The following is a 47,174-nucleotide window of genomic DNA, read 5'->3' on the forward strand; positions in this document are numbered from 1 at the left end:
TGCTTCTTGCACTACAACAATGCTCGCTCGTTTCAAATCTACAGCCTGACTATTGTATCTTCGATCTTGAGATGAACCTTCTGCAAGATAAGTGGCATCATGAGGAACAATAAACACTGATACTTTGCCATTTTCGCCTTGCATCACCATGTGTAAGCTTCTGACGTTTTCGAAGTCACAAAAGTTGGCGTAGTACACTTGGCCTAATTCTTCTGTGAACTCACCACCAAACTGAGCCAGTTTTGCATTCACTTGCTGCAGTGACACATTGTCTTGGGCATCTAAAGCATAACTACCTTCTTGATACACATGAGCTATGGCTTGATCGGCTATATTCAACAAACTTTGTTGCTGCCACATGGTAAAGCTTACGCCCACCACAAATGCGACAGATGCAGCCATAGCAAGCTGTATACGATTACGTACTTTACTCGCCCTATGTGATTGCATCGTTTGACGTAGTAACAGCTTGTTCACGAGATCACCAGGTACTTCTACTTGACTGGCCTGTTGCATGCTTTTGTCTAGGTCTTTTAATTCTTGGCTGAATTCCTGCTTTTTAGGGTCGCTAGCGATAGCGGCTAATACCCGTTCATCTGTAGAATTGGGGTCAGCGTATAAGCTACGACGAAACTCTAATTCATCCATTTTTACGCCCCCTATTTTCATTGGATTTATCTAACGCTTCTTTGACTTGATTACGTGCTCTGAATAATCGTGTCATCACGGTGTTTTTGTTTAAATTTAGCTGCTGGGCGATTTCATCACCGCTGTAGCCAAAAACTATCTGTAACATTAGTGGTTCTCTGTATTCTTCACTCAACGACGCCATAATTGCGCGTAACTCTCTGTGCTCAATTTCGACTTCATTCGTTAGCTGATCATCAATCACCGAGACATCATCAATATCAACTAGGTCAAATCTGTTTTCGTTCAAAACGCCTGGCATTCTCGCGGCGCAATATGGTGATCAACCACGACTTCGCGGCTCTTTCATCTTTGAGTGAATCCAACGACTTCCATGCGCGAAGAAAGGTCTCCTGTACTATGTCCTCCGCTACCGCTTTGTCTTTCACAAGCCAGATAGGCGTAACGGAATATGTCACTATGAAGCGCCAGCACTAACACTTCATAACGCTTGCTGTTTATTTGCCATGTCACTAGAGACCGAGGCTTGTGCCTATTTTGCTTTCGCGAAAACATTTTATAATTCCACCATCAGCTTTGGCTTGTGTTTTGTTGCGTACCCTACAGAGTTACTTTCTGCAACTGCTAGGAATGTCCGCGTGTCAGCTATTCTAACGGGTACCTATCACACATAAAACTCGTTCTGGCCGATGCAATCGGCCTGCTTTGTATGAAGTTTCGGGATACAGCGGCGACAAGTCATGTTTTGTCTGTTTTTTGCATACATTGCCGCTCTTTACGCAGTTTTACGCAATATTTGCTGCTACGTTCTGTGCTTTGCCACTCGCTTTGCCGTTTGGCAGTAACGTGAGGCCAAAAGTGTGCATTAACTGCCGCATCCAGTGACTTGATTGTCGATACACTTTTAAGCTTTCTGCCAACGGTGCTTCTTTGTCTTGGATACGTAGTGCCGCTAGCCACAGAGCAGAGATAGTTTTGAAGGTGTCCACAGGATGTATGTTTGTATCTGATAGCTTTTTCTAAGGTTCGCCCATATGGCCTGTTCTCTTTGTGTGTATTCCTATCAGCTGAAGTGTTCTGACATGCCTAGTCGCCGCTTTTAAACTCGCATTAACGTGTCGGTCCACCACAAGATTACCAAGGTCAGCACCCACAACACCAACAAAGTCGACTGTGAGCCAAATCCAATATTGAGGCATCGTCCATAGCTTGGATTATTGAATTCAGCTGGGCGTTATTGGCTCTTGTGAGTCTCACTTTCCGAGCGCCGTCCTGAAGCCGTTGGGCTGGTACGGGAATAGCGACTGGTTGGTTGGGTTGCCGCAGGTAATATTTGCAGTGTCTTTTCTGCTAACACCGCATATTCTGTTTTTTGCGTCATCGTATTAAACCAAGGGATCCTCACTTCTGGGATCACCAGCTGGGCCAGCCTGACTGGGGATGATGGCAATGCTCTCTTTGCGCTGGGCGACCAACGTATCGTCTTTTTCGACGGTTGTTGTTTCGGCTTGGTCTGGGTAGGTTTTCACCGACTCAGGGTAAATACTGACTAATTTCAGGCAGTTGCTCCTCGACCACACCTATTGCGGTTAGCGTAATCGTGCGGGTGATGGGCTCTCCGGCAATAAACGCTCGTGGTATTGCCTTGCCATTCGTCGTCTAGCTTGCACAAAGTACACTGGGTAAGCCAATGTTGGTCGTAGTTACTTGGGATGGGTAGATACGCTGATACTCTGGCTTGGGCCAACTCTGTTCACTGCCTTGCTGCGGTTAAAAAAGCCAAAACTTTGCCGTGAGTTATCAATCACCTCGCCCTCAAACAGAGGGCCTTCGATGGTAAACGCTGCCACTTTGCTGAGGCGATGATGGCGAACGATCGCTCGATAATACGGTACCGGCGCCCCTCAACAACCTCGTCATATTCTTTGTCTTTACCTATTTGCCTGATGTCGGCATTTTCTAATGTTGGGCTGGTTAAGACTGCCTCTTTGCAAGTCTTTACCTAAATGCAGTTTGACCGTGTATAGCGAATTTGTTGCTGCAGATAGGCCTCTTCCACATCGACTTTGGTTGTAATAAATAGATCTCGCCCACTTGACGTCAGCAGCTGGCTGTCGCGGGTACCACTAACACCTCTAGTGGTTTTGTCATCGACGCCGTCTACGTTAAAGGCGGGGAATGGTGTAACGGCCTTTAGTTTGCTTGGGATCAGGATCGGTGGACCATGTGGTTGCTTCTGGTGGTGTCGAAAGTTGACCATTTTTGTTTGCGAGCTGACTGACGTGCGGCCTACTACAAAGTCTTTCATCAAGAATAGAGGCATCAAAGGCGTCTCTTTTTACCTCACCGTTCGCCACCACCGACAGAATAAATGATTCGCCCTCCATCACCGGATTTTTGTCGACGGACGCGCTCACTTCAATTGATTGAGCATGGGCCATACTTGTTAAGATTAAAAAACCTAAGCAGATTATTAATTTGGGCATTTTAGACATACTCACTACTACCAATTCCTCTGTATATTTGTTGGCAATCTTTCTGTTTTTCGCCGTTGAGACTCAATTTGCATTTTACGTTTTAATAAAAATGCAGGATCGTCTGGTACCCGATTGAGCAAATTTTGCATACGTTGCATTTGCTCGCGTTGTTCATCGGTTAGCTCTTCTTCACCTTGTTGCTGGGCGAGGGCTTGTTGTTCTTGCTCTGATTTCTGTTCCTCGGCCTCAGCCTGGTCAGCTTGCTTTTGTTCTGCCTCTTGCTGCTCTTGTTCTGCTTGGGTTTGTTGTTCAGCGTCTTGTGACTGTGACTCACTTTGTTCTGAATTTTCACCTTGCTGGGGATCTTGTGATTGTTCGCCCTCTTGATCCTGTTCGCTTTTTTGACCATCTTGTTGTTGTTCGTCTTGCTGCTCACCATCTTGTTCGCCATTTTCCTGATCTTCAGATTGTTCGCCAGACTGTTCTTGTTGCTCTTTGAGCCTTTCAAGCAAGGCTTTGTTGGCTAAGGCTTCTTGATGTTCCGGTAGACGCTCAAGTACTTTGTCATATGCGGCAATCGCTTGGTCTGTCTCACCCAGATGTGCCAAAGCATTACCCGCATTGTAAGTGGCGTTGGTATAGCTTTTATCGGTAGGTTCAATTTGAGCAAAAGACTCCAAGGCCGCTTGATAATCTTCATTTTTATAGTGAGCTGTACCTTGCCATAAATTATCATCAAAGGTGTTGGCTGCCTGCTCATACTCGTTTTTATCGTAAGCTTGCATCGCCTGCTGATCAGGCGTTTGCCACATGTCCTGCCACCAACCTGCACGTGCCTCTGGTGAATAAGCTGGCATTAACACACCAATAAACACTAAGGTCACAATACCGCGTCTAAAGCTATATGCTGCAAAGGGTAAAATAAGTAGCAATAAATAAGGTCCCATTTCATGCCACTTATCACCGAAGCTTTCCGGTTCCGACTCAAGATTTTCATTTGGTTCTTGTTCAATTAGTGTTTGTTCAATTAAATAATTAATATCGCTGTCGTCAGATTGCATTGATGCATATCGCCCGCCGCTATTGCGACTCAGAGACTTTAAGTTATTAACCGTGAGTTTTGGAACAACAATTGCTCCACGGCTATCCTTTAACAACTCTCCATTAATTAGCTGAATGGGAGCCCCTGCTTCGGTACCCACACCAAGCACAGATAAGCGGAATCTTGAATCATTGAATATTTCACTTATCTCCTTCATCTGTTGATTATTAATGCCGTCGGTGATCCAAAATATTTCACCTTGTTGATACCCAGCATTACTGAGTAACTCGATAGCGGCTTGCAGACCTAACGCAGGATCACTGCCGGCTATTGGCATTATTTCAGGGGTCAGGCTGGGGATCAGAGTGGTAAGGTTTTGTGCATCCGAACTCAATGGACTAATAGTGAACGCGTCTCCTGCATAAGCCACTAACCCAGTCTCTCCTTCGGTAATTGCATTAACTAAATCGATGGCTTTGTATTTGGCACGTGTCAGCCTGTCAGGTTTTACATCAGTAGATCGCATAGATAACGACATGTCAATTAGCACCACTTTACCAGTATTTAACTGATAAACCGGTTGCGGTAATCTTTCCCAGGTTGGTCCTGCCAGCGCAATAGTGGCCAATGTCCAGCAAAAACCTAGTAAAAATAAGGGGGGGCGGACTTTTTTGATGCCTGCTGTTGTGATCAAATGTTGATACAAGTGACTCGCAAGTACTGATTGCCATCCGGACTGTTGTTTGTGTACATAGCGGATCAGCGCAACCATTATCAACAGTGGAATAATCGCCCACAACCAATAGGGGCGAATAAAATGAAATTCATTTAAGGCAGAAAAAGACTCAATCATTTTGTTGCCTCCTTTAAAGCAAACTGTTTAATCAGAGGAAATAACCCCATCAAAATGGTAATGAACAAAGCGAAGCTCAAAGGGTAAAAATATAAAGCTTGCAAAGGCCGCATTTGTTTACTTTCTCGGGCAATGGGTTCAAGTTCGTCGAGTGTGGCATAAATTTGTTTGAGAGATTTCGCATCCCTAGCTCTAAAATATCGGCCTCCGGTTGACATCGCAATGTCAGTTAACATACCTTCGTCTAAGTCCTGTGAAGGATTTACTTGCCTATTGCCAAAGAAACTTTGAACCAACATTTTGTCAGCACCCACTCCTATAGTGTAAACAGTCACACCATTGTTGATGGCTAATTCATTCGCTTGTTCCGGGGTGATATTTCCTGCTGTATTTTGACCATCTGTCAGTAAAATTAATACTTTATTCGACTCTTTACGGGTTTCAAAGCGTTTGATAGCCAGTCCAATTGCATCACCAATGGCTGTTTGCTCACCGACTAAGCCTATTAACGATTCATTTAATAGCTGATCTACTGTTTCCCTATCGTAGGTTAGGGGGGCTTGCAAATACGCAGTATCAGCAAACAAAATCAAACCTAATCTGTCGCCCACACGCCGTTTGATAAAATCACTCAATACAAACTTAATCATTTTGAGTCGGTCTACCTGACGACCATTGACTTGCATGTCATCAATTTTCATACTGCCAGATAAATCGACCGCTATCATTAAGTCTCGTCCTTCGGCAGGAATACTAACAGGTTCACCTAACCACTGGGGCCTAGCTGTGGCTAAAACGAGGGCAATCCATGCCAATGTTGCCAATAATGCGCTCAGTTTTTTTGTACCTTTACGCTGATTTTTTGCTTCGATGCCAGTCGTTAGACTAGGCACACGTAATGCTGCTTCTTGGCCTAGTTTTTTACTAGGTAGCAATAACGCCAATAATGGTAAAGGTAATAAAAAGAATGCCCACATCCACACAAATTCAAGCATTGTTTTGCTCCAATTGGCTAACCATATGTTTGTTAGGGGGCAGGGCGTATTTAATCCATGTTTCTACCGATTTAGAATAACGAGGAAATTCAGCGTTTTCTGATGTGTTTGGTTGGTAAAGTATTTGTTGCATCGACTCAAAGGTTTCGGTTACTTGTTTCGCTTTCTTGCTAGGAAGTGTTTTAACTAAAAAATCGGTCCACTGTGCACCGTGCATTAGTTGCACGTTTTGGTTGGGAAAATAGTTTAATGCTACACGCTTTAATAATTGATTAAGTTGTGACACACAGTCAAGGTTTGAGGCATCTATTTGTTGCAGAGCTTTTAAAGCTTGGCGTTTAGCTAACCTGATTTTTTGTACCTTAAGCAGCCATATCGTTAACAGGTATATGCCTACTACCAATAAGAACACAAGTAACCACCATCCATAAGCAGGTGGCCAGCTTTCTATTGAAGCGGGTGTGCGAATGTCTTTTAAGTCTTGTAGTGGATTCATCTGTTTTTACTCCCAGAAAAACGGTCTAGCTGCAATTCTAGGGGGTGGCCAGCGTCAATTCTGATCACCTGTGCCTTACATTGTTTTAGGGTATTTTCAATTTTATCGAAATGAACCTGATGTTGATTGCTGTACTGCAATTCGGTATCTTTTTCGCCTAACACAATTTGTTGTCTATTGTCTCCATCACTCAAGGTCACCCTTTGACTCATTTTTACCTTTGGCAACTGATGTTCAAAAGGGTCGCTGATAGGGTAAGCAATCACCTCACAATGTTTACCTAGTTGAGCGATATGCTGTTGAGCGAGTTCATCTAACTGACTGAAGTCGCTTAATATAAAGATTAGACTGCCGGGATGAGCGAGCCTTCGTAACCTAGCGCATGCGTTTCCCAGAGTAATCTGATCTTGATTAGGTGTTTGCAGTCCCTGTTGCACTGTTTGTTGCGCGCCTTGCTGCACTTTGATCATACTATTTAAAAGTGACAATACCGCTTTTTGCCGGGTAAAAGGTTTACATTCGAGATGTTGATGCTGATTAAATACCAAACCACCAATGCGATCACCGCGTTTTCTGGCCGACCATGCAATGAGGGCACTTAAGTGAGCCGCTTGCACTGACTTAAATAAAAATTGGGTACCAAACTGCATACTTGAAGATAAGTCGGTGAGCACAAATACAGGGCGTTCTTTTTCTTCACGATATAGCTTAGTGTGAGTTTTACCGGTACGAGCTGTGACGCGCCAATCAATGGCTCGAATATCGTCACCTGCTTGATAATGGCGGGCTTCGTCAAACTCCATGCCACGGCCTTTGGTTTTAGCCAAATACGCCCCTGCAAGTTTGGCTTGCACCGTTTTGCGTGGTGACAAGTTTAACAATGCTGTTTTACCTTGGTAGTGAATAAGCTCTTTGATTCCAAGATCTACACCGTTGCTTTGGTATTTAGATAACCATTTTTCAATGTCTTGCATACTGTTTCCTTTAACCTACCTAGTCTAAGGAACAGGTACTAGCTGCATAATTTTGTCCAACACTTTATTACTGTTGACCCCTTCCGCTTCTGCTTCGTAACTGAGTAACAACCTATGGCGTAATACGTTATGAAATACAGCTTGAATATTGTCAGGCCCAACAAAATCCCTACCCATTAGCCATGCATGTGCCCGAGCACATTTGTCTAAAGCAATAGTGGCACGCGGACTGGCTCCAAACTCTATCCAGTTAGCTAATTCAGCGTCGTAACTCTGTGGTTGGCGCGTGGCAATAATTAACTGAACTATATATTGTTCTAATGCTTCATCTAAGTGGATTTTTAATACCTCTTGACGAGCATTTAGAATATCTGCTTGGCTTAGGTTAGGTGGTGTAACCACTTCTACGTGCATTGCTTCATTGCGAGTTAGGCGCAAAATCTCTAGTTCAGTTTCAGCACCTGGATAATCAATTTCTAAATGCATTAAGAAACGGTCAAGCTGGGCTTCTGGCAGCGGATAGGTGCCTTCTTGTTCAATTGGGTTTTGGGTGGCCATAACCAAAAATAACTCTGGCAGAGCATAAGTAGTATTACCTACGGTAATTTGTCTTTCTCCCATAGCTTCAAGTAATGCAGACTGAACCTTAGCAGGGGCTCGATTAATCTCATCTGCCAAGACTAGATTGTGGAAAAGTGGCCCTTTTTGAAATTCGAAGCTACCGTTTTCTGGGCGATAAATATCTGTTCCGGTCAAATCTGCTGGAAGTAAATCAGGTGTAAACTGCACCCGATGAAAATCACCTTCTAAACCATTCGCTAGTGCATTTACCGCTCGGGTTTTTGCTAAACCTGGAGGGCCTTCCACCAACAGGTGTCCATCCGCTAATAGCGCAACTAAAATATTTTTTGTTAGTGTTTGTTGACCCACCACTTGGCTGTCTAGGTATGTTTGTAACTGTTTAAATTGTGCGGCTGCCATAGTGTTAACTACTTCCTTCTAATTTGCGAATGTTCAGAACTGGTTTAAATTAAGTCTTATTGATAATGGTCGGACTAACTAAGGTATATATGATCACAACCCAGATTACTCACTATGCTAACCGATATAAGGTTCCCCTTTAGAAAAACAATGTTACAAAGTTTAAAAAAATGTTTACTTGGGATAAATTAATATTTTTACAAAGAGTTGGCGACCCACCCAATAAAAAAGTTGTGTAAACTTAGGAAGTCTATATGTGCCATCTACATCAAGTGATTCGGTGATGTTGACATAAAAATGAGTTCTTTGATTGCGTAATAATTAAGAATTTAGGGTTACCTTGAACTCATTATCGTAACTAGGTACAATCTATTACACTTTACAGGTCAGACCACTAGGTTTGAATATTTATAAGGGCATGATATGACAGCTAAGCAGATAGTCAAAACAAGAGAAGGCGACAGGATCGCTATTGTTGCCGGCCTAAGAACGCCATTTGCCAAAATGGCTACTTACTTTCATGGCGTGCCAGCTGTTGACTTAGGTAAAATGGTGGTCAACGAAATGTTAGTGCGTAATAACGTTGACCCGATGATTATCGAGCAGTTGGTCTACGGTCAAGTCGTACAAATGCCAGAAGCACCGAACATTGCCCGTGAAATAGTATTAGGTACTGGCATGAACGTGCACACCGATGCCTATAGTGTCTCTAGAGCCTGTGCCACCAGTTTTCAATCAACCGTGAATATTGCTGAGTCGATGATGGCCGGAAATATTAGTGTGGGTGTGGCAGGGGGCGCTGATTCTACTTCTGTCTCGCCCATAGGTGTTTCCAAAAAGTTGGCCAGAGCATTAACTGATCTACAAAAAACTAAAACGGTTGGGCAAAAATGGCAAGTGCTTAAACAATTAGGTCTGAAAGATTTAATACCAGTGCCGCCGGCAGTAGCCGAATACTCCACCGGATTATCTATGGGGCAAACTGCCGAGCAAATGGCCAAATCTCATAATATCAGTCGTCAAGATCAAGATGCATTAGCGCATCGTTCACATACCTTAGCCGCACAAAGTTGGAACGAGGGTAAGTTAGCCAATGAAGTGATGACGGCTTATGCTGAACCTTTTAAAGGTGCATTAGAAAAAGACAATAATGTACGTTTTGATTCTAAAATTGAAAGTTATGCCAAGCTCCGTCCCGTGTTTGATAAAAAGCATGGCACGGTTACCGCGGCTAATGCGACACCACTTACAGATGGTGGCTCGGCTGTATTAATGATGACAGAAAGTCGCGCCAAAGCATTAGGTTATACCCCGCTTGGATATATAAAAAGTTATGCTTGGGCAGCGATAGACGTGCATAAAGACATGTTAATGGGGCCTTCTTATGCCACACCTATGGCGCTTGATAGAGCCGGTATGACATTAAACGACCTCACCTTGATTGAAATGCATGAGGCATTTGCTGCGCAAACCTTAGCTAACATGAAAATGTTCGCCAGTGATAAATTTGCTCAAGAAAAATTAGGCCGAATTAAAGCGACGGGCGAGATTGATATGGATAAATTTAATGTCATGGGCAGCTCTTTAGCCTATGGGCATCCATTTGCCGCAACGGGCACGCGCATGATTACGCAGATGTTAAATGAATTAAATCGCCGAGGCGGGGGGGCTGGTTTACTAACGGCCTGTGCCGCAGGTGGCTTAGCTGCAGCTATGATAGTTGAAACGGATTAAGGAGAAGAATGTGGAAAGTGTGAAGAGTGTGAAGAATGTGAAGAATATGACAACAAATAATCAATCAACAGATTTAAAAAGTGAAATACAAAGCGCCTTTACACTGGATGTGCGTGATGACGGTATCGCCATATTAACCATGGACGTACCCGGCGAAAGCATGAATACGCTTAAAGTGGAATTTGCCGAACAAATTAATACTGTACTCGAACAAATAAACGCAGATAGCAGCATAAAGGGCGTAGTGGTTATAAGTGGTAAAGACAATTCTTTTGTAGCTGGCGCCGATATTAGTATGTTGGCAGCTTGTGAAAGTGCACAAGACGCAACGACCATTGCCAAAGGCGGTCAGGATATGTTTCAAAGAATTGAAGATATGCCTGTAACTTTTGTAGCGGCTATTCATGGTCCTGCATTAGGTGGCGGTTTAGAGCTAGCGTTAGCATGCCATTATCGTGTTTGTAGTGACGATGCAAAAACCCAATTAGGATTACCAGAAGTGCAGCTTGGTTTATTACCTGGAAGCGGCGGGACCCAGCGTTTGCCAAAACTGATCAGTGTGCAGCAAGCCATGAAAATGATGCTGACGGGTGCCTCAGTTCGTGCCAAACAAGCCAAAAAATACGGCATTGTTGATGACATGGTGCCCCAATCTATTCTGCTTGATGTGGCCATTGAAATGGCGAAAAAAACTAAGCCAAAACGTATAGGCCCTAAGTTAGATCTAATGGGCAAATTCTTAGAGAATACATCGGTGGGTCGAAATTTGATGTTTAGCCAAGCCCGCAAACAAACTGCAAGTAAGACCCAAGGAAACTATCCATCACCAGCGCTTATCATTGATTGTATTGAGACGGGATTATCCAAAGGTTTTAAGAAGGGCTTAGATGTCGAAGCCCAACATTTTGGTAATTTGGTCATGAGCTCTGAGTCTGCGGCCCTTAGAAGTTTATTTTTTGCTACCACTGATATGAAAAAAGAAACAGGTATAGAAGGTGTACAACCTGCTTCTTTAAAGAAAGTGGGGGTGTTGGGTGGTGGTTTGATGGGCGGGGGGATTGCCTTTGTGACGGCCACTAAAGCTGGTTTGCCAGCTCGTATTAAAGATATCCGCAGTGAAGGTATTGCCAATGCCATTAAGTACAGTTTTGATATTCTGAATAAAAAAGTCAAACGTCGTTTTATGCAAAAATCAGAGATGCAAAAACAAATGGCATTACTAACAGGCTCAGTCGATTATTCTGGTTTTCGAGATGTAGATGTAGTGATTGAAGCCGTATTTGAAGATTTAAACTTAAAACAAAATATGGTGGCCGAAGTAGAAGAAAACTGTGTTGAGCATACTATTTTTGCCTCCAATACGTCCTCTATCCCAATCACACAAATTGCCGAAAAAGCAAAAAGGCCAGAACAAGTGATAGGCCTGCACTACTTCTCTCCCGTGGACAAAATGCCTCTGGCTGAGGTCATTGCCCATGCCAAAACGTCTGACAAAACTATTTCAACTACTGTTGAGCTAGCGAAAAAACAAGGTAAAACCCCCATAGTCGTTAAAGACGGTGCAGGTTTTTATGTGAATCGTATTTTGGCGCCTTACATGAACGAGGCTGCAGAAGTGTTACTCAGCGGAGAGCCCATTGAGCATATTGATCAATCCTTAGTGAAATTTGGTTTTCCAGTGGGACCCGTTAAATTGTTAGACGAAGTAGGCATTGATGTGGGGACTAAAATTGGTCCTATTTTACAGGCTCAGTTTGGTGATCGTTTTGCGTCTAATCCAGGATTCAACAAAATTTTGGCGGATGATCGCAAAGGTAAGAAAAATAAACGGGGATTTTATGATTACTCCGCTAAGAAACCTGGCAAAGAAGTAGACTCGTCGATTTACACATTATTAGGTATTACGCCAGCAAGCAAAATGCGTCATGAGCAAATATCTGAGCGATGTGTGTTATTGATGTTGAATGAAGCCGCCATGTGTTTAGACGAGGGAGTGGTGCGAAATGCACGTGATGGCGATATTGGTGCCATATTTGGTATCGGTTTCCCCCCCTTTTTGGGAGGACCTTTCCGATATATGCATACGTTAGGCATTGCTCATGTGGTTGCTAGGTTAGAGCATTATCAAGGGTTACTTGGCGATAAGTTTACCCCAGCACATAGCTTGAAAAAGATGCTTGAGGAAGGGCGTTCTTATTACTAAGTAAGTTGATATAGCAGCCTTTTTTTATATCCAACCTAACTTTCTTATTGCAAAGTTGGGTTGGATATATTTTATTTAATAAAATTAAAACTCAACATTAGCAGGCATTGCCAAGGTGCCAGCCTATTTCTTGGTTATGACTTAAGTGAATATTATTGGATGTAATGAATTTTGGTTTTAACCAGCGGAGCACAATCCTTGCGGCCTCACCCCTTTGCTGAACAGTGTAAAGTGGGTCTTTTCCAGTTTATGCTTTCCACCATATGTAACTTCAGAGAAATACACATCACGTATATCGATTAATGTATCACTTTGTTTGGATACTGAAGTATCCTCACAAAGTATTTTTTGAGCATTATCGTGAAGTGATGAAAGCTATTATTCACAAGATAGCATATGAATACAATTTTGATATTCAGGAGTTAGCAATCCCAGAAGATCACATTCACATAGTTTTCAAAGGCGAACCAAAAATAGCTCCTATTCATGTAATGCAAGTTATAAAAAGCATCCCAGCGAGAGAGTTTTTTAAGTTATATCGAGAGCTCAAGAAATGATACTTTTGGGTGGTAAGCTTTGGACACATAGCTATTTTTTTAAAACCATTGACAATGCGAATGAAGAGACCACCAGAAAATATGTTCAAAACCAACTAATCGGGCTGGATAAAAAAGAAATGGACGCCAAACCGTTGGGGCTGTTTTAAACTCGGACGCTTGCGGCCGATTTTTTATATCACTATTATCTTTATTATAATTGGTAAAATTATCTTTTAAGGGATTGTAATTTGCTAGTCCGTTTTGGGTGGTTACCCAAAGGTTACCTTGTGAGTCTAAAAGTAATTTTTTAGTGAAATCATTCTGTAAGAAATGGGGCTTTTTATGAGAATGCCGATAGTTTTTGAACTCATAGCCACCAAAACAGCTTAGGCCTTCAAAAGTCCTAAACCACATAAACCCACTAGTGTCTTCTAAACTGTTAGTGACTGTATTTGTATTAAGCCCTCAGGCTTAGTGTATTTAACAAAGACATTGTTTACCCCATGAACGCAGGTAACTAAAAAAGTCAAAATAACTTGGTCAAAAAAAATCTGCGGAATGTTAATAATTGCGAATATACACTTCTCACCCAAAGGTAGTAACTAACTTTTCATACTTATACTTATACTTATACTTATACTTATACTTATACTTATACTTATACTTATACTTAAACTTAAACTTAAACTTAAACTTAAATGGCTTTATATCCGTATCTATGCACTATAAATTATAGAGCGGCTACAAGTATTAATCTTGTAAAACGGGCGTCTTATTGAGAAAAGTGGTTATTTGCTGTTTTTTCAGCTGATTTTCACCAATATCAAATATATTGGCTGCTGGATTTAAAACGTTGAATGTTGGTTATGACTTCGGTTTTGAGTGAAATAGGGGCATGTTGTCCTGAGCTGAACAATATGGCTTCTCCAAAATCTTGACGGGATACGAGTGAAATTAGGTAGGACTTGAGCTCATAAAAATCAATATCTAAGATAGTTTGGATCATTTGAGAGTTGTATGTGAATGTTCTATCTAGATTGCCTATGGCCATCCACAACCTCTGACTTTTCATACTTAGATTGGTATCTTTCTCCAATAATTGTTGCATCACGCCTTTTTTGAGCGCATCCCATACATGACTATATTGGTTAATATTTTTAACGATTTTATGAAGAAATACATGAATTTCATCAATAAGGTACTCAACAGGATGATGGGATGACTGAATGTAAAAGCCTATGCCAGGATACTGATTGTAGGCTATGTAGCCACTACCGACTAAGTAACCGAGTTGTTGCTCGGTGCGCAGTTGATTAAAAAATGGGGGTGGCAATTAATTGTTCTGCAAGCATGGTCAGGGCCACATTTTTGAGACTCATGTCAGGGGCCTGAAAGTAGATGACAACAGCGGGATCTTTATGTTGGCATTCTACTTGGTAGGAAATGACTCCACCGTGTCTAATATCTGCTACACCCCTGTGAATCTTGTCATATGTTGCATGCTGTATTCTGAATTTTTTGATGTCAGCACTGAAACTGTATGCTTCATCCTTACTCCAATCACCAAATATCAGTCCTTCTAAATGAAATTGATTAAGTAACTTTTCTTTAGTGACCCATACATCATCAGGTGTTAAATGTTGCATAACGTGAGCCATTTCTGATGGGTCGTGGTTTTGTTGTTGCATAAGAACAGAAAGTTTTGAAAAAAGACGGTTGATGGGTTTGTTTAATAGTGCATTAGATAAGCCCTGATATTGTTTGGCTTTCACCTGAGAAAAACGACTAGAAAAATCTTTATTGGCAACTATTTCGTTCAAAAGATTGCTACAGAACCCTAACTGGTTTGCACTAAACCCATTAGTTTGCAGAGAAAACCCACCTTGATGAGAATATAAATGAAAATGTAAGCCTGCGAGGTTCGCTTGATAATATTTCTGGTTAAGCTTTTCGTTTAACAACGCTACCCATAATCTTTTAGTCGTTGTGACATCAATGCCTTCATTTACAGCTTGGCAATCAAAGGTTAAGAAACAATCTCCCTTGGGCTGATGAAATTTATCGTCTTGTCCATACCAAATGTCTAATCCATTTTTGCTGATAATTTTTTGGGGAACAATAAATTCAGGGGCAATGGGTTTTAATGGTTTGCAAGGGGGTATAAATTGATTGGCCTTTGGTAGCACAAAGCTTGATTGCCAATTACCGCTTAGAAAAGACGTTAGGCGTTTTGCTTCAATGGGAACAACACTATAAGGCGTATTATACCATTTGGCTTTATGTGTGGTTTTGACAAGGGGATGAATTATTTTTACACGCATATTTTTGGGGTAGAAAAACCCTAACATGTGTAAGACGATATCCACTGCTGGTTTATCCAGAATATAATCGCCTGCGATTAAGTGTTGTGGTGGGTATTCGAACATGGAATGACTGTAGTGTGATGCTTCGTCAATCGCTTTTGCTTGATTGGGGAAGTCCCACATGAGTTGATTGAGGTTGGCAGTTTCTTTTATTCTCCAGCTTGCAATACCGTTTTCTTTGATTAATTGTATATATGAGAAAATCGCTGTTATCACTTCGTCGGCATATTTAATACCTTCGTCTGTAAGCTGAAGGTTTATATTGAAGTCTTTGAAAGTACTACCTTCAATGCCACCACCGGCACTTAAGCTAGTGGCCCAATTTTTTGTTTTATAAAAATGTAATAAACCCCCTTCACCTTCATCACCTAAAATATGGCTTAGGACATTTAAAGGCTTACTTCTGTAGTGAGAATGTTGCTGGGGAAGTGCAAAGGTTAAAATCATTCTTCGCACTTTTTGTAAAGGCAAAATATTGATCTGCACACCTAGGTTTTGCTCAAGGTAAAGTGCTGGAAGCGGTTCGCTAGGTAATTTATTATTTGAAGGCCACTTAGTAAACTGTTGACGAACAGATTCTTCACTGATTGACAGCTGTTGCTGACTAACTAAGCACAAACAAGCGTTTTGAGGTTGGTAGAAACGCTCAAACATCCACTGTAATTTTTGTTTGAGTTGGGATGGACTAAATGGCTCGAATGTTTGGTGATTACCCACAGAAAATTGACTAAAAGGGTGAGCAGGGTTGCATGTTTCTTTATGCACTTGATAAAGACGTTTTAAATCGTCTTTTTGTTTTAATAAAAATTCGGCGTCTATCGCATTGATTTCTTTTTCGATAAGAGACTCGCAAAAAGAAGGTTTACTGAGCATTGCGTATAAATGCGTTAATGCTTGTTGTTCATATTCAGCTACAATTTCATAAAAATAGCTGCTGTATTCTGTACCTGTTAACGCATTAATACTGCCCCCGTGGGTGGCAATGAAATCATTAAACGCGTTGGCTTGCGTGAACTCATCGTTACCCAAAAATAGCATGTGCTCCAATAAGTGACTGATGCCATGACAATCTTTGTCATCATTGAAGTGCCCCACGTTGAAGGTAACAGAGCAGGCACTTTTCACACAATTTGGGTCTTGCACTAACAAAATTCGCAAGCCGTTATCCAATTCAATATGGTTAAATTGCCGATTATCGTAGGCACTTTTAAGCAAAATTCTCTTTCCCTGTGTTGAAAGACTTTGCAAGCATAAACTAATTTTTTAAAGGTGCAGATTTTTAATTATATTTTTTGTTATATTAGAAACAAGAGAGTCAAATGTTAAAATATATTCCGCGAGAATTATGAAGTTAATTATCATGCGTCATGGCGAAGCTGAAAGATTTCGAGTGCAGGACAATACCCGAAATTTAACCCGCTTAGGTGAAAAACAAGCTATTACAGCAGGTAAATGGTTGAACGATTACCTAGGGGCGAGTGTGGCAGTCGATATTGCCATATTAAGCAGTTATGTTCGTGCCCAGCAAACATATGAGCAACTCAGTAAACAAATTAAAGTGATAGAAAAGCAAATCTGTGAGGATGTGATACCTGAGGGCGATCCTAAAGTCGCTCATGATTTCATTAATGCATTGTTTGAAACACCATCAAAACCAAATGTTATTTTGGTTGTCAGTCATATGCCGTTTGTGAGTTACTTTTTGGAAGAAGTACACGTTGATAAAAAATCTATGTTATTTGATACCTCTAGTATAGTCATCATTGATTATGATCTCGCTGCCGGGGCTGGCAATATAGAACGTATTTATCACCCGGTTTAAATACTGAGAAATTGAGTCAATTAACCTTAAAAAAAACTGATTGAGGTACCGGTATATAGCGTATGCTCAGAAAAAGTTTACCAGCTGTTTGCAACAAACCTTGGGTTCCGATGTAAATAAATCGCAACTGACTCACGATGATGAGCTTCAGAGGATGTATGATCGCCTGTTAAACTTGGACGTAAAAGTAGAGTACCTAAAAAATAAAATTACAAAAACCGAGCGAAAACAAGCTGTAATTTATTCAGAATATTTGATTTCATCACTACGGTAGAACTCAGGTATAACGCGCACAGTTTTCACCATATTGTCTTTCATCTCTAATACTTCGATCGGATAGCCGGCAATACGTAAACTGATATTTGCTTCTGGAATATCTTCCAAATACTCCAAAATCAATCCGTTTAAAGTTTTAGGGCCTTCTGTAGGAAATTGCCAATCTAATTCTTTATTGAGCTCACGGATATTGGCACTTCCATCTATCAATACACTGCCGTCTTGTTGTAAATTGGCTTCTTTACTGTGGTCAGGCAAAAAGCTAGTGGTAAAGTCACCAATAATTTCTTCCAATATATCTTCTAACGTCACTAAACCTTGAATATCACCGTATTCATCCACCACTAACCCAATTCGTTCTTTTACCTCTTGAAATTTGTACATCAAAGTATGTAATGGAGTGGACTCAGGTGTGAAATATATTTCTCGTACAGCTCTGAGTAATGTGGCTTTAGTGAATTGATCTTTTGAGAGTAATCTCAGCGCGTCACGGACATGCACAAATCCAACCGCATCATCTATGCTATCTCGATACAACAAAACTCTGGTGTGCTGTGAGTTAACCAATTGTTTTTGAATATCTTTCCATTCGTCGTTAATGTCGATAGACACAATATCGCTGCGCGGTACCATAATGTCTTCAGCCGTCACGTTTTCTAGGTCTAGAATACCCATTAACATATCTTGGTGTTTTTTCGGGATCATTGCGCCGGCTTCATCGACAACAGTGCGCAGTTCTTCGCGGCTAAGGCTATTGCCATCTTCACCGGTATGTTTGACTCGAAAAAGTGCTAATAAACTGTTACAGATACCATTAACTAAGTACACAAGAGGGTAAAGCAAAGTAAGTAACGGCAATAAAATAATCGAGCTAGGAAAGGATATTCTTTCTGGGTACAAAGCTGCGAGTGTTTTAGGTGTCACTTCGGCAAAGATTAAAATGACTAACGTTAATGAAAGCGTTGTTATGGCAGTTGCTACGCCAAGACCTAAATGTCCAAACAAGCGCATACAAATAATGGTGGCGATAGAAGAGGCCGCAATATTGACAAGGTTGTTACCTATTAGAATTAATCCAATTAGCCTGTCTGGGCGCTGTAACAGTTTTTGTACTCTGAGAGCACCTTTATGCCCTTCGTTCTCAAGATGTTTAAGACGATATCGATTAATGGACATCATGCCAGTTTCTGAACTTGAAAAGTATGCTGAGAGTAAAATCAAAACACCGAGAATTATGAATAAACTACTGGTGGCAATGTCTTCCAACTATGGAAATCCTATGGTAGAAAAGAACCCGCACTTTAAGGGCTATTTAGATGCTATTCAAGCGTTAAGTATGACTTCCCTAACAATTCGGCTGCCGAAATAGGCTAGGGTGAGTAATACTCCACCCAAAATAGTCGACCATATTACTGGTTTCCCACGCCATCCAAACCACGCATTTCCCATTAAAATAACGCTATACAGTCCCCATGCTAGAAGTGATAAAACAGTTTTATGAGCCTGCTCTTTGGCGAACATGTTATCTAAAAACATGAATCCACTGACTAATGACAAGGTCAGTAAAACAGTACCAACTAACAATAATTTGAATAGAATATTTTCTACTGCCATTAAAGGAGGTAAAGAGGAATGCAAAAGAGACGCGTTTTTTTCTTTTAAGCGAAAATTGATGTAAGACAATTGCACTGCATATAAAGAGGCGATAGCCAAACATGCATAAGCAAACAAGGCCAAACTAATATGGATTAATAGATGAGGTTTCAAACTGATTTGTATGACATGAGCACTGGGTATTAAACCACTCAGCAAAACGATCAGGCCAGTAAAGCTATATACTACTGGTAACAAAATAGTGTTAGGTAATCTAAAAGAAGCTATCAACATGGTGACGCTAATTAGCCAACCCACCAATGAGGCTACATTTAGCATACTCATATTCTGTCCCATCGCAGGTTCAATCAGTATGCCGCTTCTTAAAATGATGATGTGTAACCCCATAGCCACCAAAACACTAATAATGGCTGCGAGCTTATTGGGACCTTTTTTTTGAAACATCCCAGAAAAGATGATGCCAGAAGCCAGGATATAAAAAACAAAACATATGGCAGCCATCAACATGATAGATTTCTTGATATGACATTGGGAAGAGTTGAGATAAACATTTTGCTAACTAAATTTTCCAAACACAAGGTGACAAATGACTATTATAAAACTAAAACTAACACTAAACCTCGATACATTACATAGTTCAACTCAGTTTTAAGCATTAACTGGAAAAATCTCTAAGTAGATATGTGCTTGAGCATTCTTATCTGCTAGCTTCTTCTATATAATAAACCCATAGAAAATTGTTGGTAGCATAGTATATGTTTGAAAATCTTAGCGAACGTTTAGGCAAAACTCTTAAAAATCTTAGCGGTAAAGGACGACTCACCGAAGATAATATCAAAGATACCTTACGCGAAGTGCGTATGGCGTTGCTTGAAGCTGATGTTGCCTTGCCAGTAGTAAGAGATTTTATCGGTCAAGTGAAAGAGCGTGCGGTAGGCACCGAAGTCAGTAAAAGTCTTAATCCTGGCCAAGTCTTTATTAAAATTGTCCAGTCAGAGTTAGAGTCAGTGATGGGGCAGGTTAACGAATCACTTAATTTAGCTGCTCAGCCTCCCGCCGTTGTATTAATGGCTGGTCTACAAGGTGCAGGTAAAACCACCAGTGTGGGTAAGTTAGCTGCGCTGTTAAAGCAGCGTGAAAAGAAAAAAGTATTAGTTGTAAGTGTCGATGTATATCGTCCCGCAGCAATCAAACAGCTCGAAACATTAGCCGCAGAGGTTGATGTTGAATTTTTTCCTTCGTCAGAGGATCAAAAACCCATTGATATTGCTAATGCAGCAATAGATTTTGCCCGTAAACACTTCTTCGATGTACTACTAGTGGATACCGCTGGTCGTTTACATGTTGATGGCGAGATGATGGGAGAGATTCAAGCATTACACAAATCTATCAATCCCATTGAAACGTTGTTTGTGGTAGACGCCATGACTGGCCAAGACGCAGCCAATACCGCCAAGGCTTTTAACGACGCATTACCTTTAACTGGTGTGATCCTAACTAAAGCGGATGGTGATGCTCGAGGTGGAGCAGCGTTATCGGTAAGGCACATTACAGGCAAACCCATTAAGTTCATCGGTATGGGTGAAAAACTTGATGCACTAGAAGCCTTTCATCCAGAGCGTATTGCCTCGCGTATTTTGGGTATGGGTGATGTACTCACCTTAATCGAAGAAGTTGAACGCAAAGTCGATAAGGATAAAGCACAGAAGCTAGCCAAAAAAGTACAAAAAGGCAAAGGCTTCGACTTACAGGATTTCAAAGAACAACTAGAGCAAATGCGTAATATGGGTGGCATGATGTCGATGATGGATAAAATGCCTGGTATGGGCAATATGACATCGCAGATCAAAGAAAAAGCTAACGATAAATCCTTTGTGCAAATGGAATCTATCATCAATTCTATGACACCAGGTGAGCGTACACGTCCAGATGTGATAAAAGGCGGACGTAAACGCCGCATAGCAGCAGGCTCAGGTACACAAATTCAAGATGTGAATAGATTGCTAAAGCAATTTACTCAGATGCAAAAAATGATGAAAAAAATGTCGGGCGGCGGCATGAAAAAAATGATGCGTGGTATGCAAGGTATGATCCCTCCGGGGGGGGCTGGAGGAATGGGCGGTATGCCTCCTCCTCGTTAGAAACTTGATCTGGTTGTGGGCAATATATGAGGATGGTTTTGTTGCAATGTTGTCTTACCAACCACCCTAATATAAATGATACTTAAATAAGTTTTTCAATTGTAGAATAACATTGTCAACTAAGGCTCTGTCAGGCTTATTGACATTATTTTTGTCATTGTATTGTTTTTAGTTATTGCAGTCAGCAGTGTGGTTTTTTACAAAAGCGATTATATCGTCATTAAAACTTTCGAGCTTATCTCGCAACAAATACCTGCATCAATTAAATAATACGTTAATAAAACAAGAACGCTCTTCGTACGAATTTTATGCTACTAAACAGCAACAACATTTCGGATCTGATTATTCTGAAAACAGTCAACAAGCGCAAAACCTAGTGAGTTTAGGATGGAGTGACTTAGTTATAGCTATCAATATTTCACCTCTTCAATTTGGCCGTAAAGACTTATAAAGTTAAGTGATTAATGCGTTGAAGGAGACTGGGCTAGCCGCGAAAGAATTAGAATTAGAAGTGTCCAAAGGGCGGATTATACATAATGAAAATGAGGCTATTGAAACCTTATTTCAGCTCAAAAAATTTGGGCGGCACTTAGGTATTGATGATTTTGGTACAGGTTATTCATTCCAGAGCTATCTTCAAATATTTAATATAGATAAACTCACAATTGAACCATTCTTTTATCCACGATATTCAACATCAAGCAGCTGATCTGTCGATTGTCCGCGCTATTATCGAACTGGGGCGTAACTTGGTATTAAAAGTGATAGCGAAGGGAGTCGAATGTTTCGAGCAGCAAGCGATCCTCGCTTCTATGGGGTGTGATGAAATATAGAGTTTTTACTTGAGTCATCCACTGCCAGAACAATACTTCATTGATTTTTTGCAACCGCATATGTCGGCCTAATCGACTGTTTTTTAGCGCTTTTACTTCACCCAAGATTGTGTCAAGTTGGCTTTAAACTAATCTGTCTTCTAATACTTTTGACGTTGAAAATTGATATAGCATGTTGCGATAAACACAAATGTCGGTGATATTCTCAGAAGTGTTCTCTGGTATTGCTCTGTAATTAGTGGATAAACGATATTCGCCTTTTACAGGCAAAACACGGTGCCATGTATGCCCATGTATTATAACTAAAGTACCTTTTTTAGGGGCCAATATGACTTGTTCTGAAAAATTTTCGTCTACTTCGCCTGCAGGCAATTGACCTTGCCGATGACTGCCAGGCATCACTAACACTTCTCCGCCCACTTGGTCGTTAATATCCATAGTATAAACAAGGCGGTTAAGGTTAAATTGTTGAGGATCATTGGGTGGGCAGTCTTGATGCCATGCTTGGCCTTTGCTGCCTTTTTTTGAAAACATCGTCATGCAATACAGTGATTTCCAACCTTCTCCTAATATTGCCTCGGTTAACGTCTGCATATTGGCGCAATGCTCAATTTCATCAAATGCATGTTCACCAGACCTTTGTGGAAACCAAGGAATAACCTCAGTCGCTGATTTTGATAAGAATGCGGCCTCATGCTCATATTCAGGATTTAAACCATAGTGCCCGAGTATGATACTTTGGAGATTGTTCATTGACTCAGCTGAAAAAAAATCATCTATCACAAGATATCCCTGCTGCCAGAAACGAGTACTCAAATCGACTGTTTTCATGATAATTTACCTTGTTTACTGGTTATAAGGCTCAAACGAATAAGAATACTGATAGTCCAAATAGGGAATAATATAATCAGGTAATGGTTTGGCACCCCAAGTATTCGTGCCCCCTACACCACGCTGCATATAATCTATATTGACATAAATTCTTTGCTTTTGAGGCAGTTCATGAGGGTGGAGGTTTTTAGCTTTTACTTGTGCAGCATTGGCGTGGTAATCAGCCGTATCATAATACTGAGCACCAAAGCCAATCAGTGGAGCACCTTTAAATGTTATACCTTTGCCATCTTGATTATGGAACGACACATAACGCACATCACTGCGATAACCATTTTCTTGTGGCCGCACATAAGGCACATACAAATCTGCCACATTACTTTGATATTGGCCCACATGAGCAGATGTAAGCCTGTCTATATAGTTTTCGTGTGGTCCACGTCCATACCAGTTAACTTGAGAATATTGCTTGTCTAACTCAAATAAGGTACCCAAACGCGGAATGTCAGATTGTTTTTTGTGTGGCGCAGCATAGAAATATACATCTACTTTTACTTCACCATTGCCAAACACATGATAAGTAGTGAAGTAGCGGCTACCTATTGCACTCAAATAATGTTCAACTTCAACTGTTGCCTGATACTTAGACTCTTCTGTCAGTTTTACCGACACTACCTTAGTGTCTCTCCCCGCGTTGTGCCATGGGCTGAATGTGTCACCATAGTCTTCGATAGGTAAGTCGTTATCGGTTGGCGCGCGCCAAAAATCGGGTCTAGGTGACGCTTTTAATAATTCGTCGCCAAAGTATTGCATTGAGTTAATTAACCCCGTTGTTTTATCAATACTTAAACTAAAATCTTTACCCTTAAAACCATAAGTTTGTTTTTTATCACTGACTGAGAGTCTGATTTCAGGTTGCTTTTCTACCATTACTGAGACTGTAGGCAGTGCCAATTGTGACCAAGCGGTGATATGCCCTTTAGGGATCAAGCCATTGGGTTTATCAGTTATCACTTGCACATTCAGAAAATATTCAATATCTGGCTGCAGTTTTATAGCGTAATCTAATTGAATTTGCTGGCTTTGCTGTGGCTGAGCACCTAGGGGCAAATTTTGTCCTTGTGATACTTGTTTACCATCAGCCAATAATTGCCAATTCAAACTGAGCCCCTGCAAACTAACAAAATAATGCTTGTTAGTGATAGTGAGCGCACCTGATTTGATATCATTGCTACTAAAACCAATATTTTGCTGAACATTTTTAACTTCCCATAAATAAGGGTAGGGTGTGCGATCAGCAAATACTAAGCCGTTGGCTGAAAAGCTTAAAGATGAAACCGTAGCATCTGGCTCTAAATCACCGCCATAGCCCCAATAAGGAATACCCTCAGGGGTTTTCATAGCAAAAGTTTGGTCTACCCAATCCCAAATAAAGCCACCTTGTAAAGATGGGTACTTTTCAAAACTGTCCCAATATTCTTTAAAGTTTCCAAGAGAGTTACCCATGGCATGTTCGTATTCAATTAAGATAACCGGACGTGTGGTATCTAATTTGCGTTTAGCATATCGTTCAATATCACTAATAGGCGCATACATTTGACCATAGGCATCGGTGTGACGGCGCATTTGTGCTTGTTCTGATATGACAGGGCTATTTGGCTCTTGTTGTTTCAGCCAGTCATAGGTGGCTTCTAAATTAGAGCCATCACCAGACTCATTGCCTAGTGAACGCATGACTACTGATGGATTGTTTTTAGTGGCGTGGTACATGTTACTCACACGGTCAATATAGGCTGCCGCCCACTCTGGTTTGTTGACTAAGTGTGTATCTGGGTTGTATGGGCCTTGATTGGCCGCGCCTACTCCATGGGACTCAATATTGGCCTCATCCATGACATATAAACCATGCAAATCAGCTAAATAATACATATAGGGATCGTTAGGATAGTGGGCCATACGAACTGCATTAATGTTGAATTGTTTCATCAACTGCACATCTTTGAGCATCAATTCCCGGGTCACCACATGTGCGGTTACTGGGTCGTGTTCATGGCGATTGACCCCCTTGAATAACACCGGTTTACCATTGATTAATATATTGCCATTTTTAAGTTCAGTAGATCGAAAGCCAACGTTATGTCCGATATGCTCAATGGCTTTGCCCTGGGTATCGAATAAAGTGAGTTTTAAGCCATATAAATTAGGCTCTTCAGCGCTCCATAGACGAGGTGAATCGATGCTGGTGTTATATTCAACGACTTCGCTTTTATTGGCTGAAAGTTTTTTAATATCTAGCTTTTTTTCGAATAGTAGTTTTTGCTGGTGATCGAATAGTTGAACATTCAACTGATATCCATCGACAGCTCGGTCTTGAGTATTATCAATTAGGGCACTGAGCTGTAATTCACCTTTGCTGTAATTATCAGTAAGGGTAGTGTAAGCATGAAAATCCTTTATATGCGCTTTTGGGGTACTAAACAAATATACATCACGCTCAATGCCACTGACTCGCCACATATCCTGGCATTCAAAATAAGAGCCATCAGAATAACGATACACCTGCAATGCCAATTGGTTTGATCCTGTTTGTAGATATTTACTGATATCAAACTCGGCGGCAGTTTTTGAGTCTTGTGAATAACCCACCTTTTGGCCATTTACCCATAAATAAAAAGCCGACTTCACTGCGCCAAAATGCACAAATACTTGTTTTGTATTCCAATCATCTGGCAAGGTAAAAGTCTTTCGATAACTGCCCACAGGATTGTAATGAGCGGGCATTTCGGGTGGTACTGCATTAGCTTTAAAACATTGGTGTGAATGATAAAAAGGTGTACCGTAACCATTGACTTCCCAGTTGGCGGGTACTGCAATCTGGCCCCATTGGCTATCATCAAAATTGGTTTGGTAAAATTTATTTGGGCTTTTTTTAACAGAATTCACCCAATTAAACTTCCACTGTCCATTGAGCAATATATGGTTGGCTTGATCCCAAGGTGTTTTTGAAAAGGCCGCATTAGCATTGTCATAGCTGTAAAAAAAACTACGGGCTGGCTCTTTATTGTTCCTAAATACCTGTGGATCTTGCCAATCTAAGGCCTGTGCAGCTGGGGCAATTGAAAATATCCCCGTTGTAAACGCCAACCAAAAAGTAAATAACGTTTTCATCTTTAGCCCTGTTAATACAATATTCGTGGACGAAGCGCAGTGTTTTACCGAGTTACAGAACTTAGAAAACACTGCCAAGTTTAGATCTTCATAACGCTTTCATCGACAAAAATTACCACCAAATAGTATACAAGGCAGCTAGGATAACTATTATTCCTATTCCTAGCATGTTGAAAGAGCCTTTAGTATCAAAATTGACTTTATCTAACGAAACCACGCCTGTGCCACCTGCAATATAGTTCTTGCGGGTCGCAAGGGAAACAATAACTGCGAGTGCAATACAGGCTAAGAACACTATGCCCACTCTGTCCATAAAGGGCAATTCTGGAAAGACTTCTCTTAGAATAAACGATAACACTGCAGAGCCGACAGCTGCGGTAATAGCACCCATCGAATTCATGGTTTTCCAAAACATACCCAGTAAGAAAATTACCACTATGCCAGGGGTAAAGAAGCCTGTGAATTCTTGTATATATTGAAACGCTTGTTCAAATTGACCGAGCAATGGTTTGGCGCATATCATCGCAATAATCAACGCTAATATGCTCACAATTCGGCCCACTTTCACATAATGGCTTTGGCTTTCATTCTTTTTGAAATGAGAATAAATATCCATAGTAAAGATAGTCGATATGCTATTACACATAGACGCCAATGAAGACACTATCGCAGCGAACAATGCTGCAAACACTAAACCCTTCAATCCAATTGGCATCAAGTTCATTAAACTCGGATAAGCTTGATCAGCTCGGTCCAAATCAGTAAACAACACCGATGCCGCTATACCTGGAACCACTACAAAAAAGGGCACTAAAATTTTCAAATAAGCCGCAAAAGCGATACCTTTTTGTGCCTCAGCCAAGTCTTTAGCGGCTAATGCGCGCTGAATAATATATTGATTAAAACCCCAATAAGAAATATTCATTACCCACATGCCACCAATCAATACTGATAAACCCGGCAGGCTTATATAGTGTGGACTATCAGCTGCGAATATCATGTCAAATTTTTCTGGCGCTTGTTCTGTCAATATTGTGAACCCCGCCAGCATACCTTTGCCATCTGATACTAAATCTAAGCTAATATACGTTAAGACTAAACCACCAAATACTAATAGTACTACTTGGATGATATCGGTGTAGGCAACGGCTTTTAAGCCACCGTATGATGAGTAAGCAATAGAGAATAGAGCCAAGAAATACCATGCCGTAGGCTAAGTCAACGCCAGTAATAGTGGTTAATGGCTAAGCCCCCTAACCATAAAACCGCGGTCAAATTAACAAACACATACACTGCTAACCAGAACACCGCCATGATGGTTTTAACTCGGCCATCAAAGCGTTGTTGCAGGTACTGAGGCATCGTATAAATTTCATTTTTGAGGAAAATAGGCAAGAAATATTTACCCACTATGATCAAAGTGATCGCCGCCATCCACTCGTATGACGCGATACCTAAACCCTAGTATGTAACCTGAACCAGACATACCAATGATTTGCTCAGCTGATATATTTGCGGCAATAAGTGATGCACCTATGGCCCACCAAGGTAAGTGATTTACTGGCTAGAAAGTAATCTTTGGTATCTCTTTCGTGGTTTTTTTCTGCTCTGGAGATATATAAGGCAAGGGCCAAAAGCCCTATTACGTAAACCACAAAAATGGCGATGTCGAGGCTTGCTAAATTCATTTAAAGTCCAAAATTTTTATTATTGTTAATCTGATGTTACAACCCTATCCGTTTTAGATACAGATTGCAGTAAATAGCATTAGATGTTGTCTTTTTTGAGCCATTTTAGGAAAAGTTTTATGTTTTGTTGGCTTATATAGTGTCTCTGGCAACAAGTTCAGCCCTATTCAGCATATTTTTGCAACCATTGTTGCATGTGAGAATTATTGAGCATTAACACTTATCACTCGGCTAATTCATACTTAGAAAAGTGAACTAATCTTTTTGTGAGAGTTAACTTTTTCTATAAGCCCTTTGCAATTAGAGTGCTTAAGCAGCAGAATCTATAACAGATGCAAGCCCGGGTAGCAGAACACTAATAATGGGAATGTAAGAGACTAATCTAGTATTCATTTGGGAAGGGCACTTTCATTGTTGAAGGTTAAAAAAATCAGTAAACACTTCGGCTCATTTCAAGTACTAGACAGTGTTTCCTTTGAAATGAATAAAGGGGATATTGTTGGCCTCTTAGGAAAAAATGGTGCTGGAAAAACCACCTTGATGCGTATTTTGACCTCATTTATTACCCCGTCATCCGGTACGGTAAACATCGATGGTGAAGATATTTTTAAGCATTCAATAAGCATTCGGCAAAAAATCGGCTATCTGCCGGAGAAACCACCGTTGTATGGTGATATGACCGTGCAGTATTACCTAAATTTTGCAGCCGAAATAAAAGGTGTCCCTAAGAACAAACGACTATTTCAGTTAGCTAAGGTGCTCGAAGAGTGTGACCTAGAGCAAGTTAAACAAAAAACTATTGCCACTTTATCTAAGGGATATAAGCAACGTGTTGGCATCGCTCAAGCTATTATTCATGAACCTAAATTGCTCATTTTAGATGAGCCTACTAGTGGGCTTGACCCGATGCAAATTCAACAAGTATTGGCCCTGATCAAAAATCAACGAGACCAGAGAACAGTTTTGTTAAGCACCCACACTTTAACTGAAATTGAGCAAGTAGCTCAGCGGGTACTCATGATTAAGTCTGGGCGAATAGTGCTTGATGACCCATTAGAAGCGTTATTAAAAGGTGATGGTTCAACTCAATCACAGCCTTTAACTTTAGAGCAGGTTTTCATTAATCATCATCAACCCCAAACATTAGAAAGTACGACACAAACACCAGAAAAAACAGAACTTCAGGAGGTGTCGCATGAATAAAATCTTCGCTTTAACAAAAAAGGAATTATATCGTTTTTTTAGCTCGCCGATTGCCTACATTATTTTAAGTGTGATGCTGTCTTTGTTTAATATTTTCTTTTTTATGATCATTGATCAAAATCGTGAAGTGTCTTTACGTGATGTTTTTCAACTGATGGAATTTATGTTGGTGTTTTTCATCCCGTTATTAACCATGAGGTTATTTTCTGAAGAAAAATCGAATGGCACTATGGAATTTTTGCTCACGGCTCCTTTAACCCATACTATGATTGTGTTAGGAAAATATTTCAGTATGCTGATTTTTTTCACATTGTTAATTTTCCTGACGCTTATTTACTTCTTAATCGTTGAATATTTTGGTGAGCCTGACCCATATAGCATGTTATTTGGATATCTAGGGATTTGGTTAGAAGGTGCTTTTTTTATCGCCGTTGGTTTATTGGCTTCTTCTTGGACATCGAACCAAATAATTGCCGCTATGGTGTCATATTTGATTTTATTTTCACTCTATTTTGCAAGCAGTTTTACTCAATATGTTAGCGGATTTACAGAGCACTTTCTTATTCAGCTTAGCACACATACACACTTAGAAAATTTCTCAATAGGTATCATTACCCCCAGTGATGTGGTTTATTATTTAACCGGCATTTTACTGTGCTTGGTATTAACCCGACTGAGTATCGACAATAGGTTGTGGCACTAAATGAATTATCGCTGCCTTTTACCCTTGTTTTGCGGTTTAGCACTATTTAGCCTTATCATTGGGTTATCACTTCTTTATATCGAACAACAATTCAGTTATTTGGCAAGTATACTTTCCGCTTTCGGGGGCATTGCATTTTTGGTGCTGCTGAGCTTGATTATTACGCATGGTTTTGGGCAAGCTACACGAACCGAATGGGTAACACCTTTTAACTTCAAACGATGGAAAAAGCTGGCCCTCATTTTCTGTATCGTTTCATTTAGCATGGTGTTTATTGGGGTAAGTCATTACTTGGCCAGTCATTCAAACGTCAGGTGGGATGTCACACAAGATAAACAACATACCTTATCGAACAATACCATCGAGTACGTCAGCACATTGACCAATGAGTTGCAGTTAACGGCATTTTATGTAGGCATGCCTCCCAAATACTTGCTAGACCTATTTAAAGAATATGAACGAGTGTCTGCTGGCGTAATTAAAACCGAAATTATCGACCCTATCGAACAGATTGCATATGCTGCAAAATTTGGTAATGCAATCAATGCTGATGAGCGAAAAGTGATTGTTCAATCAGGCGACAACCGTAAAGATGTTGATTTTAGCTTGAGCGCGTTGTCTGAAGATAAACTCACCAATGCAATAGCCAGTGTCAGCCGTGTCCCAAGAACTGTTTATTTTCTGACAGGGCATGGTGAGTATTCGAGTTCAAACCAGGAATATGCTGGTTTATCAAAATTCAAACAACTGTTAGCCGACAACAACATTACCAGTAAAACACTGATGTTGGGTATCACCCAGTCTATTCCAGAAAATTGCGACGTGTTGATCATTGCCGGCCCAAAAAATGCTTTAACTTCAAATGAAGAAACTCTTATCAGTGATTATTTAACAAAGGGGGGCGATGCATTATTTTTAATCGAGCACACTTTAGTTACCACCCCAGACAAACCGTTAAGCAAAGACAATCTTAAAAAAAACCCAAGCTTAAACACCATTCTTAATCAATGGGGACTGGATGTTCAGTCTGATATTGTGGTTGATCTGACCAACCATGTTGGGGATGATATTGGCAGTCCTGCAACTAAAAATTATGGGCACCATAAAGCATTAACTGAAGGTTTGGATTATACCTTTTATGTTCGCCCACGCTCACTTCGTGTTTTACCGCAGCGTCGTGCAAGCATCAAACACGCGGTCATTGTCTCAACGGCATCAACAGAAAATAGTTGGGCAGAAACCAACAGAGCTCTAGATATTCAATTTGATCCAAACACCGATACAATCGGTCCTGTGCCATTTGCCTACGTAGTGATTGAAGAGAAAAGTGCAGTGCTACCAAGCCAAAAGTCATCAGACACTCGACTGATAGTGTTCACCGATGCTGACTTTTTAAGCAACGTTTATGTCAACCAATACAGTAATGCTCGGATGGGGTTAAATCTAATTAATTGGCTAGCCGAGATAGATTACAAGACATTCTTCAGTGCAAAAGAGATAAAAATTGAACGTTTAAATTTAACCAGCAAACAGACACGCCAAGTCATAGTGATATTAATTTTATTGCCATTTTTGTTAGTAATAGTCGGTCTAGTAGTATGGTTAAGGATTAAGATAAATAGATAATCTGTTAATTGGGAGTCACCTTTAGAAATATTTTTACGATGTGTTCTAAAATAGTGTTACTTTCACAGAAAGCACGCATACAATGAACTTTTTTGGCTCGAACGCTGTTATGATTACATGATGAAAGATTCTGAAATTCTTGTTGCACTAGTTGATAATACCGGCAAGATTACCGGCTACTCAGAAAAAATGTTAGCTCATCTTCGCGGAGACCTTCACTTAGCATTTTCTCTGATGATTATTCGTCGTAAAGATTATTGTATAGAATATTTACTTCAAAGACGTGCTTTGCATAAGTATCACAGCGGCGGGCTTTGGGCTAACACCTGTTGTTCACATCCTTTACCAGACGAAAACATACAAGTTGCGGCAAGGAGGCGTTTGTTCGAAGAACTCGGTATCAGTGAGTTTTTAAATATGTCGCACATAGGTCAGATTCAATATAAGTATCAGCTTGATAATAATATGATTGAACATGAGTTAGACAAAATACTGGTAACTGAAGTGGAGAGTGTCCATTGGCAGCAAAACTCTGATGAGGTAATGGAGGTTCGCTGGTGGAGTGAAAAAGAAGTTTTACAGCAGCTTTCAAACAAACCTGATATTTTTGCCGCGTGGTTTCCAAAAGTATTTGAACATACAAGAAACAATATTCCTTAATAAATGGTTTCAATCCCCACGGTGCCATAAGTGAATTAACAGCATATGCGACATAGTTAAACCGAACAAGCCAATAAAAATCCAACGAAGTAAATCAACATTTAACTCGCTAGAAGCGAACAACTCATATAAACCAGCCGCTAAAACGAGCGTTAATATTACGAAGGGTAGGCTAATAACGATTGCACGTTTTACGCTCACATGTAATTTCACCCCTATATCCAGAAGGTGCTTCGGTGAATGTAACAAACAAAAGTAGAGTCCAAAATGAAGTAGCGGATTTAAAATAATACTACTGAAAAGTAGAGTCAGCCACTCTGAGTATTGCCATACACTTAAACGCTTTTTGCATCGCGATAATTGAATTGCAAAGTATAGAAAAACACAGAGCCCAATATAAAACGTTATCTGCATACCTTGAATGACCCAATTAGCGGCCTGGGTTGTTAATAATAAGGCAGTGAAAATATCGGTAAGAGTTGCAGAGTATAAAATCGAAGGGCCACATAGTAGAGCACTAGCTAAGCCCACACGTGATAAAAATGGCATAGTGACGCGCCAGTCGGTAGAAAAATGATATGCCGATATACACAAAAATAAAATTAACGCTATGTCAGGCACCCAAATCCAAAAAGCGATGGATAATGCTGCAATGGCGCTATAAATGGTCACAAATCGAATAGCTGATGACACAGACGTCACAAGGTTTAATGTTTTTGCGACGGCAAAGTCTAGAGCGCCATGTGGTAGTCCTAAAAAGGTTACGGCTAACGCTAATACAATAGTTACATTGTCTGAGGCCATATTTATATTGGCCAGTGTGGCAAGGGCCGCTAAGGTGCAAACGCTGATATAAAATTGTGTATAGCGTAATTTACTCACCTCTGGCAATCCGTTTCCGCCGAGAAAATAAAGCGCGTAAAAAAGCACGCTTTGGCATGGCCCAAATAACACAAATGAAATCAAAAATAGTCGCTTGCTCTGTCATAAAGCGGGCAAAACGTGCAGGCTTAACCTTTTTAAACATTTGCACAAAAATGGTTACACCGATACCCATGTCATTTCTCAACACAGTTAACATCAGTCTATCCATCTTTTGATAAAGGTTACCGATTGGTGTGAATGATGATAAAGCAGTTGATACAGATAATGACTGTTTAGACTTTAACTCAGAAGCACACTGCTTAGCCCATCTTTGGCATGCTAGAAAACTGTATCCAGTCGATGCTCTCATTGCGCCACCCGCTATTCCAGCAAAGATAAGCTGTTGATTTTTATTATTGGTATTTTCATTAATGTGATACATGGGCAATACTGCGCACTCTTCTCGCTCAATCTTATATGTTTTAGAGCCAACTATTTCCAGCATCCTAGTTCTAAGGCGCGCTTGCAAAGCTGTGCGCTCTAAAACGGTTTTACTGAAACAGGTAAACTCAACTAACGCGTGATTTGCACTGAATGGCAAAATATATATAAATTCTATCCCTAATTCTGAGCTTGCCAATTGTTGCATTAGTTTGACAGAAGAAGGATTAAACACTTCACCATCGGTAACAATTTCTTCACCGTAGAAGCACTGAAGGAGTCCATTATGATGTGTTTTTAATGGAAGTGGGCGGGTGTCAACGACCCATCTTGCCGTTAACTGGCCGCTCTGAGTCGTCACCAATGCATGGTCATCAATTGACTCCACAGACATAACGTCACAATCAAATTCAATATCGAAGTGGTCTTTTGTTTGCATCCGCTCAAGTGCTAATTTCATCAGTGATTCGGATCTAATGGAGCAGTATCGATGATATGCATGGGACATCGAATAACCACAGTCGTCTGCTGAAATCTCCCATGTTTGCCACTCGCGCGTAATGATTGTCTTGAGGTATTCTGGAACTGAGTCGTTATTCCAAAAGCTCCAAATTTTGTCGTTTTGAGGTCCAGAACGTCGTTCTATAAGTTTAACTGATTGAGTATATTCTGTCGCATCGAGGGCTAAGAGTAGAGACAGTCCTGCAGCGCCTGCACCAATGATGATTAAATCATAGTCATAGGACATTGCTTTGGTTACTTGCTCAAAATGTCGCATTGCAGATAACTATGCAATTCGTTTTGATGATCAGTTTCATAGTGTGCAATAGCGGCTGTATTTAAATGCCAAAGTGCTTGGCTTGCTAATAATATCTTTTTTGGTTTTGATACAACCACTCTACCAAGCCAGTAATGGCAATTATTTTTTAATAATTTTCTACCAATATCTCGATAAACATAAGCGGCTACCGCAATGGCTTGCCTGTTGCGGTGTGGTAGATAATAAAGTCCAGCTAATCCACTTTGGTAATATTCTTCAGCCAGATTCAATAAAACCTTCGTAGCATCTTGTACCTGTTCTCTGTGTTCAATATTTGCCAAGGCAATTTGAGATGCTGATAATGTGTTGACCCATTCACTAGGCAGGTAACGGCGTCCCATTTGAGCATCTTCCAGCACATCTCTGGCAATATTTGTGAGTTGCATACCGATCCCTAAATCAATAGCGAAGGCATAACCCACTTTTTTGGCACCTAGTATGGGTGCCATCATCAACCCCACCACACCCGCCACTCGGTAAGCATATTGAATTAATGTTTCTAGAGAGGGTAAAGCAACAAGGTTGAGATCCTGACTGACACCCTCAATCAGTGTGATGCCATGGTTTTTTTCAATCTGATATTCTTCACATAAAATAAGGAAGTCTTTTACTACAGGGTGGTCTGGCGTGTTATGTTTTATCGATTCCTTAAGGCTATTAAGCTTTACTTTGGCAATTTCTGGGTTCGGACTCTCATCAGCTATATCGTCAACTATTCGACAAAATCGATACAAACGCGCTGCGGCAAGACCGGTTTTTGAGCCTAAAAATAGGCGAGCGAAATTGAATGTCTTACCATGCTTTTTTAGTAGTTCTGTCGGGTCATCATTCATTACTTAAGATTGAACTTTAGAAATAAGTTGGTCTATTACTTTCGCTGAAGATAATACACCAGGCAGGCCTGCTCCAGGATGTGTACCGGCACCGCACAAATATAAGTTTTCAGGGCCTTCAGCCTTATTATGGAATCTAAACCAAGCGGACTGCTGAAAGGTTGGAGCAATCGAAAATCCACTTCCATCGACGCTGCAGTAGTCTTGCTCGAAGTCATTTGGTGTTTTGGCAAAACGGTGCACTATATGCGATGAAAGTTCAGGCATGATGGTTTGCTCCAATGCTTTGATAACTCTGTCTCCATAGTCTTCTTCTTGTTCAGACCAATCAATTTCTGATAAGTTATTAGGAACGGGAGCCAATACGTAAAATGAGTCACAACCTTCGGGTGCCATGCTGGGGTCGGTTGCTGTGGGCCGATGTAGATATAAAGAAAAATCATCTGCTAATACTTTTTTATCAAAAATATCGCTTAAAAGTGCCTTGTAGCGTTTTCCTAACCATATTGTGTGATGGACTATGTCTGGATATTGTTTTGTTGTGCCAAAATATAAAACAAAAAGCCCCATCGATGATTTGGCGTGTTTAGTTTTAATTTTTGCACTAATGGTTTGATTCTGGTTAGGTATGAGATGTCGATACAGATATTTGGGATCTATGTTAGATACCAGTTTGTCGCATAGAAAAGAGCCTGTGTCAGTGTGGACTTCAGTAATATGATTACCATGAATACTTAATTCAGACACTTTGGTGTTGAGTTTTATTTGTATACCTTGTTCTGTCATAAGTTCAGCTAGTCCATTTACTAAGGCGCCGGTGCCTCCCATTGCAAAGTGAACTCCCCATTTACGCTCTAAATAGTGAATAAGACTATAAATACTGGTTGTTGCAAATGGATTGCCGCCTACCAATAAGGGCTGAATTGAAAAGGCTTGACGTAACTTGTCACTTTTTAAATGAGCACAGACCATTTGCCAAACAGTGCGATAACACTTGAGGCGAATAAGCGCAGGAACCTGAGCAATCATGGTAGAAAATTTGTGGAAAGGTTTATCTGATAGTTGAGTAAATCCGACATCAAATATAGCTTCAGATTGTGCTAGAAGTGAACGGTATCCAGCTTGATCATCAGGCTCAATTTCGGCTATGCGAGCTAATGTTTCTTCTATGGTGCCACCGTAGTCAAAATGACTGCCGTCTGGATAAACAAAACGATACCAAGGCTCGACTGGGACTAGTTCTATATAATCCTCAATCTGTTTATTAAACAGTGAAAACAGTTCTTCAAATAAAAATGGTGCAGTGACTACCGTTGGGCCCGCATCAAAAATAAAGCCTTCTTTATTGAATTGTTGAGCACGCCCTCCAAGTTTTTCACGTTGATCAATAATCACAACCTCATACCCTTTAGCTCTTAAGCGAAGTGCAGAAGCTATTCCACCAAATCCAGCACCGATAACAACGGCTTTATGCATTTAAGCCTACCTTAGTTTTTTCTAACAAGTTATTAGTAGCCGTTATAACAGATTCAGCACAATTTGAGGGAAGCACGCTAAGCTCTTTCTGACAACGATTCAATAAATAATTGACACGATTTCGAGAAATAGTTAAGGACTCTTCTAAGGAGTAACGGGATACCAATAAATTCACTAGATTTAGCTGTTCTTTTTGTAGGTCTTGTTGCCAATCATCTAGATCGTCAAGTATCTGATAAGCAATTGAAAACTTGTTAAGTGCATTATTGACTGTTTTGACCTGATCATCGAAGCCTGCAGCGATAAGTGGCAGTGATAATGTAAGTTGAATTAACGGACCTGATTTCATAGCCGCTATATCTTCGTACTCGTGTTCAGTTATGGTTACTTCTGCATTAAGATCTCTGGACTGACCTTTAACAGTTCGCGACACAGCATCTTGAGTCTGAATTAATAGGGAAGGCAATGAACTACAATTGTCTACATCAGCTAATGAACCAAATGCTGCAGAAATCATCACATCACCAGCACACACTGCGTGGGATGTTCCAAATTTATTCCATACTGATTGTCGTCCTCGACGTGTGCTATCAGCATCTTGTAAGTCGTCATGAACGAGCGAGGCATTATGAAGTAACTCTATAGTGCAGGCCAAAGCTAGGATCGTGTTTGTTGGTAGCTGAAGTGCTAAACCGGCTTCGATACATAATTTTGCACGAGTTCTACTTCCACCACTTGCTAAATGAAAGCATGAAGGTTCATTGTCTTTTAATCGAAAAAGCATGAGTTCTTCACATTGCTGTAGTAATAAGGAGGACTGAGGTTGCATATTTACTTCGGTTTGAATCATAAACACTACTCGTATATGTAAATGAGCTTGCAACCCCTTAACGAGATTGCAAACCCAAAGGTACAATAATTATTATAGGTAATTATTCGAGTTTATTTTTCTGTTACCGCTTGGCTTTCACTGGTTGCAGCATACCAAATCAGTAGACCAAATGCGATTTTGTTAACCAAGTCAGCTAAGTTGTATACGATGTTTAGCGTTTCCTGATCGGCAGTGCCTGTCATATAGCCAAGAACATAACCAATTGGATAAATTGCCCAACCTACGGTTACAATCCAACGCATCGCTTTGTATGCATACTTTACTGCTTCGCTTGCGGTTGCTTCGGCTGCTTTACCCGCTTCTCCAAGGAATATTTCGTATAGGATGTAGAACCAACCTGCCATACCAATGACAAATCCTAACGTGACGCCCATGTAACCAGCTTCAGCCATATAACCAGGTACCAGCATTACCAGCGTACCTATTAATAGGCGCCAGAAAATTCCTGCAGACGAAACACCGATAGCACGTAAAATGAGGAAAAATTCAATCATTAATAACGGAACTGTTAATAACCAATCTATGTATCGATAAACTGTGGGTGTTGATTGCGTAGCAACCCACACATCACGCATGTAGAAATAATGCACTGCGGCAATGAAAGTCACTAGCGCTGATACAACCAGCGATGTCTTCCATTTTGCTGTTACTCCCTGCGTTTCCCAAAGGAAAAAGACTGTGGACGCCATTAGCGCCATAGATATTAACCAGAACGAAATCCCTACAAAATCGTCGGATGCAAGATTTGCAGCGGCGTGTGCAAAGGTAGGAAGCAAAAATAAAAACATTAAAGTGAGAATCGTTTTCACTTTAAAGCTAGCAAAACTTAACGAGAAGCCTTTCCCTTTATTAAAGATGTTATTAGTAATCATGTAATTTCTCTTTTTGTGGATTAAAAAATGATTTATCTACTTAATTTTAATATTAGTAGCAAATTCATTATGCCTACTATTACAAAAGTTTTCATATTATTTTTACAAATATTTTACATTTTTGGTTTTTTACTCTATGACCATTAGCAATTTTTTATGTGTTGATGTTTATATTATGAGGCCAAGGAACAAATAATCAGTGTTAATTGCTTAGATAAATCCAACGTTAAAAATTAATTTTAAAATGACTTTTTTGGAGATTAAAATGTGTTAAATGTTGATGCTTAGTTGCTTTGTATAACCGTGGAATAGTATTTGTTGACTTGTAATAAAGTTGTAGAAAAAAGTCAGCATTAAATAATGTGCATACATAAACATAACAATAAACAGTTAAGGCTAGCCTAGTTGATAGAACTAGACGAAAACCTTTTTTTAATAAAAATTAAACTACCAATCTTTTTTATCACTTACCCGGATATAAATAACGACAACCAACAGCAAAATTCCAACCGGCACAAGTGCACCTAAAGGGGAATCAGATAACGCTAATTGGCCCGCAATGTAGACAATAAGTGCAATACCCGCAAACAGGCACAGTGTAGTGAATAATTTCGTTGGTTTATTCATAAATTATATTCCTCAACTTAAATTTTATTTAGAACTAATAAGTTCAACAACATATTATGGCTCGATGCTATTTGCAATCAGCTATCACAAATTATAGTGAATGATGTCTGATGAAATTAGCAGGGTTCCATGAGAAACCTCTCTATTAACTTTATTGTTTTATTGGTTATATTAACTTTATTGTTTTATTGGTTATGATTTTTGCTTTTAGTGTTGAGTATATTACTAACATGCCAATTATTACTGCTTCCAATATCTGCAAGATGAAAACCTGCCACTTGTTCAAATTCTCTTTGTTGTTAGTAACTTTGATACAACCGCTTGAAATAATATGACACGCTATTCAGAGGACGTTAATTTCAACATGCGTTTCTAATATTTTTAACAAATGTATGGTTGTTTAATGTTGATAAAAGATTGTTGTTCGTAAATGAAATGTTTAACAAATATTATGCAGAAACGCTGGACTAAATTTGTCGTATCCGCGGATTGTATTGAAAATGTTACCTCCGTTTTTAATACTTTAATACTGCACAATATTTTGGATGAACTGAGTTAGGTAATATTAAAGGAGCAGCCTTCACTTTATTTTCGCTCATAGGCGGATTAAAGGCAGACTGTTGAAGCATGTTTATTTCACGAGGTGACATGCCAAGCTCAAAACCTGAGCATTCATTTTCACCCAGTGAACGAGGATCTCTACCTGTCAAATTACCGAACACCACCAATGCTTGAAGGTAGTATCCATAGGTACTGGCATGATAATAATCCCAAGACCACAGACTGATTTTTCCAAATTCGATACCATCGTACGGATTCGTGTCGGCAATGCCTAATACCATTGCACGAGTCCACGCTTCACCCACACCATTAAAGGATTTAACTGCGGGAGTTGCCGCTGCCGCTTTGTCGTATCCAGCACGCACGTCTAATGCCATTTTTTCTATAGGTGTGCCTGACCAACGGCGGTCAGCCTGATAAATCAAATCTGCACGGGACCAGATTGCGGTAAGAAACACTTCCACCTTCGGATTCAGCTGCTGTAAGAATGTTGACATCTTTATTGTGGTCTCAACAAGTAGTCCCGCATCACCCGGTTTGTTGCTATCCAAGGTACTAAAGCCATGCATCACAACCTAGTCCCATGGTTGTGTGCCAATTTCGGCCAGCTTGTTTTCTAAGTGGAAGTCGAATGCATTGCCGCTTCTCGTTTCTAGAAAAACATCATATTCAAGACCCGCTTGTTCAGTGAAAGAGTTAAATAGCGCAGGTACTCCTCCAATACCATCGTTGTTTAGATCAGTTACCGAGTCTGAGCGAGAGTATTTGGTGGCAGAGCCATAGCCATATGTAAAACTATTCCCAATAAATAAAACACTCGTTTGTGCGCTTACAAAACATGATTAAGCATAAAAATAAGTGCGGCAAGATGAGTCATGAATGGTTTCATTGTCAGGTATCTGGATTTTTTATTGATTGAGAATAACGAGTAAACACTATTAATACAATGTGACCATTTGTATCCTTGTATTTATATATGAAATAAAAAAGTTCAAGTCGTGAAATAAACTCGGGAGGATCACTCTCGCTAACTTATATATAATAATATTATAAAAATTTTGCTCCCTTTTAAAAAAGAAAAACTAGGTTGCAATGCCATTGAAAAACATATGAAAAAAGTCTACTGAGTCACCCACAACATTGTCTTCACTAATCGTATCACCCAGGTCAGGTATCGACTCAACAGCACCTACAATAATATTTTCTGCTACCAGTACATCAACGTGTTTAATGCTTTTATCATCAATACCCATTTGGATGATGTTGCCAAATAAGTCTCTTATTTTGCTGGTGGTAATTTCCATTTCTTGTTTTTTATCGATACCCAAAGACCACATTGTTGCATATCGAATTAAAGGGCCTTGTTTGCCTACCTGAATACTGAATAATTTCTGTGCAGCATAGGCTAATTTTTCTAATCCATTGTTATCTATTGCTAGTGCGTCTTCTAATACTTCGCTTTCAATACTAACAGTGCGCTCAAAACATTTGATGAGCAGATCATCTTTATTTTTTATGTGATAGTAAAACGCACCTTTTGTAACGCCTAATGAATGAGCTAATTCATCTAGGGATGTCCCCTTAAATCCTTTTTGGTTAAAAAATATTGAGCCGACTCTGTAAAAGGCTTCCTGCTTAATTTTGTTTTGTTGAATTCTATCAAACCCGGCAGGAGCCAGTTGTTTCTTAGCATGCTTGGTTACAGCAAAACTTAATGCTGTCTCATGATTATTTAAACCATATTTAACAATAGATAACCATTGCTGGTAAGTTGCCTCTCGGCTGTCATTTTTAACTGAGTGCAGCCAGACGGGCAGCCAAAAAATAGCACCCCATAGTGCACTGGATGTCGTAGCAGGGTGCACGTTTTGAATGCTGCCATCATTTTTACCTAATTCAATTAACGCCATCACTTGTATGACAAATGTGCGTATCAAACCAGAGATTTCTTTTTTATGTTGGGTTGATAAAGAGGATATTTCAGTAAAGCCTGCCAGATGGCCGCGAGTACCATTCATAATTCCATTTAAACAATCAAAATTTAAGCGTAATAAGCATTCAATTTTGCCCATGGCTGAACCCTCAGTATTGTTTGCACGGGTTATCATGGCTTGTAATTCAGTACATGTGTTTAAGTAACATTGATGAACTAATTCTTCTTTATTTTTTGCATAGTAATACAGACTTGTTTTAGTCAAATTGAGTTTTTCAGCAATCTGGATTAACGTTGTGCCACGAGTACCATAAACATTAAATAGCTCTGAAGCAGCAGAAAGTATGGTTTTGTACTTTTGATCATGCTGATTTTTTTTACTAAAAGGCGAGTTTATTTTATTGTTTTTCAAAGTGGGCATTCTGTCGTTTAATCCTAGTCAATAATTATACTCAAAGTTCAATTTTAAGTGTATGTTATCTTTTTTGAATGCACAACGGCGGGTTACATTCAAAGACTGCTTACCGATTTGAATACTCATTTTAAGGTGCCAAGTAAGATTTGGCTAGTTGAGCAACAACTACCCCGTTTAGGCTCGGGTAAAATCGACAAACGAGGGTTAAAAACCCATTATCAAAAATTGGTGTAAAGTATTATGACAACCAGGCTGAGACAGTAATTTTTCTATGATAATAACAATGAAAGCACAAAACTTAACTAATTATGTTGGCAAAAAAACGGGCGTGTCACGATGGTTTACTATCACCCAAGAGCAAATTGATAGCTTTGCTGATGCGACCCACGATCATCAGTTTATTCATATCGATCCTGTTAAGGCAAAACAGACGCCCTTCGGTAGCACTATAGCCCATGGTTTTTTATCCCTATCTTTGTTGTCGGCCGTTGCCTACGACGCAGGCATTAATCTAGAAAACACCCTGATGGGATTGAATTATGGTTTTGACAAAATTCGGTTTTTACAACCTGTAACCGTGAACAGCAAAGTTCGGGGGCATATGGTGTTGGCCAATGTGCTGGAAAAAAGACCTGGGCAATTTCTACTGACCTGGGATGTCACAATTGAAATCGACGCAGTAGATAAGCCGGCATTAACCGCACAATGGTTAACGATGACCATCATCAATCCGTAAACTTAACAAACACAATTTATTATTTGAGGATCCTTATGACAATTAGATACGACAATCAGGTAGCAATAGTGACCGGCGCAGCTGCAGGTTTAGGCCGCTCTCACGCACTGGCTTTAGCAGCAAGAGGAGCAAAGGTGGTGGTCAATGATTTGGCCGCAGCAGATGGTGCACTGTTCAGAGGGCTCTTTAGCCGTTGTCGCAGAAATTCAGAAAGGCTGGCGGTGAAGCGATGGCTAATGGTGCCAATGTGGCGAATATGCAACAAGTGCACAGTATGGTTGAGCAGGTTATGGAGAAATGGGGCCGCATCGATATTTTAGTGAATAATGCCGGGATACTAAGAGATAAATCCTTCGCCAATATGCCCATCGAAGATTTTAAGCTGGTTGTTGATGTACATCTCATGGGATCAGCTAATTGCACTAAAGCAGTGTGGGGCATTATGAAGCAACAAAATTACGGCCGTATCGTTATGACCACTTCATCTTCAGGATTATACGGTAATTTTGGTCAGGCAAATTACGGTGCTGCCAAAATGGCGGTTGTGGGCTTAATGAATACCCTGTGTATAGAAGGTCAAAAAAACAATATTCATGTCAATAGTTTATCACCTACCGCTCGCACAGCCATGACAGAAGAGCTCATTAAAGACAAACGTGTGCTAGAACTTATGACAGTAGAGTCTGTTACAACTGGTTTGTTAGCTTTAGTGGCTCAAAACGCGCCTAATCGCACTATTTTAGGCTGTGGAGCAGGGGGATATGCCAGAGCAGTCATTAAAGAAACTGACGGTATCTACTTATCGCCAGAACAACAAACGCCAGAAAACCTGTTAGCCAATTGGGATTCACTTGAAGACCAAAGTAACGCAAAAGAACTTAAAGCTGGTTGGATGCAAACCAATAAATATGTTGCCAAAGCGGCGGCTTCATTAGGTGTTGATTTAAGTCCTGAGTAACGGGGCAGTTCACAACACAGAACAACATCAATCCATTAACAATGAACATGCCAGAGCTAAAATTTCTGGCATGTTTTACTGGTAATTTGAGGAGTATCGATTTGAATATGTTCAATCGATTAAATTAGTCTCCTTATTTGGCATTCGCCAGCTAACTTTTTAACAAATGCCCCAAACTCATTTTTTCCTTTAGCCAAAGGGTAAGGTCCGACACATTCTTAATGTTAATCGCGCCGTACGCAGTTTCTATCAATGATAGAACAGCAAGTTTCTTAATTGACTTATGACAACACAGCACAGTTATTCCCAGTTGCTCGGCCAAATCTTTTTGACGTAACCCCACTCGTCCTTGTTCATCAGTGTGCTGTAATAATAATTTTGCCAAACGAATATAAGTAGGTAGACGCTGAATATCATCTAAACGCTCGAGAGCTATATGTAATTTAAGGCCTATTGAGCTAAGTAAGAAGACACTCAATTCAGGTATTATTTTTGTACATTGACTAAACTGACTTAAGGACATTTGAATTACTTTCGTTTTACCTATCGCCATTGCATGATGAGTTCTAGGGAGATTATTGAATAAGGTGAACTCACCAAAAGTATCCGCCTTCGATAATGTTGCTGTTTGTTGATATTTACCATCCATCCCATAATACTGAGTTTTACCTGGCCACAATACACAATGGATAGACCTGACTTTAAATCACCTCGGTTGTGAATAGTGTAACCATCTGAATACTCTTTGATGGGTGCAAATTGAGAACACTGTATCAGTAACTCTTCTGGCATAGCGGCGGTAATACTATTTAATATGTTCATCTACTCAATTATATACTTGTATATATTCATCATAGTATGCTGCTGATAAGGTTGTATTGTAAACAGGAGATACACGATGAATTATCAAATATTAATTTTCAGCATTTTTGTTGTTTTCGCATTAATTGAAGCCCGCCATTCAAGTTTCTTTAATAAAAGCAATGAAGTCAAAGCTTACGGTATCGTAGAGTTAGTGGGAACTGTGCTGTTATTCGTTTTTACACAACCTTTCATATTATTTAGTGCTGCTTGGTTAGCAACGTTATTAGTTCCGCAATTTGCTGGGGTGTTAAGCGATACTTCTATATGGCTGCAATTCGTTCTACTGATTATATTTGATGACATGACACAATATTGGTGGCATCGCACCAGCCACAACTACATCCCCTTGTATAAATTGCATAGAGCCCATCATAATGCGAAATATATGAGTATTAGAATTGTATATCGTAATAGTTTCTTTTATTACTTGCTCATGCCATCGTTATGGATTTCAGGCATATTAATTTACTTGGGCTTAGGCTGGGCTTATGCCTTTTACGTTGTTGCCAAATTAGCGATTATTATGGGTGCACACTCAGAATGGAAATGGGACAAAGCGCTTTATGAAATCCGGTTATTACATCCTGTTATGTGGCTGCTAGAGCGAATTATCTCCACTCCTTCCACACACAGTGGACACCACGGGTTGTCTAAAGATGATCCGGCAACTCATTACAAAGGGAACTATGGCAATATGTTTTTCTTTTGGGATATCTTATTTGGTACTGCCAAAATAACCCGCCAGTATCCCCTAAATTATGGCGTTGAGGGTATGCGAAAAGCAGAATGGACCGAACAATTATTTTGGCCACTTGTAAAGACGAAAAAAAAGAATCCTACCGAAAAAATTCAAAGTGTTAAAAGTTAGTTTTGGGGTTTAAAATTATATTTATACAACGGAAAAATAATTTAAATAGGGTGCATTCTCACCTAGGCCTTGTCTTCAGCCAACGTGCGAGTGGACGTTAAGCTTAGACATCCAAAGTATCAAACCTGTTCATTATGGCAAATATCCCCATCTTTGAGTTGCCGTATTTCGTGCTTATGAGACAGTTAACTTATTGATTGCTCAATAACGCTTTGATTTTAATTTTCAGGACTGGCCATAAACCACCGAGCTGATTGGAAATGGAATATCCTATCAGCTGAGTTCAGTTTGAAAAAAGAAAGTGTCTTTATTATGAGTGCCAGTGTAAGCCTGAATTTCTATTTAAAGCGAGAATTATTGACTTCGGTCAATCATTCCAAACATAGTGCTTAATATTGTAAACAACCTAAGGGTATTATCTCACTCTGGCAACGAATAAGTATGCGGCGTTAATCGTGTCTAACCTTTTGGGCAAAACGTGGTCGCGCTAAATGATGGGTATTCATTGACTAATAATAAGGCCTTGCACGTTGTTGTGCGTAAACTAAAAATTGAAAAGGAGATCAAGAATGTTACTCAATAAAAAAATACTGTGCTACTTGCTTTTAGCCGGAGTGATATCAACACAAGCCAGTGCGGCCTGGGATGCGGGTTTGGCGTATAGTCAGTTTAAGGACGATGAGGATGGAGTTGATATATCACTGGACGGTGTCACACTCTCAGTAGGCTATGAAATTAGAATGGAAGACAGTAATTTTAGTTTCATGCCCGAACTGCGCGTGGGATTTGGCATGGGTGATGACACTATAAACGAATCTAATATAGATGTTACTGTTGAGCTTGAAACGTATTATGGTTTGAGTACGCGTGGCACTTACCACGCCTCACCTAAGTTTTATGTTTTCTTACAACCCTCTTACGTTAACGTCGAAGTAAAAGCATCAGCAATGGGGATGTCGGCTAAAGAAGACGATTGGGAATTTGGTTTTGGAGGGGGGGTAGGTTTCATTCCTACTGATAGTGTCATGTTGGAAGCAATTTTTGAAGACTTTGACGGTACTAATGTTATAAGTGCTGGGGTACGATATAGTTTTTAGGTATTAATCGTTAGCCCCAAAAAAATGGGGTTTCCAGTGAATTAAACAAGCGGCGTATCGTCGCCTGTTTTGTTAAACTAGTACCTTTAGCTTTGGTATATGTTGCAGGATATTTGGTTTTAAGGTAGTTTTTTAAACTTAATCTTCTACTTTTCTCGCACGAAATCGTCGACATATCGCCCCCACAAACCAGAGACTCCCCTCAGATAATACAAGGCAGCGCGCACGTCTGCTAGCATAGACATTGGTTCTACTATTTTACGAATTTGCGTGACATTGATATCTAGCTTAGTGGCCCCCTTCGAGTGACCGAATGCTTCAGTGGGCAAGATAGGACCACCAATTTGTCCCCAGCTTTTATAATCAAATGCGAGCACAATAAAACCAAGTTCAGCAAAATGAAGACCATAATTGTTTTAAATTCACTTTACTGACAGCCCATCCGGGAACTAACAATATTCCAGAAAGTTTGTGTTTTGCACTTAGCCCATTAGGTTTATAAATATTAGCAGCAAGGCGCACACTGAGTCCAGATAGTGACTTCTTAGTGAGCGACATCACCAATGCTTGTTGCTGCACTCAAATTGCTAAAAGACAATGTTAAATAAACCATCAGAAAAAAATAAGTGGTGTTGTCCGGTTATAAATATCCAAAATAATGTTCCCTTAGAAAGTGATTGGTCATCTGTTTTGAGCAATTATTTAGGTTGTAACCCTAACAAGCTGCCCATTTTTCAATAACAGGTTGGTAAAATTTGTTCAGCATTTCATATGCCTCTGGGGTTAAGTGCAAGCCGTCGTCAGCAAACCACTTGGTCTGGTTGCTAACAAAACATACCAAAGTTAAACTTTTGTGTAATTAAGATTTTATTCGTAAATACTCTTTAATTTTAATTGCTTAACAAATGTAATATTTGTTAAGCAATTCTTGCAAGTAAAATTAACATACTGTAAGTTCAAATTAATGTTGCTGCATTAATAAAATAATCAGTGCTATAGCTATAAGTTTTTATGAGCGAAAAACCATGTTGAAGTTAACCTTTTTTA

46 protein-coding genes and 4 pseudogenes are annotated in these 47,174 nt (G+C 40.0%); 18 read left to right on the forward strand and 32 right to left on the reverse strand.

Features of this window, described 5'->3' with window-relative positions:
- The 11 genes and pseudogenes from Q0Y52_RS17165 to Q0Y52_RS17215 form a co-directional block, all read right to left on the reverse strand.
- A partial coding sequence (locus Q0Y52_RS17165) for a DUF3379 domain-containing protein (RefSeq protein WP_297823756.1) occupies positions 1–669 on the reverse strand: 669 nt, incomplete at its 3' end.
- Positions 641–1,156: pseudogene (locus Q0Y52_RS17170) on the reverse strand (sigma-70 family RNA polymerase sigma factor). The pseudogene Q0Y52_RS17170 and the gene Q0Y52_RS17165, both read right to left, overlap by 29 nt.
- Positions 1,157–1,433: 277 nt before the next feature.
- Complete coding sequence (locus Q0Y52_RS17175; RefSeq protein ID WP_297823757.1) at positions 1,434–1,637, reverse strand: hypothetical protein; 204 nt, start codon at positions 1,635–1,637, stop codon at positions 1,434–1,436.
- 245 nt (positions 1,638–1,882) lie between these two features.
- Positions 1,883–2,029, reverse strand: coding sequence for a hypothetical protein (locus Q0Y52_RS17180; RefSeq protein WP_297823758.1), 147 nt, complete (start codon positions 2,027–2,029; stop codon positions 1,883–1,885).
- Positions 2,030–2,033: 4 nt separating this feature from the next.
- The gene (locus Q0Y52_RS17185) at positions 2,034–2,228 is read right to left on the reverse strand and encodes a hypothetical protein (RefSeq protein WP_297823759.1); all 195 of its coding nucleotides are present in this window, start codon (positions 2,226–2,228) and stop codon (positions 2,034–2,036) included.
- Between the two features lie 585 nt (positions 2,229–2,813).
- Positions 2,814–3,143, reverse strand: a complete 330-nt coding sequence (locus Q0Y52_RS17190) for a BatD family protein (RefSeq protein ID WP_297823760.1) — start codon at positions 3,141–3,143, stop codon at positions 2,814–2,816.
- An 8-nt stretch (positions 3,144–3,151) separates the two neighbouring features.
- A complete protein-coding gene (locus Q0Y52_RS17195) occupies positions 3,152–5,020 on the reverse strand; it encodes a VWA domain-containing protein (protein ID WP_297823761.1) in 1,869 nt (622 codons plus the stop codon).
- Positions 5,017–6,015 (reverse strand): VWA domain-containing protein, encoded by a 999-nt coding sequence (locus Q0Y52_RS17200; RefSeq protein WP_297823762.1) that lies wholly within the window; start codon positions 6,013–6,015, stop codon positions 5,017–5,019. Before Q0Y52_RS17200 ends, Q0Y52_RS17195 begins: the two co-directional genes overlap by 4 nt.
- Positions 6,008–6,511, reverse strand: a complete 504-nt coding sequence (locus Q0Y52_RS17205; protein ID WP_297823763.1) for a DUF4381 domain-containing protein — start codon at positions 6,509–6,511, stop codon at positions 6,008–6,010. Before Q0Y52_RS17205 ends, Q0Y52_RS17200 begins: the two co-directional genes overlap by 8 nt.
- A complete protein-coding gene (locus tag Q0Y52_RS17210) occupies positions 6,508–7,485 on the reverse strand; it encodes a DUF58 domain-containing protein (protein WP_297823764.1) in 978 nt (325 codons plus the stop codon). The genes Q0Y52_RS17205 and Q0Y52_RS17210 overlap by 4 nt, the downstream gene beginning before the upstream one ends.
- A 24-nt stretch (positions 7,486–7,509) precedes the next feature.
- On the reverse strand, positions 7,510–8,466 hold the full coding sequence (locus Q0Y52_RS17215; RefSeq protein WP_297823765.1) for a MoxR family ATPase: 957 nt from the start codon (positions 8,464–8,466) through the stop codon (positions 7,510–7,512).
- A 423-nt stretch (positions 8,467–8,889) separates the two neighbouring features.
- Here Q0Y52_RS17215 and fadI point away from each other — a divergent pair, with 423 nt between their 5' ends.
- From fadI to Q0Y52_RS19645, 4 genes are all read left to right on the forward strand, one after another.
- Positions 8,890–10,200: an acetyl-CoA C-acyltransferase FadI gene (gene fadI, locus Q0Y52_RS17220; protein ID WP_297823766.1), complete on the forward strand. Its 1,311-nt coding sequence runs from the start codon at positions 8,890–8,892 to the stop codon at positions 10,198–10,200.
- Between the two features lie 46 nt (positions 10,201–10,246).
- Positions 10,247–12,403, forward strand: a complete 2,157-nt coding sequence (gene fadJ, locus Q0Y52_RS17225; protein WP_297823798.1) for a fatty acid oxidation complex subunit alpha FadJ — start codon at positions 10,247–10,249, stop codon at positions 12,401–12,403.
- Positions 12,404–12,705: 302 nt separating this feature from the next.
- Positions 12,706–12,960: an IS200/IS605 family transposase gene (tnpA, locus tag Q0Y52_RS19640; protein WP_366939310.1), complete on the forward strand. Its 255-nt coding sequence runs from the start codon at positions 12,706–12,708 to the stop codon at positions 12,958–12,960.
- Positions 12,957–13,109, forward strand: coding sequence for a transposase (locus tag Q0Y52_RS19645; RefSeq protein WP_366939311.1), 153 nt, complete (start codon positions 12,957–12,959; stop codon positions 13,107–13,109). The genes tnpA and Q0Y52_RS19645 overlap by 4 nt, the downstream gene beginning before the upstream one ends.
- Before the next feature lie 118 nt (positions 13,110–13,227).
- On the opposite strand, the pseudogene Q0Y52_RS19650 reads toward Q0Y52_RS19645, so the two are convergent.
- The 3 genes and pseudogenes from Q0Y52_RS19650 to Q0Y52_RS17240 all read right to left on the reverse strand — a co-directional run.
- Positions 13,228–13,356, reverse strand: a pseudogene (locus Q0Y52_RS19650) (hypothetical protein); the annotation flags it as partial.
- Between the two features lie 409 nt (positions 13,357–13,765).
- The gene (locus tag Q0Y52_RS17235; protein WP_297823768.1) at positions 13,766–14,275 is read right to left on the reverse strand and encodes a hypothetical protein; all 510 of its coding nucleotides are present in this window, start codon (positions 14,273–14,275) and stop codon (positions 13,766–13,768) included.
- Positions 14,256–16,520 (reverse strand): insulinase family protein, encoded by a 2,265-nt coding sequence (locus tag Q0Y52_RS17240; protein ID WP_297823769.1) that lies wholly within the window; start codon positions 16,518–16,520, stop codon positions 14,256–14,258. Before Q0Y52_RS17240 ends, Q0Y52_RS17235 begins: the two co-directional genes overlap by 20 nt.
- A 130-nt stretch (positions 16,521–16,650) precedes the next feature.
- Between Q0Y52_RS17240 and sixA the strand changes: the two genes are divergently transcribed.
- Entirely contained in the window at positions 16,651–17,127 is a 477-nt protein-coding gene (sixA, locus tag Q0Y52_RS17245) for a phosphohistidine phosphatase SixA (protein ID WP_297823770.1), read from the forward strand.
- Between the two features lie 240 nt (positions 17,128–17,367).
- Here sixA and Q0Y52_RS17250 read toward each other — a convergent pair whose 3' ends face one another.
- On the reverse strand, positions 17,368–18,669 hold the full coding sequence (locus Q0Y52_RS17250) for an HlyC/CorC family transporter (RefSeq protein WP_297823771.1): 1,302 nt from the start codon (positions 18,667–18,669) through the stop codon (positions 17,368–17,370).
- 57 nt (positions 18,670–18,726) lie between these two features.
- Positions 18,727–19,524 carry a cytochrome c biogenesis protein CcsA gene (gene ccsA / locus Q0Y52_RS17255; protein WP_297823772.1) on the reverse strand — a complete coding sequence of 266 codons (798 nt, stop codon included), beginning with the start codon at positions 19,522–19,524 and terminating at the stop codon, positions 18,727–18,729.
- Positions 19,525–19,772: 248 nt separating this feature from the next.
- Here ccsA and ffh point away from each other — a divergent pair, with 248 nt between their 5' ends.
- From ffh to Q0Y52_RS17275, 4 genes are all read left to right on the forward strand, one after another.
- Positions 19,773–21,158, forward strand: a complete 1,386-nt coding sequence (ffh, locus tag Q0Y52_RS17260; protein WP_297823773.1) for a signal recognition particle protein — start codon at positions 19,773–19,775, stop codon at positions 21,156–21,158.
- A 187-nt stretch (positions 21,159–21,345) separates the two neighbouring features.
- Positions 21,346–21,609 (forward strand): hypothetical protein, encoded by a 264-nt coding sequence (locus Q0Y52_RS17265; RefSeq protein ID WP_297823774.1) that lies wholly within the window; start codon positions 21,346–21,348, stop codon positions 21,607–21,609.
- A gap of 60 nt (positions 21,610–21,669) precedes the next feature.
- The gene (locus Q0Y52_RS17270) at positions 21,670–21,867 is read left to right on the forward strand and encodes a hypothetical protein (RefSeq protein WP_297823799.1); all 198 of its coding nucleotides are present in this window, start codon (positions 21,670–21,672) and stop codon (positions 21,865–21,867) included.
- On the forward strand, positions 21,824–21,991 hold the full coding sequence (locus Q0Y52_RS17275) for an EAL domain-containing protein (RefSeq protein ID WP_297823775.1): 168 nt from the start codon (positions 21,824–21,826) through the stop codon (positions 21,989–21,991). Before Q0Y52_RS17270 ends, Q0Y52_RS17275 begins: the two co-directional genes overlap by 44 nt.
- 123 nt (positions 21,992–22,114) lie before the next feature.
- Here Q0Y52_RS17275 and Q0Y52_RS17280 read toward each other — a convergent pair whose 3' ends face one another.
- From Q0Y52_RS17280 to Q0Y52_RS17290, 3 genes and pseudogenes are all read right to left on the reverse strand, one after another.
- Positions 22,115–22,822: a phytanoyl-CoA dioxygenase family protein gene (locus tag Q0Y52_RS17280; protein ID WP_297823776.1), complete on the reverse strand. Its 708-nt coding sequence runs from the start codon at positions 22,820–22,822 to the stop codon at positions 22,115–22,117.
- 15 nt (positions 22,823–22,837) lie between these two features.
- Positions 22,838–25,990 carry a glycoside hydrolase family 2 TIM barrel-domain containing protein gene (locus tag Q0Y52_RS17285; protein WP_297823777.1) on the reverse strand — a complete coding sequence of 1,051 codons (3,153 nt, stop codon included), beginning with the start codon at positions 25,988–25,990 and terminating at the stop codon, positions 22,838–22,840.
- Positions 25,991–26,102: 112 nt separating this feature from the next.
- Positions 26,103–27,678 (reverse strand): annotated as a pseudogene (locus Q0Y52_RS17290) (sodium/sugar symporter).
- 411 nt (positions 27,679–28,089) lie between these two features.
- Here Q0Y52_RS17290 and Q0Y52_RS17295 point away from each other — a divergent pair.
- The 4 genes from Q0Y52_RS17295 to idi all read left to right on the forward strand — a co-directional run bounded on the left by Q0Y52_RS17295 (position 28,090) and on the right by idi (position 31,870).
- On the forward strand, positions 28,090–28,881 hold the full coding sequence (locus tag Q0Y52_RS17295; protein ID WP_297823778.1) for an ABC transporter ATP-binding protein: 792 nt from the start codon (positions 28,090–28,092) through the stop codon (positions 28,879–28,881).
- Positions 28,874–29,584 carry an ABC-2 transporter permease gene (locus tag Q0Y52_RS17300; protein ID WP_297823779.1) on the forward strand — a complete coding sequence of 237 codons (711 nt, stop codon included), beginning with the start codon at positions 28,874–28,876 and terminating at the stop codon, positions 29,582–29,584. The genes Q0Y52_RS17295 and Q0Y52_RS17300 overlap by 8 nt, the downstream gene beginning before the upstream one ends.
- Complete coding sequence (locus Q0Y52_RS17305) at positions 29,585–31,210, forward strand: GldG family protein (RefSeq protein WP_297823780.1); 1,626 nt, start codon at positions 29,585–29,587, stop codon at positions 31,208–31,210.
- Positions 31,211–31,327: 117 nt separating this feature from the next.
- Positions 31,328–31,870 (forward strand): isopentenyl-diphosphate Delta-isomerase, encoded by a 543-nt coding sequence (idi, locus tag Q0Y52_RS17310; protein WP_297823781.1) that lies wholly within the window; start codon positions 31,328–31,330, stop codon positions 31,868–31,870.
- Between the two features lie 9 nt (positions 31,871–31,879).
- Here idi and Q0Y52_RS17315 read toward each other — a convergent pair whose 3' ends face one another.
- The 9 genes from Q0Y52_RS17315 to Q0Y52_RS17355 form a co-directional block, all read right to left on the reverse strand.
- A complete protein-coding gene (locus Q0Y52_RS17315; protein ID WP_297823782.1) occupies positions 31,880–32,752 on the reverse strand; it encodes a Brp/Blh family beta-carotene 15,15'-dioxygenase in 873 nt (290 codons plus the stop codon).
- Positions 32,745–33,953 carry a lycopene cyclase family protein gene (locus Q0Y52_RS17320; protein WP_297823783.1) on the reverse strand — a complete coding sequence of 403 codons (1,209 nt, stop codon included), beginning with the start codon at positions 33,951–33,953 and terminating at the stop codon, positions 32,745–32,747. Before Q0Y52_RS17320 ends, Q0Y52_RS17315 begins: the two co-directional genes overlap by 8 nt.
- On the reverse strand, positions 33,932–34,828 hold the full coding sequence (locus Q0Y52_RS17325) for a phytoene/squalene synthase family protein (protein ID WP_297823784.1): 897 nt from the start codon (positions 34,826–34,828) through the stop codon (positions 33,932–33,934). Before Q0Y52_RS17325 ends, Q0Y52_RS17320 begins: the two co-directional genes overlap by 22 nt.
- Before the next feature lie 3 nt (positions 34,829–34,831).
- Positions 34,832–36,304 (reverse strand): phytoene desaturase family protein, encoded by a 1,473-nt coding sequence (gene crtI, locus Q0Y52_RS17330; protein WP_297823785.1) that lies wholly within the window; start codon positions 36,302–36,304, stop codon positions 34,832–34,834.
- Positions 36,297–37,154, reverse strand: coding sequence for a polyprenyl synthetase family protein (locus tag Q0Y52_RS17335; RefSeq protein ID WP_297823786.1), 858 nt, complete (start codon positions 37,152–37,154; stop codon positions 36,297–36,299). The genes crtI and Q0Y52_RS17335 overlap by 8 nt, the downstream gene beginning before the upstream one ends.
- Positions 37,155–37,246: 92 nt before the next feature.
- Complete coding sequence (locus Q0Y52_RS17340) at positions 37,247–38,005, reverse strand: bacteriorhodopsin-like (RefSeq protein ID WP_297823800.1); 759 nt, start codon at positions 38,003–38,005, stop codon at positions 37,247–37,249.
- A 510-nt stretch (positions 38,006–38,515) separates the two neighbouring features.
- Entirely contained in the window at positions 38,516–38,695 is a 180-nt protein-coding gene (locus Q0Y52_RS17345) for a hypothetical protein (RefSeq protein WP_297823787.1), read from the reverse strand.
- 515 nt (positions 38,696–39,210) lie between these two features.
- Entirely contained in the window at positions 39,211–39,828 is a 618-nt protein-coding gene (locus tag Q0Y52_RS17350; RefSeq protein WP_297823788.1) for a hypothetical protein, read from the reverse strand.
- A gap of 510 nt (positions 39,829–40,338) precedes the next feature.
- Positions 40,339–41,610, reverse strand: coding sequence for a TetR/AcrR family transcriptional regulator (locus Q0Y52_RS17355; RefSeq protein ID WP_297823789.1), 1,272 nt, complete (start codon positions 41,608–41,610; stop codon positions 40,339–40,341).
- A 265-nt stretch (positions 41,611–41,875) separates the two neighbouring features.
- Here Q0Y52_RS17355 and Q0Y52_RS17360 point away from each other — a divergent pair, with 265 nt between their 5' ends.
- The 3 genes and pseudogenes from Q0Y52_RS17360 (at position 41,876) to Q0Y52_RS17370 (ending at position 43,298) form a co-directional block, all read left to right on the forward strand.
- Positions 41,876–42,340, forward strand: coding sequence for a MaoC family dehydratase (locus tag Q0Y52_RS17360; protein WP_297823790.1), 465 nt, complete (start codon positions 41,876–41,878; stop codon positions 42,338–42,340).
- 35 nt (positions 42,341–42,375) lie between these two features.
- Positions 42,376–42,453: pseudogene (locus Q0Y52_RS17365) on the forward strand (hypothetical protein); the annotation flags it as partial.
- 80 nt (positions 42,454–42,533) lie between these two features.
- Positions 42,534–43,298, forward strand: coding sequence for an SDR family NAD(P)-dependent oxidoreductase (locus tag Q0Y52_RS17370; RefSeq protein ID WP_297823791.1), 765 nt, complete (start codon positions 42,534–42,536; stop codon positions 43,296–43,298).
- Positions 43,299–43,449: 151 nt separating this feature from the next.
- On the opposite strand, the gene Q0Y52_RS17375 is transcribed toward Q0Y52_RS17370, so the two are convergent.
- Both Q0Y52_RS17375 and Q0Y52_RS17380 read right to left on the reverse strand, forming a co-directional pair.
- Positions 43,450–43,947 carry a Crp/Fnr family transcriptional regulator gene (locus Q0Y52_RS17375; protein WP_366939312.1) on the reverse strand — a complete coding sequence of 166 codons (498 nt, stop codon included), beginning with the start codon at positions 43,945–43,947 and terminating at the stop codon, positions 43,450–43,452.
- Complete coding sequence (locus tag Q0Y52_RS17380) at positions 43,842–44,120, reverse strand: hypothetical protein (RefSeq protein WP_297823793.1); 279 nt, start codon at positions 44,118–44,120, stop codon at positions 43,842–43,844. The genes Q0Y52_RS17375 and Q0Y52_RS17380 overlap by 106 nt, the downstream gene beginning before the upstream one ends.
- A 76-nt stretch (positions 44,121–44,196) precedes the next feature.
- On the opposite strand from Q0Y52_RS17380, the gene Q0Y52_RS17385 reads away from it, so the two are divergent.
- Entirely contained in the window at positions 44,197–45,030 is an 834-nt protein-coding gene (locus Q0Y52_RS17385; RefSeq protein WP_297823794.1) for a sterol desaturase family protein, read from the forward strand.
- A gap of 569 nt (positions 45,031–45,599) precedes the next feature.
- Positions 45,600–46,127: an outer membrane beta-barrel protein gene (locus tag Q0Y52_RS17390; RefSeq protein ID WP_297823795.1), complete on the forward strand. Its 528-nt coding sequence runs from the start codon at positions 45,600–45,602 to the stop codon at positions 46,125–46,127.
- Between the two features lie 146 nt (positions 46,128–46,273).
- On the opposite strand, the gene Q0Y52_RS17395 is transcribed toward Q0Y52_RS17390, so the two are convergent.
- Entirely contained in the window at positions 46,274–46,504 is a 231-nt protein-coding gene (locus tag Q0Y52_RS17395; protein ID WP_297823796.1) for a hypothetical protein, read from the reverse strand.
- A gap of 13 nt (positions 46,505–46,517) precedes the next feature.
- Positions 46,518–46,706 carry a hypothetical protein gene (locus tag Q0Y52_RS17400; protein WP_297823797.1) on the reverse strand — a complete coding sequence of 63 codons (189 nt, stop codon included), beginning with the start codon at positions 46,704–46,706 and terminating at the stop codon, positions 46,518–46,520.
- Positions 46,707–47,174: the final 468 nt, after the last annotated feature.

Source organism: uncultured Paraglaciecola sp. (assembly GCF_943787955.1).
GTDB lineage: Bacteria > Pseudomonadota > Gammaproteobacteria > Enterobacterales > Alteromonadaceae > Paraglaciecola.

Coding starts and splice junctions, on each gene's coding strand:
- Q0Y52_RS17180 (WP_297823758.1), bottom strand. CDS start 2,029: ATGACGCAAAAAACAGAATATGCGGTGTTAGCAGAAAAGACACTGCAA.
- Q0Y52_RS17190 (WP_297823760.1), bottom strand. CDS start 3,143: ATGTCTAAAATGCCCAAATTAATAATCTGCTTAGGTTTTTTAATCTTA.
- Q0Y52_RS17195 (WP_297823761.1), bottom strand. CDS start 5,020: ATGATTGAGTCTTTTTCTGCCTTAAATGAATTTCATTTTATTCGCCCC.
- Q0Y52_RS17200 (WP_297823762.1), bottom strand. CDS start 6,015: ATGCTTGAATTTGTGTGGATGTGGGCATTCTTTTTATTACCTTTACCA.
- Q0Y52_RS17205 (WP_297823763.1), bottom strand. CDS start 6,511: ATGAATCCACTACAAGACTTAAAAGACATTCGCACACCCGCTTCAATA.
- Q0Y52_RS17210 (WP_297823764.1), bottom strand. CDS start 7,485: ATGCAAGACATTGAAAAATGGTTATCTAAATACCAAAGCAACGGTGTA.
- Q0Y52_RS17215 (WP_297823765.1), bottom strand. CDS start 8,466: ATGGCAGCCGCACAATTTAAACAGTTACAAACATACCTAGACAGCCAA.
- fadI (WP_297823766.1), top strand. CDS start 8,890: ATGACAGCTAAGCAGATAGTCAAAACAAGAGAAGGCGACAGGATCGCT.
- fadJ (WP_297823798.1), top strand. CDS start 10,247: ATGACAACAAATAATCAATCAACAGATTTAAAAAGTGAAATACAAAGC.
- tnpA (WP_366939310.1), top strand. CDS start 12,706: ATGTATCACTTTGTTTGGATACTGAAGTATCCTCACAAAGTATTTTTT.
- Q0Y52_RS19645 (WP_366939311.1), top strand. CDS start 12,957: ATGATACTTTTGGGTGGTAAGCTTTGGACACATAGCTATTTTTTTAAA.
- sixA (WP_297823770.1), top strand. CDS start 16,651: ATGAAGTTAATTATCATGCGTCATGGCGAAGCTGAAAGATTTCGAGTG.
- ccsA (WP_297823772.1), bottom strand. CDS start 19,524: ATGTTGATGGCTGCCATATGTTTTGTTTTTTATATCCTGGCTTCTGGC.
- ffh (WP_297823773.1), top strand. CDS start 19,773: ATGTTTGAAAATCTTAGCGAACGTTTAGGCAAAACTCTTAAAAATCTT.
- Q0Y52_RS17280 (WP_297823776.1), bottom strand. CDS start 22,822: ATGAAAACAGTCGATTTGAGTACTCGTTTCTGGCAGCAGGGATATCTT.
- Q0Y52_RS17285 (WP_297823777.1), bottom strand. CDS start 25,990: ATGAAAACGTTATTTACTTTTTGGTTGGCGTTTACAACGGGGATATTT.
- Q0Y52_RS17300 (WP_297823779.1), top strand. CDS start 28,874: ATGAATAAAATCTTCGCTTTAACAAAAAAGGAATTATATCGTTTTTTT.
- Q0Y52_RS17305 (WP_297823780.1), top strand. CDS start 29,585: ATGAATTATCGCTGCCTTTTACCCTTGTTTTGCGGTTTAGCACTATTT.
- idi (WP_297823781.1), top strand. CDS start 31,328: ATGATGAAAGATTCTGAAATTCTTGTTGCACTAGTTGATAATACCGGC.
- Q0Y52_RS17320 (WP_297823783.1), bottom strand. CDS start 33,953: ATGCGACATTTTGAGCAAGTAACCAAAGCAATGTCCTATGACTATGAT.
- Q0Y52_RS17325 (WP_297823784.1), bottom strand. CDS start 34,828: ATGAATGATGACCCGACAGAACTACTAAAAAAGCATGGTAAGACATTC.
- crtI (WP_297823785.1), bottom strand. CDS start 36,304: ATGCATAAAGCCGTTGTTATCGGTGCTGGATTTGGTGGAATAGCTTCT.
- Q0Y52_RS17335 (WP_297823786.1), bottom strand. CDS start 37,154: ATGATTCAAACCGAAGTAAATATGCAACCTCAGTCCTCCTTATTACTA.
- Q0Y52_RS17345 (WP_297823787.1), bottom strand. CDS start 38,695: ATGAATAAACCAACGAAATTATTCACTACACTGTGCCTGTTTGCGGGT.
- Q0Y52_RS17355 (WP_297823789.1), bottom strand. CDS start 41,610: ATGCCCACTTTGAAAAACAATAAAATAAACTCGCCTTTTAGTAAAAAA.
- Q0Y52_RS17360 (WP_297823790.1), top strand. CDS start 41,876: ATGATAATAACAATGAAAGCACAAAACTTAACTAATTATGTTGGCAAA.
- Q0Y52_RS17375 (WP_366939312.1), bottom strand. CDS start 43,947: ATGGATGGTAAATATCAACAAACAGCAACATTATCGAAGGCGGATACT.
- Q0Y52_RS17380 (WP_297823793.1), bottom strand. CDS start 44,120: ATGAACATATTAAATAGTATTACCGCCGCTATGCCAGAAGAGTTACTG.
- Q0Y52_RS17385 (WP_297823794.1), top strand. CDS start 44,197: ATGAATTATCAAATATTAATTTTCAGCATTTTTGTTGTTTTCGCATTA.
- Q0Y52_RS17390 (WP_297823795.1), top strand. CDS start 45,600: ATGTTACTCAATAAAAAAATACTGTGCTACTTGCTTTTAGCCGGAGTG.